The following is a 54924-nucleotide window of genomic DNA, read 5'->3' as shown; positions in this document are numbered from 1 at the left end:
TCCTGCCGTGCGGGCTTGAGTCCGCGAGTTGTTGCGTAGGAGTTCGTTGCGTGGCGTTTCAGCGGCGTAAACCGGCGGCGATCGGCGTGAAGGCGCCGTTTCCCGGCTTCGTAGAACCGGCCTTGGCATCATCGATCGAGAAGGTGCCGTCCGGAGCGCGCTGGATTCATGAAATCAAGTTCGATGGCTACCGCGTACAGGTCCATCTGGCGAACGAAGCCGTGAAGGTCTTCACCCGCCGCGGTCACGACTGGACCAACCGCTTCAAGAAAGTCGCGGATGACGCCTGGCACATTAAGGCGGGGTCGGCGATCGTGGACGGCGAAGTCGTGGTCCCCGCAGCGGACGGCACGACGGACTTCTCAGTCCTTCAAAACGAACTTAAAGGCAGGTCGACCAGCATCGTACTGGTCGCCTTCGATCTCCTGTACCTGAACGGCCGCGACCTCCGGAAGCTACCGCTCTTCCAGCGCAAGACCGAACTCAAGAAGATCATCGACGGTACCGAGATCCAGTTCAGCGAAAGCTTCGAGCTTGAAGGCCGCGAGATGTTCGAGCACGCCTGCAAGATCGGACTGGAGGGCGTTGTCTCAAAGGTACGCGACAGCGCGTACGCCAGCGGCCGCGGCAAAAACTGGGTCAAGAAGACCTGCGCGCAGCGCGAGACCCTGACGATCGCCGGTTTCGCGCTCGACGAAGGCAAGTGGGATGGCATTTATCTGGGTCGGCGCAAGGGGGGCAATCTGGTCTACGCCGGCAAGGTCGACCACGGCTTCGATAAGGTCTCCGCAACCGACCTGCAAAGGCGACTGAAGCCGCTAATCCGGAAGACGCAGCCGTACGCGAAGCGGATCGCCCACAAGGGCATCTGGGTGGAGCCGAAGCTGCTCGCCGAGGTCGAATATCGGACCAAGTCGGCGGAAGGAAAGGTGAGGCACCCGTTTTTCAAGGGGCTGCGCGAGGACCTTTGAGAGGCGAGTGCGGCCGAACTATCGGCGAGAACAGGCGTTTACCGACCATGTCAGACGCGTTCGACTACTTCCGCGCCTATGCCGTCCGAGCTCTTTGCAAGGCGCGAGCGATGCCGAAGGGCCGGATGAAGCACCTGCAGCTGGTGGCCGGCCGGATCTACAATCTCCTCAAGAAGGAGGCCGCCTACGGCCCCAATACGCAGCACCTCGAGGATTTTCGCGCAGCTCAGAAGCTCGAGAGCTCTCTCGAATGCCGGCCAAGCGACCGCTCTGGGGGCGGCGTTGCTCCGGCGGTCTCGCAAAGCGCGGACCGGGAGGCTGGCTGAATGCCTTCGTTCGACGCTCGCGGTGTGGCAAGTCTCCTGCGAGAGTACGCGCAGCGCACCGCCTTGCGAGGCGGCAATCCCTACCGGGCGAAAGCCTACTCTCGGGCTGCCGACAGCTTGGCGGCCCTTGCCGTTCCTCTGGATGTGCTCATCGCCGAAGATCGTCTTACGGAGATCCCAGGGGTCGGCGATGCTATCGCCGACATCATCACCAAGCTTCACAAGTCGGGCAGTCATCCCAACCTCGAAAAGCTGCGAAAAGAGATTCCCGAGGGCGTGCTCGAGATGCTCGCCGTGCCCGGCCTTCGTCCGGAGAAGGCGCTGCGCCTGTATAAGGATCTCGGCATCGCCTCACTCGCGGAATTGGAGGCCGCTGCCAAGGACGACCGCATCAAGAAGGCGAAAGGACTCGGAGCCGCGCTGCAGACCAAGATCCTGCAGAACCTGGCGATCGCCAAAAGCGGAGAAGGCCGCCTTCACCTTCATCGGGCCGCCGCTCTGCTCGCGCACGCGCAGGACTCGATCCGCAAGGCTCGCCCCGAACTCAAGCGCGTGACGATCGCCGGCGATTTCCGTCGAGGCTGCGAGCTCGTCGACGATCTCACCATCGTCGCGGAAGCTCCGGAGGCCGTCAAGGGACCGAATCCGTCACCCGCCGACGGACTGCAGATTCGGCTGTCAGATCGCAAACACTTCGGCGCCACGCTTCTGTTCGCCACCGGCTCCGCCGCACATATCGAGCAGCTCCAAGCCTTGGCTGCCGAGAAGGGCATGCGGTTGAAGGCCGACGGCCTGCACAAGGGCCGCGCGCTGGTCGCCGGCGAGGAGGCCGAGATCTACCGCGCCCTCAGTCTGCCCTTCATCGACCCTGAGCTCCGGGAGGGGCGCGGCGAGATCGAGCTGGCTCTGAAAGGCAAGTTACCGAAGCTCGTCACCGACCAGGATCTGCGCGGCATCCTTCACTGCCACACCGATGCCTCCGATGGCACTGAGACCCTGGAGACCATGGCCAAGGCCACGCGCCAGCGAGGCTTCGAGTATTTCGGGGTCGCCGACCATTCCAAGTCTGCGCACTATGCCGGAGGTCTGTCGGTGGAGGAGATTGCGCAGCAACATCGGGAAGCCGACCGGCTGAATAAGCGCTTCGGCAAGGATTTTCGGATCCTGAAAGGCATCGAGTCCGACATTCTGGCGGACGGGTCTCTCGACTACGACGACGAGGTGATGGAGCGCTTCGATTTCGTGGTGGCCAGCATCCACGGCCGGTTCAAACTGGACCGCAAGGCCCAGACGCAGCGGCTGCTGCGTGCCATTTCCGATCCCCACACGACCATCATCGGCCACATGACAGGGCGGCAGCTTCAGCGGCGGCCGGGCTACGAAATCGACGTCGAGAGAGTGCTGCGGGCCTGCGCGAAGCACGACGTCGTCGTCGAGATCAACGCGCATCCGTGGCGGCTCGACCTGGACTGGCGCTGGCACCGGGCTGCCCTCGAATTTGGCTGCATGCTGAGCATCAATCCGGACGCGCACTCGATCCCCGAACTCGACCACATGCACTGGGGCGTCGAGATGGCCCGCAAGGGCGGTGTCCCTGCCGAGCGGGTCCTGAACGCGATGAAGCTTCCCGAGATCACGCGCTACCTGCGTCAGAAGCGGCGCTCGCTCGCCCGCGCCGCCTGATGCAGCAGAAGCAAGATTTCTCGCTGCAGGGAAGGGTAGTGGCAGTCGCCGCCGATCGCGGGCACCACTTCAGCAAACCAACTCAGGAGCGCATAATCCTGGTGGAAGGCCACGGCGTCGAAGGCGACGCCCACGCCGGCCAGTTCGTCCGGCACCGCTATTTGGCACGCCGCCGGCCCCGCCTGCCCAATCTCCGGCAGGTCCACCTGATCCCATCCGAACTCTTCCCGTCTCTCCTCGACGCTGGCTTCGAGGTTGGTGCCGGCGACCTCGGCGAGAACGTCACCACCGCAGGATTGGACCTCGAACGGATGCCGCTCGGGACCCTGATCGAGCTCGGACCGTCCGCGGCCGTCGAGCTGACGGGGCTCCGGACGCCCTGCGTCCTCATCGACCGCTTCCGAGCAGGCCTCAAGCGGCAGATGCTCTCGTCGGCGGAAATGGGCCCTCCGTTCAAATCCGGGGTGTTGGGTGTGGTACGGGCCGGCGGGACGGTCGCGGCTGGCGATGCCGCGCGGGTTCGCCTTCCGTCCTCCTCCTTTCGGCCGCTGCCGGCCTTACAGAGAGCCCCTGCCATGGCCCGAAAATCGACCTTGCCTCTTCGCCTGCAGCCCATGCTGGCCACGCTGACGGATGCGCCGTTCGACGATCCCGATTGGGTCTTTGAGGACAAATTTGATGGTTTCCGCATGGTTGCAGAAATCCGGTGTGGTCGGGTCGCCCTCTACAGCCGCAATGGAAAGATCATCGGCCACTCCTACGTGGAGGTCGCGAAGGCGCTTGAGGGCGTGAAGGCGGATGCGGTGATCGATGGCGAGCTCGTCGCGATCGGCAAGGACGGCGCATCTCATTTCCAGTTGCTTCAGAACGCCCTGCGCCATGAGGCCAAGCTTCTGTACTGCGCGTTCGACCTCATGTTCGCGGACGGCGAGGACCTGCGCGCGCTGCCGCTCTTGGAGCGCAAGAAGCGGCTCAAGGCGGTCCTGCCGCGCCACAAGCTGATCGCGTTCAGCAACCACCGCAAAGGCAATGGAACGAAGTTCTTCGCAGAAGCCGAGCGAAGGCATCTCGAAGGCATCATGGCCAAGCGCGCGGACAGTTCGTACGCGTCCGGACGCCGGACCGAGGATTGGCTGAAGGAGGAGGTCGTGATCGCCGGCTTCACGGCGCCGAGGCGAACCCGGCACTTCTTCGGCGCCCTCGCGCTGGCAGTGCGGGAAAATGGCGGGTGGCGGTACATCGGCCACGTCGGCACCGGCTTCAGTCACCAGGTTCTCGAAGAGCTTCACGGCAAGCTCCTGAAGCTCAAGACGGCCAAGTCGCCCTTCCCCGCCAAGGTGAAGGATGAGCAGGTCACGACCTGGGTCCGTCCTTCGCTGGTCGCAGAGGTGAAGTTCGCGGAGTGGACCAGCAAGGGAGAGCTGCGGCACCCAGTCTATCTCGGCCTGCGGTCCGACAAAAAGGCCAAGGACGTCGTTCGCGAAAGGAGTTGGTCCAGAAAGTAACGCCGATGAGTAGTGCACGGCCCGGAGTTCAGCCGGCTTCGCGCTCGGACGCTGAAGGCCACGGTGGCAGGGGCGGCAACCCCAGAACCTTGCGTACAGGTCCGAACGACCTCCGGTGAGCTGCGCATGCACCAAGCCTGGCGAGAGCTTCGTAATGAGCCGGCACCGGGTAGCCCTTGTGATCCGCGAAGCCGTAGCCGGGGTGGCGGACGTCGAGCGTCCGCATGACCGTGTCGCGCTCGACTTTCGCCAGGATCGACGCAGCAGCGATGCTGGCGGACTTGGCGTCGCCCTTGATGATGGCCTGCTGAGGGAGGTCGATTTCCTTCAATCGCTTCGCGTCGATCAGCAGATGCTGCGGCGCCGATCCCAGCCCCCGGACCGCACGCTGCATGGCCCGGATGCCGGCCCAGTAGATATTGATCGCGTCGATCTCCTCGACTTCGACGAACGCCACAGACCAACCCTCAGCCTTCTCCTTGATCTCCTCCGCGAGTTCTTCGCGAGCCGAAGCGTCGAGCTTTTTCGAGTCGTCGATTCCGACTATCCGCGTGCCAGGTTTCAGGATCACCGCGCCCGCGGACACCGGCCCCGCAAGAGGGCTCATTCCAGCCTCGTCCACGCCTGCCACGGCATGATGGCCGCGTTCCCAGAGAGCGGTCTCGAAGCGGAGCATCTTGCGGAGGCGCTGCCCTTCGGACCTGTTTTCGAAGCGCCTTTTATCGATGGATGCCAGGATGGCACGTGCTCCCGCGCGGCCGTCAGCCCGCAGGATCTGCTCGACGCTGGCCTCGAGTGGTCGTTTCTCGACGACATAACGCTGACGCAACACATCGAGCGAATATTGGGACATAGAGGCCTTCGCACAGACTAATTGGGAAAGCGTGTCCGTAAACTTTGTGGCGATTGTCTGAAGTTAGGCTTTGCCGCCATCGTCAGCCTGCGCAGCGCCCCGTCGAGAGGAACCCCCGACTCTAGCTGGGGGCCGGTATTCTGCGCGGCTACTGATCTGCATCTACGACCCGACGATCTCCGAACGGAACCAACCTCTGTCTTAATTCCTTTAGAAAGGAGTGGAGCCTCGATCCCAGGGTGCTTCCGAGGGACAGGCCCATGCTCCGGGAGACTCGCAACGAAGAACAGGTTCTGGACCGCACCGCCGAGGTCGCGGCCACCATTGCGGAAGAAGGGCTTCGTTACGTCAGCGACTCCACGCCCGGTTACACCCGCAAGCGGACGGGGACTACCTTCAGCTACTACGATAAGGACGGCAAGCGCATCACCGATGCCGCCGTCATCCGGCGCATCAAGTCCATCGGTATCCCGCCGGCCTATGAATCCGTCTGGATCTGCCCCTCCGCCAACGGCCATATCCAGGCGACCGGGCTCGATGCTCGGGGGCGCAAGCAGTACCGCTACCACGCGAAATGGCGCGAGCTGCGCGACCAGAACAAGTACGAACACATCGTCCAGTTCGCAGCCGCGCTGCCCGCGCTGCGCGACCGTATCGCGGCCGACATGAAACTGGAAGGGCTACCTCGCGAGAAGGTTCTGGCCACGATCGTCAGTCTTCTGGAGAAGACTTTGATCCGGGTCGGCAACGCCGAGTATGCCGAGAAAAACAAGTCCTACGGGCTCACCACGATGCGACGAAAGCACGTCGCGGTCGGGCGCGGCGTCCTTCGGTTCGACTTCACGGGCAAGTCGGGCAAACAGTGGAAACTTCGCGTCGAGGACAAGCGGATCGCCGCGATCGTGAAGCGCTGCGCGGAGATCCCAGGACACGAGCTCTTCAAGTACCTGGACGACGAGGGGCAGCCGCGTACCGTCGATTCCGGCGACGTCAATGCCTACATCAAGGACATCACAGGCGAGGACTTCAGCGCAAAGGATTTCCGGACTTGGGCGGGGACGGTTCTGGCGGCGTTGGCGCTGACCGAGTTCAAGAAGTACGACAGCCAAGCCGAGGCGAAACGCAACGTCGTCGCCGCGATCGAGAGCGTCTCGAAGCAGCTCGGCAACACGCCCGCAATCTGCCGCAAGTGCTACGTGCACCCTGAAGTCCTGAACGCCTACATGTCCGGTGACCTGGTGAAGATGATCGAAGCCAAGATCGCTCGGAAGTTCAAGCGCCAGTACGCCAAGCTCACGCCCGACGAGATCATGGTTCTGGTGTTTCTGCGCGAACGTCTCGATTCTCTGAAGGCCCCCGCCTAGTCCAGGAGCTGACCAGACTACAGGTGCAGGTGGTCGGACCGGCGCGCCAAAGTCTTCCTGACACCATCGTCCGTCAACATACCTGGGCACGTCCCATCGGCAGCCTTGATCGACTCGTTAGGCTCCATAGCGGGTGGATCGTCCCGCTGGGATTGCTGGCTGACGCTCCCTGGCACCCCTTGAAGCTGCCGGACGATCTCACGTAGACTGCCGGTCCGGGACCAAGCAGACTCCCGGCGAGACTTCGGTCCAAGTTCTGCGCAGCACGCAACACGTGGAGCTTGCGCATGGATACCGAAAAGCAATCCTCTCCCCGACGCCCAGTAGTTGCCATCCTCTCGCGGGGGGATGCTGTCGCGCGTCGGGAAGCCACCTCGAAAAGCGGCCGCTTCGTCGATGTCTTCGAAGCGCTCGCTGCCGTCGGTGTCGAAGGGCGCCCCGCCATTTACGACGAAAGCTTCGCCGACGCCGTCCGCGAACAACTGCTCGCAGTGGACGGCGTGCTCGTCTGGGTCAACCCGCTCCAGGACGGCCGAAACCGCGCCGGTCTCGACGCTCTGTTGCGCGACGTCGCGGCGCAGGGCGTGTGGGTGAGCGCTCATCCCGACGTCATACTCAAGATGGGCACGAAGGAGGTCCTCCATCGCACCCGCTCAATGGGCTGGGGATCGGACACGGCGCTCTATCAAACAGCCGAGGCGATGTGCGCCGGGCTGCCGGCGCGGCTCGCCGCCGGTCCGCGCGTGATCAAACGCAACCGGGGCAACGGCGGCCAAGGTGTCTGGAAGGTCGAAAAGCTGCGAACCTTCCCCATGATCAAGGTCCTGGACGCGACCAAGGACACACCCGAGGAAATGACGCTGGATGATTTCCTTGGTCGCTGCGCGGAGTATTTCGAGAACGGCAGCGTGATCGACCAGGCGTTCCAGCCTCGCCTGAGCGAGGGTGTTGTGCGCTGCTACATGGCAGGGGATCGCTGCGCCGGCTTCGGCCATCACAAGGTCAAAGCCTTGGTCGAGTCGCCGGCCGCGCGTTCAGAGGCCGGACCGCGGCTCTACTCCTCGAACGCGGACCCGCGCTTCCAGCGGCTGCGGCGGTTGATGGAAGATGAGTGGACCCCGCAGCTGAACTCCCTGCTGGAGATTGCGCGCGGTGACCTGCCGGCGATCTGGGACGCCGACTTCATGCTCGGCCCCGTCCAGGCCGACGGGAGCGACAGCTACGTGCTCGGCGAGATCAACGTCAGCTCGGTGCATCCCTATCCGAGCGAGGCGCCGGTGGAGATCGCCAAGCGGGTTGCCGACCGGCTGCAGCTCAAGATCTGACGCATGCTGACGGTCAGAGGGCTCAAGCGCCTGCACCTGTCCGTGTCATTCGACCTGCAGGACGGCGAATGCGTTGCCCTGCAAGGGCCCTCCGGAGTCGGGAAGACCTTGCTGCTCCGCTCCCTCGCGGATCTCGATCCCAACGAAGGAACAGTAAAGCTGGACGGCACGCTCAGAGAGGTAATGCCCGCCCCGGCCTGGCGAAGGCAGGTAACCTACCTCGCCGCCGAGCCGGGCTGGTGGTCCGACACCGTGCAAGATCACTTCGCGGCCTGGGAGGATGCCCTTCCGCTGGTCGCGCGACTGGGGTTGCCGGACGACTGCGGAGGGTGGTCGATCCAAAGACTGTCGACGGGCGAGAGATTGCGGTTGGGACTTGCGCGGGCGCTCATGCTGCGCTCGCGGGTCCTTCTGCTGGACGAGCCAACCTCGGCCCTTGATCCGGCAGCCGGTGCGGTCGTGGAAAGTGTGATTGCCGAACGCATATCGGATGGAACGAGTGTTCTCTGGACTACCCACGACGGCGCACAAGCCCGCCGGGTCGGAACCAGGATTTTTGTGATGAGGCCCGACGGCGGGATCGAGGAAAACCGGCCGTGACCTACATCCAGCTTTCGTACGGCGACCTGGTCCTCCCCGCGCTCCTTGTCGTCATGGACGGCGTCTTCTCGCTTGTCCTCCGCCTCAAGCTTGAGAGGCAACTGGCCATTGCGACCGTGCGCATGGTGGTTCAGCTCATCCTCGTCGGATACGTGCTGACGTTCCTGTTCGCGGCAGTGTCGCCGCTCTGGACCGCTCTTGCCGCCCTGATCATGGTCCTCTTCGCCTCGCGGGAGATCGTCGCTCGGCAGAAGCGGCGTCTTCAGGGCGTTTGGAAATATGGCCTGGGCGCCGGATGCACGCTGCTCGCTGCGGGTACGGTCACGATGTTCGCACTCCTGACGGAACTACGACCCGATCCTTGGTATCACCCGCGCTACGCGCTGCCTTTGCTGGGCATGACGCTGGGCAACACCATGACCGGGATAAGCCTGGGCCTGGACGTGTTGACAAACAGCCTGGTGCGCGAACGAGCCGGCGTGGAAGCTTGTCTTGCGCTGGGCGGCACCCGACATCAGGCACTGCTGCCAGTCATCCGGGACGCGTTAAGAAGCGGCTTTATGCCAATCATGAACAGCATGGCGGCGATCGGCCTGGTTTCCTTGCCGGGGATGATGACCGGCCAGATTCTTGCGGGGGTCGAGCCGGTCGATGCAGTTAAGTATCAACTGCTGATCATGTTCTTGATCGCCGGCGGGACCGGGCTCGGAACGCTCGCCGCGGTTCTGGGTGCGGCACACCTAGTGACCGATCATCGGCACCGGCTCCGTCTAGATCGAATTGCGGCTGAGAAGGCGGATTGACTATCTTCTTGTCGTATTCCAGTTGTTTATGAGAGCCGTCATCGTCGGCGCCTTTTCGAGAGCATGATCCGGGGACGTCTACGATAAGCTGCCCTCGCTGCTGCATTTGCGCTAGTGCTCGATAGAGCGCTTCGTGGGCCAGCCCGAGATCTACCGCCCAGTCCTTCTTGGACTGATCTAAATGGAGCACGCCGGCGTTTCCGACGGTTTCTACGTAGTGGACGATCCGTTCCGCAGCCGTATTCAAGCTCAGCCTCTCAGCCCGAGCGCGCTCCCACCGCAGCCGCTGCGCAAGATAGGCAATCCAGCAGTTGCGGAAGCCTTCAAACGTAAGCGAGTCGGAAAACTCCTGTCTCCCTAGTGAGAGCACCCGCGATGTCTTCGTGGCTATCGCGTCGCAGTCGTAAGAAGACTGAAAGAGACTGGCTTCAGCCAGAAAACCAAGCCGGGTTCCCTGGACCGCCATCTCACTCCCCGATCGCGATCGTTTGGATGAGCCCGGACCTTTCCGGAAGGTACGTAGAACACCGTCTCGGCCCGCTCGCCGCGGGCGAAAACGGTTGCCCGCGCAGGCACCTCGATCAGCGCAACATGCGGCCTGCATAGCTCATTGCAGGATCAACATCCGGTCTGAGCTGGACGACACTGCAGCTCTTTCCTCGGACTGATAAGCAAACTCTCAAAACCTTATCAGTCGTGACACATTATCTATTTCCGCCCACCGACCGCTCCGCGAAAGCTCGCCGCATCAAACGGACTGATCCGACCGGAGACCGTGGCTGACTCTCGCGAGGGCTGACTTCCAATTGATCTTGGACACCGCGGCGCTATCCAAGCCGAAAGGCATCTTCAGTTTAGCCCACTGCATTTCCTCGCTTCTACTGCGTGGATCGACCGTACACGCCGTCCGACAAGCCTCGCATCATAACCGGGCGCCTGCTCTCACCGTCGCCATGATCGAACGTCCCTGTGTCGGAAAACGCACCGACTCGACCGAAGCAGAGCCGGCCAGGATTCGTGCGCGTGGCGGCCATCCAAAGCCGCCCGTATCCCGGCTCGCCAAGGATTCGACTGCGGATGAAACGCCATCGCTGCATCAAGGATTCGATAATGACCGATGGGCCGATTGGAGCTCGGTTGTACCGGAGTTGTATGAAAATCGAGGAGGAGCGGCTCAATCCGCGCACCACGAGCCGGTAAATGCCTGATTCTAATGATGAAAACGCTCTGGAGCGGGTGAAGGGAATCGAACCCTCGTATTCAGCTTGGAAGGCTGCTGCTCTACCATTGAGCTACACCCGCGTTACCGGCTCCCTAACACGGCCGGGCGGCGGTCTCAACTGCCCAGGCGGTCGCTTTCCGGCGTCTTTCCGACCTTGCGAACCGCCCTGGTTCCTCCGGAGCCGCCACCTCTTAACAGCGGCGGCAATGCCCCCTATATTGAAATCTTCCGAAACCAACGAAAGGAGGTGATCCAGTGTCTTTTACCAAGCGCTGTCACCTCGCTGGGATCGCCCGCTAAGCTCTAGATAAGGGCTTGGCATCGGGGCGCTCTCAGCCCTGGACCAGCGAGCAAGAAATCGGGCGCGACGGGGCTTCCCCGCCGCGCCTTTTTCGTCCGGGGGCGCCGCTCAGGCCGGCGGCTCGCCCGCAAGCACCTCGCGAATCTTCTGCGACAGCTCCGACTTCCGGTAGGGTTTCCTGAGCAGCGCCACGCCGGGATCGAGATGGCCTTCGTGGACGATGGCGTCGTCGGTGTAGCCGGAGGTATAGAGCACCCTTGCCCCCGGCCGCCGGAGCCGGACCGCGTCCGCCAATTCCCGCCCATTCATGCCGCCGGGCATGATGATGTCCGTGAACAGCAGATCGAATTTGGCGCCCTGGTCGACCAGCGCCAGTGCGGACGCGCCGTCGCCGGCCACCAGCGTGCGATAGCCGAGGCTGCCGAGCCGGGCGATGACATAGCCCTGCACCAGCGGATCGTCCTCGACCACGAGGATCGTTTCGTGCCCGCGTGCCGTGTCGAGCGCCTGGACCGGCGCGGTCCTGGCCGGCGCCTCGCCCTTCGACCGCGGCAGGAACAGCCGCATCACCGTGCCGCGCCCCTCCTCGCTCTCGACCGCGACGGTGCCGCCGGTCTGCTTGGCAAAGCCGTAGACCATGCTGAGCCCGAGGCCGGTGCCGCGGCCGACGCCCTTGGTGGTGAAGAACGGCTCGAACACGTGCTCGCGGATGTCGGCGGGGATGCCGTGGCCGGTGTCGGCGACCGCGACCATCACGAAGGCGCCGCGCATGGCATCGCCGTCGCCCGCAGCGTCGGTGTCATCGAGCTCGCGGTTCGCGGTCTCGATCGTGAGCTTGCCGCCGCCCGGCATCGCGTCGCGCGCGTTGACGGCGAGGTTGACGATCGCGGAGGAGAGCTGCGATGGATCGGCCATCGCGGACCAGGCGTCGTCGGCGAGCCGGGTCACGATCTCGATATGGGCGCCGAGGATCGGCCTCAGCAGCTTCGCGGTCTCGATCACGAGGGCGTTGACGTCGATCTCGCGCGGCTCCAGCGGCTGGCGGCGCGCGAAGGTCAGGAGCTGCGAGGTGATCTCCGCGCCGCGCGCGGCCGCATCGTCGATCAGCTGCGCGATCGCGGCGAATTCGGGCTTGTCCGCAAGCCCCTCCTGGATGATCTCGATGGTGCCGGTGATGACCGTGAGCACGTTGTTGAAGTCGTGCGCGACGCCGCCGGTGAGCTGGCCGATCGCATCCATCTTCTGCGATTGGCGCAGCCGCTCCTCGGTCTCGTGCTGCTCGGTGAGGTCGGTCGCGGAGCCGCGATAACCCATGAAGCTTCCGTCGGCGGCGAAGATCGGCTGGCCGTTGACGCTGAAATGATGCATCCGCCCGGTGATGTCGCGGCCGCGATATACGAACTTCCGGAACGGCTCGTGGCGGTCCAGCATCGCCATGTGCGCGCGCCATTTCTCGGGCTCGGCGTCGCTGCCGGACGCGGCATCGGTGCGGCGCTTGCCGATCAGCGCCTTGTTGTCCATGCCAAAGACGCCGGCCCGGTCGGATATGTAGGTGAACCGATGGTCCGGTCCGGTCTCCCAGAACCAGTCGGACGCGGTCTCGGCATAGTCGCGGAAACGCTCTTCACTCGCACGCGCGTCCTCTTCGGCGCGCTGGCGGACCTTGAGGTCGCGCTCGAGATTTGCATTGGCCTCGCGCAGCTCGCCATAGGCCCGCTGGAGGTTCGCGCACATGGCGTTGAAGGCGTCGATCACCTTGTCCAGCTCGTCGGCATCGTAGGGCGGCCGGCGCTCCAGGCGCAAAGGCGGCGGCGGGCGCGCCAGGCTGTATTTGCTGACGAAGTCGGCGATGGCGACCAGATGCCGCGTCACCAGCAGATGGAACATGTAGATGATGAACAGCGAGACGAGGAACGTCTTGGCCGCCTGGCTTGCCAGGATGACCAGCGCGCGGTTCAGCAGATGCTGGTAGACGTCGGTCAGCGTCGCCTCGACGTGGAGCACGCCGATCTTGCGTGCGGTCCCCTGCACGATGGTGTTCAGCGGATAGTCGCGCGTCACGACCGAGCGGGTGCTCGGCTCGCCGATGGCGAGACGGATCGGATTGGGACGGTCGGCAATCTCGCGCACCTCGGCGGCGCGGATGTCGGGCAGCCGCAGGATCCCGTCGAGCTGGAGCTTGAGCTGGTTCTGGTCGAGATTCCACAGGCTCTCGCCGAGACTGCCGGTGGTGCTGCGGCCGATCTCGTCGAGCCTGGTCTCGATGAGGCCGACCTCGCGATCGTAATCGAGATAGAGCTGGAGCGCGGTCAGCGTCAGCGTCACGACCGAAGAGAACAGCAGCACGGCGGCGAGCAGGCGCGGCCCGACGCCGCTGCGCGACCAGTTGAAGAGCCGGGACAGCAGCGCGGCGAACATCGAAGGCGCGAGCGCGGTGCCGATCAAATCCTGCTTCGCAGCCGCCGGTGCAACTGCGCGGCCGCGATTGGAGTCCTCGTCACCAGCCTTGGCCATGCACCACATCCCCGGAAATGGCGGCACGCTGCGGCCGAGCGGTCGCAGCCTCGAGCATTTCGATCGTCGAGACTTCCCCTTCCCGCGATGCGCGCGGCGATCCCGTCGGCCGATTTCCTGTCAACCCCTGGGCGGCTTGAGGTCGGCGGGGTCATATCTTGCGTCCGGCAGCAGGATTGTCGCGCAAACTACCACTTCGCGTGGTAGAATGACATCGATGAAAGTCCGGAAGTCGCCTGCACCTCGGGCGGGCAGTGACCGCTATGGCCACGCGCAGGACTGGTCTCCGTAGATCGGGCGGACATCGGAACCCAGCGGTAGCATCGGGCAACGAGGAGGCGCGTCATGTGGCGGATTATCGTCGCCTGCCTGTCACTGCTTGCAAGCGGCCCATCGCAGGCGCAGGAGGTCATCCGGCTGGCGCGCATCGCAGACATCCCCGATCAATATGTCGGCGGCGAGATGCTGCGGGCCGTCTACGCCAGGCTGAACATCAGGCTGGAGTTCGAGGACGTCCCCGGCAAGCGCGCGCTCGCGCTGTCGAGCGCCGGCGCGGTCGACGGCGAGATCCAGCGCATCGGAACGCTCTCGCGCGACTACCCGACGCTGGTCCAGGTCACGCCGGCGATCAACTATATCGAGCCTGCGGTGTTTGCGACGAAACTCCGGTTCGACGTCGCCGGCTGGGATTCGATCAGGGACTACAGCATCGGCATCGTCCGCGGCGTCGGCTCCTCGGAGGCCGGCACGCGCGGCATGGCCCGCGTCACCGCGACCACTGGCCTCGACAACATGGTCAGGATGCTCGACGCTGACCGTTTCGACGTGATGGTCACCGACCTCTTCAGCGGGCTCGCCGCGGTGCGCAAACTCAATCTGCAGGCCAGGATCCACCCGCTCTCGCCGCCGCTCGAGCGCATCCACATCTACCATTACCTGCATGAACGCCATCGCGACCTGGTGCCCGAGGTCGGCAAGGTGATCGCCCAGATGGAGGCGAGCGGCGAATTGGCGGCGCTGCGCGAGGCCCTGGTCAAGCAGGTCTTGAACGCCCCGTAACGGGCCGCCGGCTCAGCCCGCGCGAAGCCGCTCGCGTAACGCGACGGCGGCGATCAGCATGCCGACGCACCAGGCCACGACTGCGCGGTGAGGCTCCCCGCCGAGCAGCACCGTGAAGATGCTCGTCAGCAGGCACGGCACGATGACCTTGCCCGTCCGGCTCGTCAGTGCGAGCAGGAACGGCATCGCTGCGATCGATATTTGCAGGACGTCCATTTGGAAAACGGGCGCGAGGCTTCAGAAGCCGCAAACACCGAGCGCGCGCGGCCGCTTGCCGCGCCGGCTTTCGACGATGCGCTCGCCGCCATTCTCGGCCGAGCTGCCGTAATAGCGGTGATGGCCGCTTTGGTCGTGCAGATCGGCCGTCTGAGATTGTCCGGCCCGACGTGCGTCGCAGATGATCTTGATGTGACCCGACATTGCCGCCTCCAGCAGAAATCTTGTTGTTGTGGTCATCAGTCGCGACCACTTCCGGCGGCGTTCACACGGCAACGCCGCAATCGGGTTTCAGGACGGTTTCGTCGCGGCCCGGCTACGCAATATTTTGTGCTTGAATTTCTTGTTTGGGGATTGTCGGCATCGCCTGCGGTGCTACGTCCTTTGGGATCGGTGCAGAAAAACAACGAGGTGACGATGCTGTACGCCATCCTGGCCTACCACGTGGAAGACGAGATCCTGTCCTGGACGCCTGAGCAGGACGCCGCGGTCGTGGCCAAGGTCATCGAGGTCCAGGCGCCCTTGCGGGCCAGCGGGCAGTTCGGGCCGGCCGCCCGTCTGGATGAGACCCGAAAGGCGCGCACCTTGCGTGGCCCCGGCGCGGGCATGGTGCTGGACGGCCCGTTTGCCGAGACCAAGGAGCAGCTTCTGGGCTTCCACCTGATGGAATGCGCCACCGAGGAGGAGGCGATCGCAGCGGCAAGGAAACTGCGTGCGGTCAATCCGACTGCGGTCTACGAAATCCGCCCGGTCAAGCTTTACGTGCCGGCCGATGGGTTCGGCGCGACGTCCGGGTGAGGCGCGGCCTCACGCGCCCGTCCGCGCACCGTAGAAGCGCTGGATCGCGAGCCCGCCGAAGGCGATGAACCACACGAAGGGCGCGACGTGCGGGGCGAACGCCGCCACGATCGTGCCCGGAATGAACACCAGAAGCGGAAACAGCGAGGCCATGATCTCGTTGCGCCAGTTGCCGAGGATGGTCCACCACAGCCAGGCATTGAGGCCGGCGATCGCGGTGAGGTGCAGGCCGTAGAGCACGGCGACCGCGCTGCTCATGCCGTAATTGGTGTAGAGGCCGTTGGTGACAGGCAGCAGCACGATCGAGAGCAGGAAGAACAGGTTGAGGATCACCGCGCCGCGGCTGCCGACCGGCTGGCGCGCCAGCCGCCGGTGATGACTGATCCAGAACACCCCGGCGATGATGAAGCTGAGTGCGAAGCCGGCGAGCTTGCCGGAATAGACATGGGCAAGATCGCTCCAGTCGGGCGCGCTGGTGAACACCGCGGCCTTGGGCAGGTCGTAGGCCAAAAGCGTCATGGCGACACCGAAAATGGTGTTACTGAGCGATTCCAGCCGCCGCATCTCGAACTGGTCGGATTTGAGCTCGGTCATGCCGGGTGCGCTTTTCGGACTGGAACCTGGGGGCGTCTTTCCCCCTAAATCCTAAACCCGGTCCCGTCCAGCCGCATTGCGATTCGCGACGGGATCGCCGATTCTCGCCCTTTCACCGGGGCGATTCGTGGCGACATATCTGGACACGCTCAATGCGGAGCAGCGCCGCGCCGTCGAGCATGGCGTGGCCGATGGCGCGACCGTGGGGGCCCCCCTGCTGGTGATTGCCGGCGCCGGCTCCGGCAAGACCAACACGCTGGCCCACCGCGTCGCGCATCTGATCGTCGCCGGCGCCGATCCGCGCCGTATCCTTCTGATGACGTTCTCCCGCCGCGCGGCGGCCGAGATGGCCGGCCGGGTCGAGCGCATCGCCCGCAAGGTGCTGGGCGAGAACAACGCCGCGATCATGCGCGATGCGCTGACCTGGGCCGGCACCTTCCACGGCATCGGCGCGCGGCTGCTCCGCGAATATGCCGAGCGGATCGGCGTCGATCCCGCCTTCACCATCCACGACCGCGAGGATTCCGCCGACCTGATGAACCTGGTCCGGCACGAGCGCGGCCTGTCGAAGACCGAGAGCCGCTTCCCCGCCAAGGGCACGTGCCTGTCGATCTACTCGCGCTGCGTCAACGCCGAGATGGAGATCGAGAAGGTGCTGGGGGTGCACTATCCCTGGTGCGCGGGCTGGGCCGCCGAGCTGAAGGGCCTGTTCGCGGCCTATGTCGAGGCCAAGCAGGCCCAGCACGTGCTCGATTACGACGATTTGCTGCTGTACTGGTCGCAGATGATGAGCGATGCGCTGATCGCCGAAGAGATCGGCGACCGCTTCGATCACGTTCTGGTCGACGAATACCAGGACACCAACCGCCTGCAATCCTCAATCCTCTTGGCGCTCAAGCCCGACGGACGCGGGCTCACCGTGGTCGGCGACGACGCCCAGTCGATCTATTCGTTCCGCGCCGCCACCGTGCGCAACATCCTTGACTTTCCGCAGAGCTTCTCGCCCCGCGCCGAGATGATCACGCTCGACCGCAATTACCGCTCGACACAGACCGTGCTGGCGGCGGCCAACGGCGTCATCGGGCTCGCCCGCGAGCGCTTCACCAAGAATTTGTGGACCGACCGCACCGCCTCGCACAAGCCGCAGCTCGTCACCGTGCACGATGAGGCCGACCAGGCGCGCTACATTGTCGAGGAAGTGCTGGCGAACCGCGAGCAAGGCGCGCTGCTCAAGCACCAGGCCGTGCTGTTCCGGACCTCTTCGCATTCCGGCCCGCTCGAGATCGAGCTGACCCGCCGCAACATTCCGTTCGTCAAGTTCGGCGGGCTGAAATTCCTCGACGCCGCGCACGTTAAGGACGTGCTGGCGCTGCTGCGCTTTGCCGAGAACCCGCGCGACCGCGTCGCCGGCTTCCGCATTTTGCATCTGTTGCCGGGCGTCGGCCCCGCGACCGCGCAGCGCGTGCTCGACCAGATGGCGGAGAGCAGCGATCCGCTGGCCGTACTCGGTCAGCTTCCGGTGCCCGCGCGCACCGGCGCCGACTGGACCGACTTCGTCCGCACCGTCGAGAATTTGCGCTATTCGGAATGGCCGGTCGATCTCGAACGCGTACGGCTCTGGTACGAGCCGCATCTCGATCGGCTCCACGAGGATTCCGAGACCCGCCGCGCCGATCTGATGCAGCTCGAGCAGATCGCAAGCGGCTATGCCTCGCGTGAGAAATTTTTGACCGAGCTCACGCTCGATCCGCCGGATGCGACCAGCGACAAATCCGGCCCGCCGTTGCGCGACGAGGATTATCTGATCCTGTCCACCATCCACTCCGCCAAGGGCCAGGAGTGGAAGTCGGTGTTCGTGCTCAACGTCGTCGACGGCTGCATGCCGTCGGATCTCGGCGCCGGCACCAGCGCCGAGCTGGAAGAGGAGCGACGCCTGCTCTATGTCGCGATGACCCGCGCCAAGGACGATCTGCACCTCGTCGTGCCCCAGCGCTTCTTCACCCACGGTCAAGCCGCCAAGGGCGACCGCCACGTCTACGCCTCGCGCACCCGCTTCATCCCGGAACAGCTGGTCTATCTGTTCGAACGCACCGCCTGGCCGAAGGCCGCAAGCGGTGCTGCCCGCACCGCGGCGCAGGGCCCGAAGATCGACATCGGAGCGCGGATGCGGGGGATGTGGCGGTAGACGCAAGAGGCTCGTGTCGGGACCTGTCAGGATAACTGGAACAACAGAGGTCCGACATGAAAGCCGTCGTCGTCGAGCAATACGCACCGATCGATCAGATCGAACTGAAGGACGTCCCGCCCCCGTCCATGGAACCGGGACAGCTTCGCATCCGCGTGGAAGCTGCCGGGATCGGCTTCGTCGACGGGTTGAAGATCGAGGGACGCTATCAGACCAAAGATCCCCTGCCCTTCATTCCCGGAACGGAGTTCGCGGGCGTGGTGACGGACGCGCCCGGCGCACCCGGCGGCTATCAACCCGGCATGCGCGTGATGGGGATGACGCGCTCGGGCGCGCTTGCCGAGGAGATCGTCGTCAGCCCCGAAGCGCTCCATCCCCTGCCAGACGGCGTCGCGGCCGAAGTCGCCGCCTCGTTTCGCGCCAATTATCTAACCGCGCTCTATGCGCTCAGCGCACGCGCCATGCTGGTCGCAGGCGAAAAGCTTCTGGTGCTGGGCGCAGCCGGCGGTACGGGAATTGCGGCAGTCCAGATCGGCAAGCTGCTTGGCGCCCGTGTGATCGCAGCAGCATCGACACCGGACAAGCGCGCGTTCGCGCTGGCGCATGGCGCCGACGCTGTGATCGACTACACGCAGACCGGCTGGCGCGACACGCTGAAGGAATTGACGGAAGGACACGGCGCCGACGTGATCTTCGACCCGGTCGGAGGCGACGTCTCGGTGCAGGCCTTTCGCTCCATCGCCTGGCGTGGCCGTCATCTCGTGGTCGGTTTTGCCGCCGGTGCGATCCCGGCATTGCCGTTCAATCTGCCGCTGCTGAAAGGCGGCGCCCTGCTCGGTGTCGACCTCGCACAGATCCCGCTGCGCGAGCCCGAGGTGCAGAAGCGCCTGATGTCGCAGTTGACGGGCTGGCTTGCCGACGGCCAGCTGAAGCCCGTGGTCGGTCGCGTCTTCGCGCTGGGCGATTTCCGGGAAGCGTTCAGGACCATGCAGACGCGCGGGGCGCTCGGCAAGATGGTCGTGCGCGTCTCGACATAGGACGCACGAGCGGCGCGAGGGCGTCCGTGACGTGGCGGTAACTATGCGTTCAGTCGGTCGAACTGGACCTTGCCCGCCTTCATCACCAGCGGAATATGCTCGCCCTGGCCGAGCAGGCAGGCGACGTCGCGCAGCGGATTGCCATCGACCACCAGCAGGTCCGCGATGGCCTCGGGCACGATCCGGCCGAGCTTGCCCTCCATGCCGAGCACCTCGGCGCCGATCACCGTGGCGCTGGCGATCACCGCGCGCGGACCGAGAATCTCGGCGCGGATGCGGAATTCGTCGCTCTGCAGGCGCTGCGACGGCCCGAGCAGGTCGCTGCCGAACCCCATCTTCACGCCGGCGTCGCGATAGATCGCGAGCGAACGCAGGCCCGCGTCGCGGACGTCGGCGATCTTGGCGACGCTCTCGGGCGGCAGGCCGTATTGCGCGCCCTCATTGGCCAGCGCTTCATAGGTGACGAGCGTCGGCACCACATAGGCGCCCTTCTCGGCCATCAGGCGCGCGGTCGGAGCATCGACCAGATTGCCGTGCTCGATGGTGCGCACGCCGCAGCGAACCGCGCGCTCGATCGCGGCAGCGGTGTAGGCATGGGCGAGCACATAGGTCTGGCGCCCGCGCGCCTCCTCGACGATGGCGCGGATCTCGTCCTCGGAGTAGCCGAAGGCGCCGACCGGGTCGGTCGGCGACGCGACGCCGCCGGACGCCATGATCTTGATCTGATCGGCGCCCATTTGCAGCTCCTCGCGCGCCGCCTTGCGCACGCCGTCGACGCCGTCGGCGACGCGCGCCAGCGCGCCGACGCGCACGCAGCAGGGGCACGGTGCGTCGCTGGCAAGGTAATCCGAGCGCGCCCGCATGTCGCCATGCCCGCCGGTCTGGCTCAGCGCACGGCCGGAAACGAACAGCCGCGGGCCGTCGGTGAGGCCGGTGTCGATCGCCTGCTTCAGCGCATGGCCGGCGCCGCCGGCGTCGCGAACCGTGGTGAAGCCACGGCGCAGCATGCCGCGCAGCAGCAGCGTCGAGCGCAGCGTCACCAGCACGTTCGGCATGTGCACCTGCTGCGCCAGATTGAGCTCAACCGCGATCGCGTGGACATGCAGGTCGATCAGGCCTGGCATCAGGGTCTTGCCGTTGAGGTCGATGGTGCGGTCGGCTGAGATCGATAGCGGCCGATCGGAGACCTCCTTGATCACATTGTCCTCGACCAGTACGTGATGGCCCTCCAGCAAATCCGGCTGAAGCGGATCGAGCAGAGCGGCGTTCTTGAAGAGGGTGCTGGGCATGGTCGTTTCCTGTCTGGTCAGGACTGTGTGAGCAGCGCGGGCAATGCGAGCTGGGCAAATGGAAGACACACGGCGACATCGTCCGCGCCGTACCAGCCCGCTTCATGGAGCAGATTGAGCGAGCCGAGCGTGCGGCCGCGCCAGCGCACGGGCATGTTGAGCACGCTCTCGCAGCCGAGTGAAGCGATCAGCTCGTGATCGGCGAACACATTGCGCAGATCGTCGAGGCTGCGGCCGATATAGGCCTCGCCGCGGTCGAGCACGGCCTCGGTCCATGGTCCCGGCGCGAGGCGCTTGCGTCCGCCCGCCGGGTAAGGCCCGGGGAGATTGGAATAGATCCGCGCCGCTTCCCCGGTGTCGTCGTCATAGGTCAGGATCGTGAACAGCTTGTGCCCGATCGCCGATTTCAAGGCGTCATCCAGCGCGGAGAACAGCGCCTCCGGCTGATCCGCCCTGCCCTGCGCCGCCGCCACGGCGTTGAGCAGCGGATCGGCCCGGCGTGTCGTCTCCCTCATGCGACTTCGCCCGCGGCAATGTCTTCCAGCGAACGGCCGCGCGTCGGCACGCCCATCACCACGACGGTGAGCGCTCCGATCAGCAGAACGCTGGTGGTGATCCCGAACACGCCGGCAAAGCCGAAATTGGGATAGAGGTAGCCGACCAGGATCGGCGAGACGATCGCGCCGATGCGGCCGATCGCCGAGGCAAGGCCGGCGCCGGTGGTTCGCACCGGCGTCGGGAACACCTCCGCGGTATAGGCATAGACGCCGGCATAGGTGCCGTTCATGAAGAACGACAGCAGGATCCCCGCGACCATGATGTGCTGGTCGCTCTGCGCGAAGGCGAGTCCGAGCGCGCTGATGCCGCCGAGCACCATGTAGGACGCAATGGTCGCCTGCCGGCCGATGCGCTCATTGAACCAGGCGGCGCTGAAATAGCCGGGGATCTGCGCGCAATAGATCGCGATCGAATAGGCGAAGCTCTTGGTGATGCTCATGCCGTTCTGCACCAAGAGGCCGGGGATCCAGACGAAGAAGGAATAATAGCTGAAGGTGATCGCAAGCCACATGATCCAGGTCATGACGGTGATGCGCGCCTGCCGGCCCTCGAGCAGCGCCGCGAAATTGGCAAGCAGCGTTCCTCCGGCAACGGGCGGGCTGACTGCATCGACGACCGGCTGCGGGAGCACATGCCCCTGGCGTGCGAAGCCGGCTTCGATCTTGTCCAGCACCGCTTCGGCCTCCTTCGCCCTGCCCCGGCTTTCCAGCCAGCGCGGCGATTCCGGCAGCGCCCTGCGCCACCACAACAGCATGACGACCGGCACCGCGGTGATCACCAGCACGATGCGCCAACCGTTCTCATAAGCGGGAACGATGAAGTAGCCGAGCAAGGCCGCCGCGACGAAGCCGAAGGAGAAGAAGCCGGCCAGCGCGCCGGTGAAGCTGCCGCGGAAGCGCCGCGCCACGAACTCGGCGAGATAAGGCGCGATGATCGCGCTCTCGGCGCCGGTGCCCATGCCGGCAACGACGCGGGCGGCGAAGAAGGACGGCCAGCTGTCCACGGCGGCGCTGACGATCGATGCGGCACAATAGAGCGCCAGCGCCGACATCATCACCGCGCGGCGACCGATCAGGTCGCCGAGCGTGCCCGCCAGCAACGCGCCGAACAGGAAGCCGATATAGGTGCTGCTGCCGAGCACGCCGATCTGCACGCTCGTCAGATTCCAGGCGGTGCGCAGCACCGGCAGGATGAACGCCAGCACGGCCGCGTCCATCGCGTCGAACATGTAGCCGAGCCCGCCCATCAACAACAGATGCGTGTGGAAGCGTGCGAATGGCAGGCGCTCGATGCGCGCCGAGATCATCGACATGTAAGTCCCCTCTGTCCGGCGGCCCGGCATCCGCAAGTCCCTGGGGGAACCATAGACAAAGAGATATTATCGTCATAATTTATAATCGTGATCCCATACATCACCACGGTGAATGTTCTGTCGTTTCGATCGCTCGACCTCAACCTGCTGAAAGTCTTCGAAGCCCTGATGACCGAGGGCAGCGTCACGCGCGCCGCCAACGCGCTGCTGATGACGCAGCCGGCGGTCAGCAATGCACTGGCGCGGCTGCGCGATGCGCTCGGCGATCCCCTGTTCGTCAGGTCCGGCACCGGCATCCGTCCGACCCAGCGCGCGGTGGTGCTGTGGGAGCCGATCGGCGAGGCACTCGAGAGCGTCCGCGGCGCGCTCGACGAGCAGGTGTTCGATCCGCGCCGCGCGCAGACCGAGTTCAGCCTGTCGATGTCGGATTACGTCGCCTCGCTGGTGATGCCGAATCTCCTCGGCCATTTCGGCAAGGTCGCGCCCAAGGCGCGCGTGCACACCGTCCCCAACACTATTCTGGAGATCGCCGATCAGCTCGAAGACAATCGCGTCGATTGCGTGCTCAGCGTCTATGTCAACGAAGCGCAGCAGCCGGCCGCCATCCGCTCGCGCTCGCTGTGGACGGTCGACTACGCCTGCTTCATGCGGCGCGGCCATCCGCTCGCGGCCCAGAAGCGGCTCAGCACGCGCAGCTTCCTCGGCGCAGGCCATGTCGATGTGAGCCTCGCCGGCAAGACCCTGCCGTCCTACGATCTCTTCCTCGCTTCGCGCGGGCTGTCGCGCAATCTGGTCGCGACCGTCAACCACTACAGCGCCGCTTACGAGGTGGTGCGCCAATCCGACCTGATCGCCGTGCTGCCGAGCGATCTGCGCTCGCAATCCCGGCACGCGCCGTTCCTGCACGCCATGCCGTTGCCGCTCAAGGCGCCGCCGCGCATCGTCAGCCTGTTCTGGCACCAGCGCAATGACACCGTGCCGGCGCAGCGCTGGCTGCGCGAGACCCTGGTCGAGATGTTCACCCGATCCGACTGAGCGTACGGGCGCTGGCCTGGCACGATCCAAAAAGGAAACGGTGGGTTTCTCGAAACAGCATTGTTGCACCGGCCGCCGCGGCCTAGCTCCACCGCAAACGATCCCCCCACAGTGACAGGCGCAAGCTGCGCCCGCAGAGACCTCACCGATGACCGCATCGCTTCAATTCGGACTGGATACTTTTGGCGACGTCACCAAGGACGCCGCAGGCGCGATGCTTCCGCACGCGCAGGTGATCCGCAATGTCGTCGACGAAGCCGTGCTGGCCGACGAACTCGGCCTCGACTTCATCGGCCTCGGCGAACACCATCGCGCCGATTTTGCGATCTCCTCGCCGGAGACCGTCCTGGCCGCGATCGCATCGCGCACCAAGCGCATCCATCTCGGCTCGGCCGTGACGGTGTTGAGCTCGGACGATCCTATCCGCGTGTTCCAGCGCTTTGCCACGCTGGACGCGCTCTCCAACGGGCGCGCCGAGGTGATCCTCGGCCGCGGCTCGTTCACCGAATCCTTTCCGCTGTTCGGCTTCGACCTGCGCAAGTACGAGGAGCTGTTCGAGGAGAAGCTCGACCTGTTCGCCGCACTGCTGTCGCAGAAGCCGGTGACCTGGGAGGGCAAGCTGCGTCCGCCGCTGCGGGATCAGCTGGTCTATCCCCCGGTCGAGAACGGCCGGCTTAAGACCTGGATCGGCGTCGGCGGCAGCCCGCAATCGGTGGTGCGCGCTGCGCATTATGACCTGCCTTTGATGCTCGCGATCATCGGCGGCGATCCCGCGCGCTTTACGCCCTTCGTCGATCTCCATCACCGCGCCGCCAAGGAATTCGGCCGCCCCGCGCAGCCGATCGGCGTGCATTCGCCCGGGTATGTCGCCGAGACGGATGAAGAGGCGCGCGAAGAGCTATGGCCCGACTACAAGGCCATGCGCGACCGCATCGGCAAAGAGCGCGGCTGGCCGCCGATGGGCCGCGACGAGTTCGTCAACGAGGTCGAGCACGGCTCGCTCTATGCCGGCTCGCCGGAGACGGTGGCACGCAAGATCGCCAGGACGGCGAAGACGCTCGGTGTTGCGCGGTTTCAACTGAAGTATTCGGCGGGGCCCCTGCCGCATGAGAAGCTGATGAAGAGCATCGAGCTTTATGGGCGCAAGGTCGTGCCGATGGTGCGGGAGATGATGGAGTAGCGGCTTGACGCGGCCGCCTACTTCATCAGCCCGAGCCGGCTCGCGCCGACATAGAGTGAGAGCACAGCGGCGTTCGAGACGTTGAGGCTCTTGATCTCGCCGGGCATGTCGAGCCGCGCCACGATGCTGCAGGTCTCGCGGGTCAATTGCCGCAGACCCTTGCCTTCGGCGCCGAGCACCAGCGCGAGCGGCTCGCGCAGCGCGACGTCGCTGAGATCCGCGCTGCCTTCGCTGTCCAGCCCGACGGTCTGGAAGCCGATTTCGTTCAGCGTGGTCAGGGCGCGAGCGAGGTTCTGCACGGTCACAACAGGTACCAGCTCCAGCGCGCCGGAAGCGGCCTTGGCGAGCACGCCGGTGGCTTCCGGGCTGTGGCGGGCAGTGGTGACGATCGCCTTCACCGCGAACGCTGCGGCGGAGCGCAGGATCGCTCCGACATTGTGCGGGTCGGTGATCTGGTCGAGCACCAGCACCATGCCTTCTTGCTTCAAGCTCTCGATATCAGGCGAAGGCAGAGGATCGGCTTCCGCAAGCAGGCCCTGATGCACGGCATCGGGCGAGAGCAGACGGTCGATCTCCTGGGGACGGACGATCTCGGGCGTGACGCGGGTCTCGATGTTCTCATCCGCAAGTCGCTTCGCAGCGTTCTCGGTCAGCGTCAGCTTGCGGATCCGCCGCTCCGGGTTGGCCAGCGCCATGGTGACGGTGTGCCAGCCATAGAGGATGACAGGCCCGTCGGCATGCGAATCGCGGTCGCGCCAGGCCGGCCGGCCGGCCGATTTCCCGGGTCTGTTGAAGGGCTTAGCCCCGCCGCGGGGGCCCCTGGGGGCGAATTTTTTGTCCTTCATGGGCTCGCTTGTGTCACGGGTGCCGGAATATGGCAATTTGGGTGGCTTCGAAGGCGATTTTAGCTGTTCGCCTCGGTTGACTTTGCCCCACCGGATCGCCCATAACCGCGCCCGGTCGCGCCCCCATCCGGGCTGTCGCGGCCTTCACGTTCCATGGCCGTCTTCGGTCGCCGGCAAGGTCCGGCCCGATTGTGCTGCCGTCGAGCGGGGGAGTGTCCCGAGTGGCAAAGGGAGCTGACTGTAAATCAGCCGCCTCATGGCTTCGCAGGTTCGAGTCCTGCCTCCCCCACCAGCCTTCGCTCGCTTCGCGAGCTACGGCTAGGCAAGCCAATTCAGAACATCATTGTGCGAAGCGAGCGAAGGCTGCCACGCCGTAGCCGGTAGGCGTAGGCGGGCTATCGATGTGATTGATCGCGGCCACGGCACAGCAAAACGCCCGTCCGCTTTGCGCGAACGGGCGTCTCGTTAGCTCAACCGATCAGAGATCAGTAGTAGCGGCGCAGCACGCGGTGACCGCCGTAGTATGGCGCCGGCGCGTGACGGTGGGCGTAGCCGTAGCGCGGACCGTAGCCGTAGTGCGTGCGCGGCAGATAGCCGGCGCGCGGGCCGTAGCCGTAGCGGTACGGGCGATAGTACGGGCGGTGATACGGAGCCACAGCAGCGCGATAGCCGTAGCCGTAATTGGCGGGCGCGACGACCGCGTCTTCACGGTAGGTCGGATACGGCGCGAAGGCGCCGGGGCCGGTGTAGGTCGGGCCCTGGTTGACGTAATAATACTGCGTGGTCGGCTCGGCGAGACGCTCGAAGGCGCCATAGCCATAGCCGTAGCCGGCACCATAGCCGTAGCCGCCGCAACCGGTGTTGCAGCCGGAATAGACCGGCGCGACTGGCTGGCACGGGTTGAAGCCGCACGCCGCGGCGGGTGCCGTGGCGACGAACATCACGGCAGCTGCCGCGACCAGTCCCGAAATCATTTGACGCATTACTCTCTCCTGTTGATTTCTGTTTGTTGGATTTTGACGTTTCTTAACCCGGCGGTTTGCCGGGGACCTGGACATGCGGCCGCGGTCGCGGTGGCCGCGGACGATCGTTGATTTCAGGCGCGAGGATCACCGGCGGCGGATCGACGGGCACGTCCATCTGCGGCGGCAGCGGCGCCGATTGCGCGCCCCAGCTCTGGTGATAGCTCTCGGCGGGCTTCGGCAATTTGCGGTTCGCGGGCGGCTCGACCTCGAGCCGGCCGTAGCCGGGCCGCAGGCCCAGTGTCGGATAATAATGGCCGACGTCGGCAGGCTGCCGCTCGGCGATATAGCGCCCGCCATAGATCGTAGGCTGCACCTGCTGGTTCTTGCCCAGGCCCCAGACACCCTCGACCACGGCATAGGACGCGTCGATGTTGTTGATGATGATCGGCACGCCGGGCCGGCCGGGAACGACGATATCGAAGCCGCTGCCGGCAAACGCCGTCGCGGGCAGTCCGATCAGAAAGGCAGCGAGCGCCACAGCACGCATGAGGGGACCCCGGTTATGCGGCGGCAACCTATCCGATCGCGGCGCAGAGAGGGTTAAGGCCCGCTCACCAAATTCCGGTAAGCCTAATGTGTAAGGATTGCGCGCCGCTCAAATGCTGCAAAGCGGACTAGCGAAGCGTTAACGGCGTGTGGCTCCGCCGCGCGGAACCGCGCCGTGCACTCACATCCGTTTGACCATTTGCTTGCGAAATCCACCGGTTTCTTCGGAACGTCCGGCGCCGCAAGCGTTTAGCCCCCGTCAACAAAATGGGAGCCAACAACCATGAACATCAAACTTCTTGGAGCGACGACGATTGCGGCGACCATGCTGGCAGGCTCTGCCATGGCGCAGGCCGTCGTCACCAATCCCGGCCGCTGCTCGGCGCAATTCCCCAACGCCAATTGCCAGAATCTCGGCCCCGGAAATCCTTACACCGATAGCGGATACCGCCATCGCCGCGTGTCCTATCGTCAGACCAATGGCGACTGGAATAACGACTGGAACAGGAGCCGCACCGGCTTCTGGCCGACCGACGTCGCGGCCGGCGTAGCCGGCGCCGCGATCGGCACCGCTGGCGCGATTGCCAGCGCGCCGTTCCGCGCCTGGGACAATTCCTACGCCTACGACAATTCGTGGGACAACCGCGGCTGGGACAATCGTGGCTGGGACACCCGCACCTACGCCCAGCGTAACGGCTTCGTCTGTACGCCCGGCACCTGGTTCAAGGGCGCAGACGGCCGCCGGCACATCTGCCAGTAAGGCGATCTAAATCGATGCGGAGATCGGGCGGCCTTCGGGCCGCCTGATTCATGTCTGCGGCGACGGCCTTTCCGGTTCTGGCACTTTCCGATCAAGTCTGGTATTGCGGCGCGCAACGGGTGGACACCCCGGCCCATGCCGGCCCTGCCCGCCTCCAGGCGTCGCCGGCTTAGCTCAGCGGTAGAGCAGCGGTTTTGTAAACCGAAGGTCGGGGGTTCAATCCCCTCAGCCGGCACCAGCGTCTGGCGCGCAGTTTTCAGCTTGAATGCTTCGGCGCGCTGCCTTGCTGGAAATGCTCGGCACCTGACATCTCCAGCCAGCCATGTTTGGACTGCTCGAACACCGATCTGATCGGCGGCGGAAAATCCGGATTTGCGATCGCGCCGACGGCAACGCCGATCATCGCGGGCAAATTCTCGGCTTGCCAATAAACCGTCGAGCCGCAGTCAGGACAAAAATAGCTGCGGACCTTGCCGCCGCTTGCGGCTGTCCGGTCGTACGCCTTTGGCGTCCCTGTAATCGTGACGGTCTCCACCGGATAGAAGGCGCCGACGCCGAACGGCGCGCCGGTTCGTCGCTGGCAGTCTAGGCAATGACAGGCGACGACGAGCCGCGATGGCCCCGGAAGCGACAGCGCGAGAGCACCGCAGCGGCATCTGGCATCGATCATCGAATTCTCTCCTCGTTGGTCGGGATGCAAGTTGAAAGGGAGGCGCCTATGACGAGGTTGACGAGGCGGCCCCAACCTGTGCCCCGGACGCAGCGCAGCGCCTCTTCGGCGATGCGCTGCGTCCGGGGCCCATCGCGCCGCATTCCTCCGCGCCGCTTTCTGGGTCCCGGCTCAGCGCAGCAACGCTAAAGGCGTTGCAGCGCGTCCGGGACATGGCGAAATTCTCACTCCGTCCCGACCTCGAACGCCAGCAGCACGTTGCCAGCGATGCCGCTCCACTGGCCGTAGCCGGAATTGGTGTAGAGCATGCCGCCGGCGATGACCGGCCCGGGGCCGTCGATCGCGCCGCCATGGGCGGGGACGCCGTTCACGGCCTTGAAATCCTGCGCGGTGTCGTACTCCCACAGCAGCTTGCCGTCGGTGGCATAGGCGCGCAGGAAGCCGCTGACGCCGCCGGAGAATACCACGCCCGGGATCAGGCTCACCGCCGCCGAAAGCGCGGGGCTGCATTTGGGGCGGTCGCCGCAGGCGACCGGCGGCACCTCCATCGCGATCTTGCCGCTGGCGAGATCGAGGCCGAACAGGCCGCCGCCTTGCGTGGAATCGAGTTGCCGCGTGCCGTCACGCATGAAACGCACGTCCGAGTTGGCGACATAGATGCGCTCACCGTCCGCGGCCGAGCCCCACTCGCTGCCGCCGAGCGCACCGCCCTTCCCGATCCGGGTCTGCCACAGGATCTTGCCGCCGTCGTCGGGATCGAGCGCGTGCACGACGCCGGACTTCTGCGCGATGACGAGCACGCGCTTGCCGTCGCGCAAGGTCACGAGGATCGGCGACTGGCCGAAATCGTGATCGGGTCCGTGATCCTCGGGACAATTGGACTTGTCCGCGGTGAAGCACGCCACGACAAAGGCATCCTTCGGCGTGGCCTGCTGCTTCCAGAGCAGCTTCCCGGTCCCAAGCTCAAAAGCCAGGATCGCATCAGCGGTCGCCGCCGGCGGGTTCGAGTATGAATTGCTGGTCGCCACATAGACGGCGCCCCGCTTCGCATCGATCGTCGGCGCCGACCAGATCGCGGCGCCGGACGGACCGAACAGCTGCGTGCCCCTCGCACTCTTGCCGGTCGGATGCGGCACTTCCGGAATCGTATAGGCCTGCCAGACCAGCTTGCCGGTCACCGCGTCCAGCGCCACCACGCTGCCGCGGAAGGTGCAGCATTCGTAACTGGCCTGCGAGCCGGCGGCTTCCTCGATCGAGGACACCGGCACGTAGAGCACACCGGAATGCAGCGTCGGCGCTCCGGTGATGCGCGCGGCCGCGTGCTCCTCGACCTTCGTCTTCCAGATCAGCGCGCCGGTCAGCGCGTTCACGGCATAGGCGTTGGCGCGCAAATCGCCAAAGAAGATCGCGAACTGGTCGGAGCCTGGAAGTGGCGCAAAGCTGATCGCGGCGCGCACCGCCGCATCGATCGCCAACGTCCACAGCGTGCAGCCGCTGCGCGCGTCGAGTGCGTGCACCTTGCGATCGGTGCCGCCGATGAACAGGATTCCGCCCACGATGGTCGGCGGTGCAAACGACACCGAGGCACCGGGAAACCCATAGGCCCATTTCAACCGCAGGCGCGGCACCTGCTCCGCGGTCAGCCCCGCCATGTCGGCGGGCTGGAATCGGCTGTTGTTGGTGTCGACGCCCCATCCGTTCCAGCGCGGACCGTCGAGGGCTTGCGGAAAACCGCTGGCCTGTTGCGTACAACGACCTTCCGCGTCGGGCGCAACGCCGCCGGTCGCGATCTTGCCGGTGACGAAGGACGCGATCGCGCGGCGTTCCGCGTCGCTGCGATCCTTTGCCATCGCCGCCATGCTGCCGGAGGTCAACGCTGCCAGCACATGGTCGAACGACATCGCCTGCATGGCGCCGCGGCCCGGCACGCGGGTTTGCGCATCGCCGTCGTGGCATTGCGCGCAATGCGCGGCATAGAGCGCGGCCCCCTCCTGCTGTGCCAGCGCCGGCGCGCTGCACCAGATCAACAATGCGGCCAGGACGGCACATGCTCTCATGGTGGGCTCCGGCAGGTCACCGCGATACGAGATCGCTACTCAACCCAAAGTCTATCGCCGGGGCGAGCGCGGACGCAATGGACGTTCTGCTCGCAGCTGTCACACATCCGTGGCCGTGCGGACGCGATCCGGCAACTCATCCAGCCGCCAGAGCCCGAGGCTCTTGTCGCGCCAGCCGCCATCGCCCTCCTCGCAGCGCTCGTCGATCAATTCGCGCGGCGCCGGCCAGTCGAACGGCGCCTTCGTCATGTTGAGCGCGCGCCAGTCGCCATCCTCGCAATCGCGATTGTCCTCCCACTCCGGAAACGTCGTGACGAGCAGGAATTGCGCGCCGCTCTCGCGAAAGCGGGCGATCACGCGGGCGATGTTCTGAAAACTCAGATGCACCAGGCAGTCCCGGCACAGGATCAGATCGGCGCGCGGCAGTGCATCGCACGTGATATCGGCCACCAGGAATCGGCCGGACAATTCGCCGCGCGCCGCACGCGCGTTGTTGGTCTCGATCAGCGACGGCACAATGTCGATGCCGATGTAATCAAGGTCGAGCTTGACGCGGCCGATCCAGCCGGCATCGCCGCAGGGCGCATCGAGCAGCGAACGTACGCCGAGCCGCTGCAGCAGCGGAGGAAGCGCATCCCGGATCGCGGCGGTGGCCGTGTCCTCCGAGCCGAGGCCCGACACCGAGCTGGCGGCGCCCCAAAGATTCGTCCGCTCGATCCGCTCGAACCGCGCGGCGAGATCTAGCCCTGAGAAATTGTCGCGGTCGGCGACAAAGCGTTCGTGGGCGAGCACGGGAGGACGATTGGAGATCATGGGATCGGACTCAAGGTCGAGATTCCGGTGCAAACGAGCTATACTCGCGTCCGATGCGCTCCACCACCCCGACAGAGAAGGCCAAGATCGCCGCTGGCGCGGTGACGGCCGTCGTCATGGCCGTGCTGTTGGTGTTCGTGCTCGCTTGTCTGCTGGCGCTCTAGAACGCGCGATGGACGGATGCCGGCGGACTTACGCCGTGCGCACCGTCCGCAGGAATTTCCCGACCTCGTCCTTCAGCCGGTTGCTGTCGGTCGCCAGCATCTTGGCGGTCGAGAGCACCTGCGAGGAGGCCGAGCCGGTCTCGGCCGCTCCGCGCTGCACGTCGGTGATGTTCGAGGAGACCTGCTGGGTGCCGTGAGCGGCCTGCTGGACGTTGCGCGAGATCTCCTGGGTCGCGGCGCCCTGCTCCTCGACGGCCGCGGCAATGGTCGAAGACACCTCCGACAGCCGCTCAATGGTCACCGAGATATCGCGGATCGCGTTGACGGATTCCTGGGTCGCGGTCTGGATGCCGGAGATCTGCAGACTGATCTCGCCGGTCGCTTTCGCGGTCTGCTCGGCCAGCGTCTTCACTTCGGACGCGACGACCGCGAAACCGCGGCCGGCCTCGCCCGCACGCGCCGCTTCGATCGTGGCGTTCAGCGCCAAAAGATTGGTCTGGCCGGCAATGGTGTTGATGAGCTCGACGACGTCGCCGATCCGCGTCGCGGCAACCGAGAGCTCGCTGACCCGTTCCGTCGTGGTGCGGGCCTGGGCGACGGCTTCGCCCGCCATCCGCGCGGATTCCTGCACCTGCCGGCTGATCTCGTTGACCGAGGAGGAGAGCTCCTCCGTGGCGGTCGCGACCGACTGCACATTGCCGGTGGCTTCGCCGGATGCGACTGCGACGACCGAGGTCAGCTCCTGCGCGCGCTGTGCGGTGGTCGCCAGCGTTGAGGACGACGCTTCGAGCTCGGTAGAGGCAGATCCGACCGTCTCGATGATCTCGCCGACTGCACGTTCAAAGCCGTCGGCGAGGTTGACCATGTCGCGACGGCGCTGCTCGGCAGCCTGCTTCTCGACTTCGAGCTGTGCGGCCTTGAGGCGCTCGACCTCGAGGGCGTTGTTCTTGAACACTTCGACCGTGTTGGCCATGTCGCCGATCTCGTCGCGCCGGTCCTTCTCGGGCACCTCGGTCTTGAGATCGTTGCGGGCAAGCCCCTCCATGGCGAGCTTGAGCCGGGCGATCGGCTGCGACATCGCCTTGAGGCCGATGAACAGCGCGATTGCGATGCCCAGGATCAGGCCGCCGGCGCTGACGCCGATCACGGTCCAGGTCGCGGCGTGAGCGTCGCGGCTGATGGTGTCCTTGCGCTTGGCGACGGCTTGGGCGGTCTCGGTCACGAACTGAGCGATGCGCGCGAGGGCAGCATCCATGACCGGATCGCACTCCTTGTGCGCGCGTTCTGCCGCCTTGGCATTCTCTTCCGGGCTGCTCGCCTGCGAGCCGGCCTTCAGCACCGGATCGCAGCTGGCGAACACGGCTTTCAACTGATCGCCGATGCTCTTGACCTGGCTTGCGCGCGATGGATCGTCCTGCTCCGCCGCTTCCAGGAACTGACGGATCTCGTCGCGATTTTGGTTCGCGGTCTTGAGGCGGTTGGCGTTACCCGCCTCGGTCGCCTCGGTGAGGACCGCATACAATGCCGCGTGATAAGTCTCGGCGCGCCGCTGCGCGCGCGTCAAATTGAGGGCAGCAGACTGCGCTGCGGAGAGTTCGGTAGACCCGTCGACGGTCGCGGAAAGTTCGCGCACGCCAAAGGCCGCGACGGCGATCATCGCACAGCCCATCACGGTCACGATCAACGCGACCTTCCAGACGATTTTCAGATTGTTCAAAAAGCTCATCGCAGCCGTCCCAATGATTTTCTGCATGCGTATCCTGGCGTGCATTGGAACCGGCGGGCGTTAAGATTTAATGCAAATTGAGGGCGTCATCTTACGGAAAAATAACCCTTTTGAGCCTCGCCGTAAGCTTCGCGTAAGCTTCGGCCCGTTTCGGTCGCGCGATCCGGCATCGCCGCCCCGGAACCGAGCCTCGGCGTCAGCCGTTGTCGGCCCATGCGGATCAGGGAAGAAAACCGAAATATGTTTCTGCTGGCGACCGTGACGCTGTGCTGTGTCGCCGTGGCCGGGACATTGACGTTGTTCGAGCCGATGCTTTCGCCGGCCCCCGAAAAGCGGCTCGCCGAGACAGCCGTGATCGACGTCACCCCGACACCGGTTCAGACACCGGTCCGGGTGGTTGGCGCACCGTTCGAGCCCAACATCAATCCGCGCCAGCGATAGCGCTCACCTCGGCGACGCCTGCGTGCCCTCCTCGGGCCGACCCTGCGCACGCGCCAATTCCTCGACGAACGCGATCACCTCCGCCCGCTTGTCGGGCGGCAGCAAAAGGAACGCGCGGATGAGCCTCAGGCCCTCCACTTCGTCCGACCGTTCTTTTCCGGAATCCATCCGACTACTCTCGGGCGACCGGGAAAAATATGCAATCCCTTCTTTACCGCCTTGATTCGGCGCAGCCGCTTTGCTGGAATGGGGCCGGCTGAGGTGGATCATGAAATGGATCGCGGAACGCGACGCGCTGATCGCGCAGACACTGGCCTTCGTCCAATCGGTGACCGGCAGGAAGGATGATCTCCTTCAGCCGGAAGGGACCTCGGTTGCCACGACAGTCGCGGTCGAGAGCGTTGCCGTGGAGGCCGCCGCAGTCGAGATCGAGCTGACGCAAGCTCCGGTACCGCCCCCACCCACTCCTCTGCCGCCACCGCGGGCGATCGGTGATTTCCGCACCGAGATGCAGGCCCGCATCGCCAATTTCCGCAAGCATCAGGAGCGGTTCGAGCGCGAGCGCGAGGAATATTGTGCCGAAACCCTGACCAAATTGCGCGCCGCCATCCACGACGCCCCGGCCCCACCGGCAAGAAAATAACGCCACCCCTCCCATCGGAGGGGCCTACAGCCAGGACCACACCAGCCAAAGATTGGCCGCGCAGGCGCCGAATAACGCCAGCGTCAGCGGCAGGAGCATGTGCCCGCAGGAGGTCTTCAGGTCGCTCGTCATGGCGGAAAACATCCGCTGATTCCGCCAAACGAGTCCCAAGGATTCTTTTTCTCGCGATTCAGGACTCGTTAAGGACTCAGGGGCCCGGAGCCCGATCACGGCCCCGTGATCGCCCGCCCCCCGGAACCGGCGGCCCATGAGGTCGTTAACGCGGTTTCCGGGAGCGGGAAGAATGCCCTACGCCTTGTTCTGCAACGACGCCCAGATCAGCAAGGCCTATCCGAGCGAATCCGACGTCTGGAAGCTCGCGTATCGGAGCGGCCTGGTCGTGGACGTCAGCGCCGACGAGGACCGTCCCGGGCCACGCCGGGTGCTCGACAACGACTACGAGATCAGGCCCTGCCGGGTCGCCCAAGGTGAGGACCCCGCCCAAAACAAGGCCGAGGCCGACCGCCAGTCGACGATGGAGCTCGAGCTGAATCCGTGAGATCGGGCGGCGGAGGCCGCTAAGCAATCAGGGCGTTGCGGTTGCCAGCGAGGCCTGCTCACCGGCCAGCACCACGCAGGCCTTGCGGCGATGCAGTCCACGGATCGCGCCGGTGACCTTGAGCACCCTGCCCGACGGACAGGACGCGTCCTTGACGAAAGCCACCTCGTAAGGTGCCAGCATCAGAGGCTCGGATTTGAGGATTGTCTGTGCAGAGCACGGCAGGCAGACAAAGCACGAGAGCACCACCGCCGACACCAAGATACGCATGTCCGTCGTCCCACCAGCCCGGTAATTCTCATATAACGCTTTCCGGAGCGCGAGTTCCGTAAGCGGCAAAAATTATTTTTGCTTTACCCAAGTCCCATGACGCGCGTGAGAAGGCGCCCGCCGGAATGTTTTCCTGCAAATGACGCGCCAGATGGTTCACGCAAAGCAAACATGGGGCCGGCAGGCAAGAGGCTGACAAACGAAAGGCCGGCGGGAAGCCGGCCTTTGTCAGAGCGATGATCGCGGTGGAGGGTCAGTAGCGCGTGGCTGCCGGACCGCCCCAACCGAAGCGGTAGTTCACACCGACCTTGACGGTATGCTCGTCCTCCCGGCCGCGAACGCCAACGATGTCGGCCGGACCGGAGGTGAAGGTGGTGCTGCCGAAATTGTAGTACTGGTACTCGGCCTTGGCCGACCAGCTCGGCGCGAACATGTATTCGAGGCCGGCGCCGACGGTGTAGCCGTCCTTGCTGTTGCCGGTGGTGGTGAAGCCCTGCGGCACCCCTGCGACATTGACGCCCAGGCCGCCGTTGCGCCAGGCGTAACCGCCCTTGGCGTAGAGCAGCGCCGGACCCCAGGTGTAGCCGATGCGGCCGGTCACCGACCCGAGCTGGTCGGTGTTGGAGGTCACCTGCGTGCCCAGCGGGAACGTGACACCGTTGTTGTTGGTCGGCAGCCAGGAATACTGGGCCTCGATACCCACCACCCAATTGGGCGCGAACTGGTAGTCGAAGCCGCCCTGCACGCCGCCGAGGAAGCGGGCGTCGCTGGACTGGAAGCTGCTGTCGCCGGCGAACGCGCCGCCGACATGGCCGCCGATGTAGAAACCGGTCCAGTTATAAATCAGCTGCGGCGGCGTGTAGGCCGGGGCCTTGGCGTAGGTGCGCGGCTGCATGTCCGCGGCTGCGGCCGGCGCGGCCAGCGCAAGCAGAGCAGCTGCACCCAGCAAAATCGATTTCATGATCATCCCCGTTCTTTCATTTACGACACTCAGGAAACAACGTGGCGTGAATTGGGTTGCTTCGCGGCGATGCCGGAACGTTGATCGCTCGTGACTGTGACGGAGGGGCAACAACGCGATTTTGTTCCGTCACGTCGTCCTGCACCGACTATTTTTCTCGTCTGCGCAGGGCCTGCCGTAACAATTTGTCGCGAGGTCAAACCACCCCGTTCAAAGCTCGCCGAAATGTGATCCAGCGGCTCCGGCAGTCATCGTTCTAACACCCGGCGATGAAGGCGGGCTTGGCGCTACCGCGTCATCTTTTCCAGTTCCGGAAAGGGTACGTAAACCGCGCCGGCGCAGAGCTCGCTCGTGCGGTCGACGACGCGGTCCGCCCGTCCGTTGACGAAGATCACAGCGCGTTCCCGCATGGCCTTGTAGCTGCCATCGGTTTCGCGCGGGGTGAAATGCAGACAGCTCACATAGAACTGCCGGCCGCCGACCTCGCGCTGGACCGGCTCGGCCATGGTGGCCTCGCGCACGCCGACCGGGTTGTTCAGATAGGTGCGCATCAGCGCCAGGATGTCGCCGCGGAAATTGTCGGGAAACGGCTGCGGCCCTCCGGCCTGGGTCCCACCGATAATGGTTGGACGATCACCGTCGCTGCCGAAACATGCCGCAAGCGCCAACGGCAATAACAGGACCGATGCCAAGCTCGCCGCACGTTTCGCCAATCGCCCCACAGATCCCGCTCCCGCTCGAACAACCTAAGCGGACGTTCTAGCCGCAAGGTCGTGCAAAGGGAATTCGCATCCCCCGGGGCTTTGCGACGCACGCACCGTCCCGCCGCCGGCGTCTGCGCTTTCGCGCAAGGCGCCGAGACGACGGGCCGGGTCTGAAGTCCTGACGCGGCGGCGGGGCAATGCTTGGGATGCCGCCGCGAGAGGATCAGTCGTTAGCTGCGCTTCTCGGTGGCCAGCGGCTTGGTCACGTCAGGCTGCGCCTTTAGCTTTTTCGCCGACAGATGCTTGTGGTGGTGGCGATGGGTGCGCACGGTCTTGTGCTCGTCGGAGGTGACCGCGGCGTTGGCATTCAGCGCCTTCGACTTGGTATCCACCTTGGCGTCCGCCTTGACGTCGGCGGGCTTGACGTCGCCGGCCTTCGCGTCGGTCTTGGCAGTGGCCTTCGCATCGGTCTTGGCATCGGTCTTGGCCTCGACCTTGGCATCGGCCTTGATGGCGGTGTCCGGTTTCGCGGCGGTGGTCGAGGCCTTGGTCTGGCTCTGGTCCGCCTTGATCACCGGCGCCGTGGTGGTCTTGCCGGCCTCGGCGGCGAAGGCCGGGGCTGCGATCACGGAAGCGGCGAGCAAGGCTGCGGAAATGGTCTTCAGCATGGTGGTCTCCTCTTGGAAGGATCTCGAGGCGGCGCCCTCTCGCCCACCCTTCGATCGTGGGTGGGAGCCTAGGGGCGGCGCGCTGAACCCTGTCTGAAGCCCGCTGCAGGCTTCCGTTCATCTGGATGACAAGTTTGTCATCCGCGCCCGGGCGAATAGATCGTGCGGAGCGGGAATGTTTTCGCCAGACGGGTGTTCCGGTCTTCGGGCAATCGTGTAGGATCGCCACGTTCCATACGGGAGAATTTAGATGCGCAAACTCTCAATGCTTGTCGTGCCGGGATTGGTCGCCATGTCGCTGGCGGCCGCGCCGGTGCTGTCCAGCGCCTATGCCGCCGGCAGTGACGAGCCCTCGCCGCCGCCGAAGTCGGACTCCTCCTCCAAGAAGGGCAAGAAGAAGAGCTCTTCCGTCAGCGATCCCAAATTCCTCGCCGCCTATCGCACCGCCTATACCGCGATCTACGACAACCACGACTACACCGGCGCGATCGATCAGTTGAAGTCGCTCAAGCGCGACGACGTCGCCGACGTCGCCAACCTGATCGGCTACTCCTATCGCAAGCTCGGCGACTATCAGTCGTCGAAGATCTATTACGAGCTGGCGCTGAAGGACGATCCGAACCACGTCCGCACCTGGCAGTATTACGGCCTCTGGCAGCTCGAGCAGGGCAACCGCGAACAGGCGCAGTATCATCTGAACAAGATCGCCTCGCTCGCCGGCACCGACAGCTCCGAGTATCGCTCGCTCGCCACGGCGCTCGACAAGCCGACCGGCGCGACGCTCGTCTACTAAGAGAATCGCATCTTTCGAATGCAGCGAACGGGCACAACCTTTCGGTTGTGCCCGTTCGGCTTTCTCGGCTAGCCTCTCGCATCGATTTTCCCAGCAAATTGGTGTGCAATGGACCCGTGGCTGCGATCCGCGATCGACTACATCGGCTCCTGGATCGAATTCCAACTGACGACAATCCAGCAGCCAGGCGTCATCATCGCATTCGCCCATCGCGGCGAGATCGTCGCCGAGCATGCGTTTGGCCTCGCCAATCTCGACACCGGCGAGAAGCTCACCCCGCGCCACCGCTTCCGCATCGCCTCCCATTCCAAGAGCTTCACCTCGGCCGGCATCATGAAGCTGCGCGAACAGCGCAAGCTCCGGCTCGACGACACGGTCGGCCAATATGTCGGCGGGCTGCATCCGCGCGTCGCCGAGACGGCGATCGCGCAGGTGCTCTCGCACAGCGCGGGGCTGACGCGCGACGGCGCCGATTCCGGCCAGTTCATCGACCGCCGTTCCTATCTCGACGCGAAAGAGTTGCTCGCGGAATTGAAGCTGCCGACCGCGATCGAGCCCGGCACCCGCTTCAAATATTCCAATCACGGCTTTGGCCTGCTCGGTCTCGTCATCGAAGCGGTGACCAAGCAGCCCTACTCAGCCTGGATCAAGCGCGAGATCATCGAGCCTGCGGGCCTGCGCGCGACAGAGCCGGACGCGCCGCTGCCCAAAGGCGCGTCGTTCGCGCGCGGCCACACACGAAAGCTGCCGTTCGGCGAGCGATGCGTGATCCCCGGCGACAATCCCGCACAGGCGATGGCGTCCGCCGCCGGCTTCGTTGCGACTGCCGGCGACACCGCCCGTTTCTTCGCGCAGCTTGCGCCCAATGCGAAGAAGAGCGTGCTCTCGGTCGCAAGCCGCCGCGAGATGACGCGACACCATTGGCGCATCCCGCAGAGCTTCGAGGGCTATTACGGGCTCGGCGTCAATGCCGGCAAGACCGACGGCTGGGATTGGTTCGGCCATGGCGGCGGTTTTCAGGGCTACATCTCCCGGACCTGCGCCATCCCCGCTTGCGAGCTCACGATCAGTATCCTCAGCAACTCCATCGACGGCGCGGCACCGTTCTGGATGGACGGCGCGATGCAGATCTTGCGCGTGTTCAAGACGCGCGGCACGGCCGACCGACGCCTGCGCGACTGGACTGGCCGCTGGTGGACGATCTGGGGCGCGAGCGACCTCGTGCCGATGGGCAATCGCGTGCTCGTCGCCAATCCGCAATTCATCAATCCGTTCATGGATGCCGCCGAGATCGAGGTCACCGGCCGCGACACCGGCAAGCTCGCCTGGGCTGCCGGCTATTCCAGCCATGGCGAGCCGGTGCGCCGGATCCGCGACAAGCGCGGCAGGATCAGCGAGGTCTGGATCGCCGGCGCCAACGTCAAGCCTGCGAGCGCCGTGGCGAAGGAGATCGCGCGTCGATATAAGCCGCGCAAACGGAGACCTCTTTAATCGAAGCATGATCCTATCGGAAAACCGCTATACACTTTTCCGGATCATGCTCTACTCCCTGATCAGCGCCTCGACCTCGCTGCGAAACGCCTGCCGCGAGCCGCCTTGCGAATAGAACATGTGGCCGCCGGGATAGACGGCGAACTTCACGCGCTGCGTCGCAAAGGCCGGCATCTGATCGAGCACCCGCTTCGTTCCGAAATAGGGCGTGGCAAGGTCGAACAGACCGTGCGCGACCAGCACGTTCAGTTTCGCGTCGGTAGCGAGGATCTGGCGCAGCTCGGACACCGATTGCGGCGGGTTGATGCCACGACCGAAATCCCAGTGACCTTCCACGCTGCCGTTCAGGACTTCATAGGAGCCGTCGGGCCGCCAGTTGAGCTTGCGCGTGAGCACGTCGACCGCGGCGCTCGTCAGCGGCGCCTGGAGTGCGTCGCCCGAGGGGTCGCCGAACCGCGAGCTGCTCGAATCCGGATAGGGATCGAAGCCGCGCACCGAGGCATCGTAACGTCCCGTCACCTTGCCGTTCTTGCGGTCGAATTCGCGGCGGAATTCACCGACGTCGAAACGGCCGGCGAGCCGGCGGCTCACCGCCTGGTCGATGCCGGTGAGCGCGGCGACCTTGTCGGCAAGACGATTGGTGGCCTCCTTGTCCGCCTCGCCCTTGACGAGGTCAGCCAGGAATTCCCCGCGCGCGTAAGCCTCGACGTCGGCGAGATCGGCGCGCTTGACCGGCCCTTTTGCCTCGCGCGCCACCGCCACATAGCTCGGCAAGGTCGCGACATATTGCAGGAGGCTGGTGCCGGTGAACTCGCGGAAATCCAGGAGCGGCGACACCATGATCAGGCCCTTGACGCCGACGCCGTGCTGGAGCTGCAGCTGGCGCACCACCTTCGGCCCGCGAATGCCGCCATAGCTCTCGCCCGCGACGTATTTCGGCGAGGTCAGCCGGTCGTGCTTCTCGAGCCAGCGGCGGATCACCAGCGCGATCGCGTTGACGTCGCCGTCGACGGAATAGAACGATTTTCGTGCGTCCTCGCCGCTCGCAATGAAGCGGCTGTAGCCCGTGCTGACGGGATCGATGAAGACGAGATCGGTGAAATCGAGCCAGGTCTCCGCGTTCGGCTTCACCTCGGGCGAGGCTGACGGCGACAGCGCTTCGCCGTCGAGCGGCAGCCGCCATGGACCGGCCGCGCCGAACTGGAGCCACGCCGAGGACGCGCCGGGCCCGCCATTGAACAGGAACGTGACCGGGCGCGTGGCGCGGTCGGCGCCGTCGAGCTGGTAGGACGTATAGGCGATGTCGGCCAGCGGCTCGCCCTTGCCGTCGAACACGCGGATGGAGCCGGCGGTCGCGGCGAAATTGAGGGTGCGGCCGGGCAGATCCAGCGTCTGCTTCGTGGTGGAATCCGGGGGGAGACGGTGCGGCTCGGCCGCGGACGGCGAGGCCTGCGTCGCGCTTTCCGGATTGGCGGCGCGCCCGCCTTTCTGTCCCGCTGGCGATGCCGCCTCGGAGCGCGGCTGCGGCGGATCATCCGCGCGCGCGACACTCGCGAGCGCGGCCGCGGACACGGCCAGCACGAGCCCGGTTCGTCGCAGCGTCGGCAAGATCGTGAACATGATCGTTCTCCCTGCCCGGCTGTCACAGCCGGCGCGCATCGAACTAGCGCGGAATTGCGACGCTTTGCGGGATCAGCGGCCCGATGGGCAAGTAAGGCGCCCGGGCTGGCTCAAATCAACCCGTTTTGTTCTCCGGAGCGACAATCGCCCGTTTGCCTTGAGAGGCGGTCATCCTCGACAATGGAGCCCCAGGTCGTATAGACGAGCCCGGCGGAACTTCCTCCAGCCAGCGGCCTGCCCGACAAGCCATGACCAAGCCCCAGCGATACGACCGCATCGCCTTCGTCGCCAGCCCGAGCAGCGAGGCGCAGGCCGCCTTCAGCCAGCTCACCAGGGACTATGGCAATTGCGACCCGAGGGAGGCCGACGTCGTGGTCGCGCTGGGGGGCGACGGGCTAATGCTCCAGACGCTGCACCAGAACATGCGCACGGGAAAGCCGATCTACGGCATGCATCGCGGCACCGTCGGCTTCCTGATGAACGAATATGCGACGCACGATCTGCGCGCGCGACTCGAGACGGCGCATGAATCCGAGATCAATCCGCTCCTGATGCGCGCAACCGACGTCAACGACCGCGTCCACCTGCACCACGCCATCAACGAGGTCTATTTGTTCCGGCAGACCTCGCAGGCGGCGCGCCTGCGGATCCTGATCGACGAGCGCGAGCGCATGCCCGAGCTGATCGCCGACGGCATCATCGTGGCGACGCCGGCCGGCTCGACGGCCTACAATCTGTCGGCGCAGGGACCGATCCTGCCGATCAACGCCGCCCTTCTGGCACTGACCCCGATCAGCGCCTTCCGCCCGCGCCGCTGGCGCGGCGCGCTGCTGCCCAACACCGCCTATGTCGTGATCGAGGTGCTGGAGGACGACAAGCGTCCGGTCGCGGCCGTCGCCGACCATGAGGAGGTCCGCAGGGTCCGGCGCGTCGAGGTCCTGTCCGACAAGAGCATCTCGATGCGCATGCTGTTCGACCCCGGCCACAGCCTGGAAGAACGCATTTTGCGCGAGCAGTTCGGCTACTGAGCCCCTTGCCCCCGCGCGCTGCGGGAGCCCGGTCGCAACCCTTCGTTAACCCTCGCCACGATATGGTTAACGAAGGTTGACCGCTTTGGCCCGGGCGTCATGTTCCGTATCGACTTCAACAAGCTGCGCTTCCTCGTCTGCGACGACAATCCGCACATGCGCCGCATCCTGCGGACGCTGCTGCATTCGTTCGGCGCGCGCGAGGTCTATGAAGCCGAGGACGGCGCCACCGCGCTCGAAATGTACAGCCATTACGTGCCCGACATCGTCATCACCGACTGGGCCATGCCAATCTTCGACGGGCTCGAGCTCGCGCAGATGATCCGGCAGCCGGAGTCCAAGGGCAACCCCTACGCGCCGATCATCATGCTGACCGGCCATTCCGAGAAGCGCCGCGTCACCGTGGCGCGCGATGCCGGCGTCACCGAATTCCTGGCCAAGCCGATCTCGGCCAAGGGGCTCTATCAGCGCATCCTCAACGTGGTCGCCAATCCCCGCCCCTTCATCAAGACCAAGACCTATTTCGGCCCGGACCGGCGCCGCAACACCAATTCCGCCTATATGGGCCCCGAGCGCCGCGTCGGCGAAAAGCACGAGGTGCTCCAGCAGCCCTCGCTGCTCGACAAGGCCCGCTCATCCATCTAGCGCAACGTCTTCAGACGAGGCAGGCATCATGGCGAAGAACAGCGCAAAGGACATCGAGGTCACGGCCTTCGCCACGCATCAGATCATCACGCAGCCCAACCCGCTGCGGAAAGTCTTGCGCCGGGTCGAAGACAAGGACATGGACGATCCAATCGGCCGCGCCGAGCAGGCGCTCGCGGGCCTGTCCAGCGAGTTCAAGGATTGGATGACGACCGAGGTCAACCGTCTCTCGGCCGCCTATGTCGCCATCCGCAATGACGGCTTCACCAAGGAGCGGCGCGACGAGCTGTTCCGCGCCGCGCACGACATCAAGGGCGACGCCGCGACCTTCGGCTATCCGGCCGCGGCCGGAATCGCCGAGAGCCTGTGCCGCGTCATCGAGCACGCGCCTGATCTGGAAAAGGTGCCGGCCGAACTGTTCACGCACCACATCAACGCCATCCTCGCCATAGTGCACGAGAACACCAGGCTCGACAGCATCAGCGTCTCCGCCGAGCTCAGCCGCCGCCTGCGCAAGGTCGCCGACGACTATCTCGCCCATGTCAACCGCGACCGCCCCGAGCATCTCGAGGTGATCCTGGCGCCGAGCATCGCGCCGACGGAGTAAGGGTTCGGCTCTATCACCACGATCAGAATCGTAGGGTGGGTTAGCGTAGCGTAACCCACCACTTCTCTATTTGCGTGGAAAGCAAAGAGTGGGTTACGCCTGCGAACTGCGCTTCGCGCAGCCGCAGGGCTAACCCACCCTACGGCATCTCGCTACGCGGCAATCAGATCGCCATACAGCGGATCGATCGCCTCGTCCGCGACCAGCTCGTCGCAGAACAGCCTTGCTTCTTCTCGCGCGGATTCGGTGGCGAAGCGGCGCAGCAGGACCATCAGCGGCTCGGTGACGCCGCGGTCGGTCTCGCAATGGGTGAGCACGCGCTCGACCATGCGCCGGCGCAGCCGCACCGCGCCGTCGTCGCTGTCGACGAAGCCTTGCTCGTGGCAGGCATCGAGCGCGACCTGGAACGCCGCGAACGTCGCCTCGGGAAGCCCGGCGCGGCGAAGCAGCGCGTGCAGGCTGTTGCCGCCGCGGTCGTGCAGCAGCGCGGTGACGCGCGCCAGCGGCAAGTCGGCAAGCTCGGCCAGCGCCGCGTCGAAGAGGTCGAGATTGCTCGACAACAGCGCGCGCAAGATGAGACCCGCCGTGAGCTGGCCGGTGATGCGCAGGTGCCGCACCAGGCCCTGCATGTCCTCACCGCGCGAGCGCGATGCGATGTTCATGGTGGAGCGGTCGCGTGCCTCGATCGCGATGCGTTCGGCGCGGTCGGCGCTGAGCCAGTTTCGCGCCACGACGAATTGCGCCAGCGTCTCGGAGAGTTTCGCCACCAGCGCGGCGCGGGTTGCGGACGGCAGATCGTCCAGCACCAGCATCGCCTCGCGGATCGCGGCGAGATGGCCGTGACGCTCGACGATGCGGTCCCAGGAGAACGGCGCGAGCTCGGCGTTGGGATTTTCGATCAGCTCCAGCGCGGCCGCCGCGCAGCCGACTTCGGCGATGGCGGCGCAGACCGAGACCGGCAGCGCGATGCGGCGTGCGACCGCGCATTGCACCTCGTCATTGCCGGTCGCGACGATGTCGACGAGATCGGCGTCGATCAGCAGCGGGGAATGTTCGAGCACGGGCAGCGCGACGGTCGGCTGGTCCGCCGACAGCGCCCGCACGATCGAGGCCGGCGCATTAAGGCTGCGCGCAAAAGCCTCGGCCATCGCCTGCCGCACCAGCGGCGAGGGATCGTCGAGCTGCATCAGAAGCGCGCCTTCGGCGGCGATGCGGTCGTCTGTCGAAAGGTCTGAGATCAGCCAGGCCCGGGCCAACGCCCGCGTTGCCTCGGCCCGCTCGCCGGCGGGCGCCGTCCTGATCCAATTGATAAACTGCCGAACAATCATGCTGCTTCCGGCTTACACAACAAACGAAAATGGTGACGGCTCGTCACCTGCAACACAAAATAAACCACGACGCTTAACAAAGCGTTCACCATAACTGGCTGGTTTTATTGACGTTTTGTTAAGGGAACAAAGGCGCTCGGCTTGCGTGCCAGGACGCAGCGCAGCGCGAAGTGATGTGCTGCTGAGCCGAGGGCCCACCATGTTCGAGAGCGCTTGCCGCATGGGTCCCGGCTCTGCGCAGCAACGCTACGCGTTGCGGCGCGTCCGGGACACAGGACGCGACTAGCTCGAGAACGTGCCGCTGCGATCGCTGAAAAGATCGAGCGGCTGCGGCGGACGCACATCCGGCGTCGCGGATGCAACTGAGGTCGCTGGTGCGACCGAGGTGAACGAGGCGTTGTTGCCCCACAATTTCTGCACCGTGGTCGAGACCGGCTGCGTGGCATCCCCGGGCTGATAGATCGAACGAAACACCGGAGGGGTCGGGGCATTGTCCGCGACCGTCGTCGGCGATGTCGCACTGACGGGCGTCACCGCGCGTGTGTTCGGGAAGGTCTGGAGATAGGCGGCGTTGTCGATGACAGGTGCGGTGGGCTGCACGCCGCTCGCGCTCGCAACCTCTGTTGTCGAGGGCGTGCCGCCATACATCGCCATCGCGCTGCGGGTCGTTTTCGAATTGGCCGCGCTGGCATAGCGCGCGTCCAGCACCGAATAGACTTCGGAGACGCTGCGGGCGCGGCCGTCCCTGGCGTAAAAGATCGAACGATTGGCGGACGCCGCATTGGGAAACAGCCGCGCGCCGACCGCTTGCGGATTGTCCTCGGCATTGGCAATCAGCTTTGCGGCGCCGCCGACGCCCATGAAATGCGCCATGTAGAGTTCGCTGTCGCTCGGCCTGCGCCCGAGCAGGCCCGTCAACTTGAAACTGTTCGACTGTGTCAGCGCCGCCGCCATGCTGGAAGCGGCCTCGGGATCGTCGCGCAGCTTCATGATCGACCGCTTCATCGCGGGATCGTCGACGGCGTAGCCACCCGACGTCGTCCTGGAGATCGCGTTGGCATAATTGCCATAGCCGAGCTGGGGGCCCGCCTCCTTCACTGTGCCGAGCCAGGTCTGGTCGATGAACTGGTAGAGCCCGTGCGCGGATGACGTCGTTGCACCCGCCGTCGGATCGAAATCCGATTCCATCTTGGCGGTGGTCAGCATGTACTGGAAGCTGACGCCGGAGACATTCGAGGCCTGCTTGATCGCACCGGCGACGCGCGCCCGCGACGGATCGAGAACCGCCGTCTGCGTGGCACTGGAATTGTCGACCGACATGATGAAGTGCCCGCCCCGCGCGGCGTTGAGCAGCGCCGGCAATTCGGCGCCTGTCGTCTCACCGTGGGACAGGTATGGTTAATGCGAGGTTAAATTGGCCGTGTCCGTCATTCCGGGGCGCGCGTAGCGCGAGCCCGGAATCCATCGCAATGCATTGCGGGCGGCTGAATGGATTCCGGGCTCGCACCTGCGGTGCGCCCCGGAATGACAGCGAGCTACTTCTTGTAGACCGCGTCCGGATCGAACAGCCGCTCCGCATCGGCGAAGACCAGCTTCGCCCCGCCGCCTTCGGCCTCGACCTTGCGATAGAAGCAGGATCGCCGCCCGGTGTGGCAGGCCGCGCCGATCTGCTCGACACGAATCCAGACTGCGTCCTGGTCGCAGTCGGTGCGCATCTCGATCACGCGCTGGGTCTGACCCGAGGTCTCACCTTTTCGCCACAAGGCATTGCGCGAGCGGCTGAAGTACCAGGCCTCGCCGGTCGCGATCGTCTTGCGCAACGCCTCGTCGTTCATGTGCGCAACCATGAGCACGTCGCCGCTGGCGACGTCGGTCGCGACGACCGTCACCAGGCCGCTCGCGTCGAAGCGCGGGAGGAAGGACAACCCTTCCTCGATCTCATGGGAGTGAGCGGACATAGCGACCCTCGCCGTTAACTTGCGAGGTCAGCGCTGCAGGCCTCGCACCAGGGACAGGAAACGGGCCTGCTCCGCCGGATTGTCGCGGAACATGCCGGTGAAGCGGCTGGTGAAGGTCGAGGCGCCATGCTTGGCGACGCCGCGCACCGACATGCAGGTATGTTCGGCCTCGATCAGCACCGCGACGCCGCGCGGCTTGAGGACCTCGTCGATCGCAGCCGCGATCTGCGCCGTCAGATGCTCCTGGGTCTGGAGTCTGCGGGCGAAGATGTCGGTGAGGCGGGCGAGCTTGGACAGGCCGACAACACGTTCCACCGGCGTATAGGCGATGTGCGCCTTGCCGTAGAACGGCATCATGTGATGCTCGCACTGCGAGGTGAATTCGATGTCGCGCACCAGGACGAAATCGTCATAGCCGGCGGTCTCGCCAAAGGTGCGGTCGAGCACCTCGGCCGGGCATTGGTGATAGCCCTGATAGAGCTCGTCGAAAGCCTCGACCACGCGGCGCGGCGTGTCGAGCAGGCCCTCGCGCTCAGTATTCTCGCCGATATAGGCGAGCAGCGTCTTCACCGCCTGTTCGGCCTCGGCACGCGCCGGGCGCGGCTGGTCGGCGCGGACGGCGGCCGCGAGGAATTCGGCAGGGTCAAGCTCGGCCGGGCGGCTCTCGGGCTGCCGGTCGGAGGGCTTGTTGGGGCGGATCGATTTGATGGTAGCGTCCATGTCTACTCCGTTCGACGGCCTTGCGGCCGGAGTGTCACCGGCAGACGGGGCGGCAATGCCGCCGGACGCCTGAAGAGAACAGTTGAACCCGGCGAAATGGTCCTCACCTCTCCCGTCGGCCGCATGGCCTGTCGCCACCGCCGCTGGACTGTTTTTCCGCCAGTTCCGACCCTATATAGGACCGTGGACGGCGCCCGCCAAGGCCGATCCGATGCGGAAGTGCTGGACCCCATCACATGCTGAACGACATCTACAACAAGCGGATCATCGAACTGGCCGGGAATATTCCGCGCCTCGGACGGCTGCCGGACCCCGATGCCTCCGCCACCGCCCACTCCAAGCTATGCGGCTCGACCGTGAAGATCGATCTCAAGATGGAGGGCGACAGGGTCACCGACTTCGCTCATGACGTGAAGGCCTGCGCTCTCGGACAAGCCTCCTCATCCATCATGGCAAGTCGCATCGTCGGCTCGACTGCGAGCGAACTCCGTGAGTTACGCGAAACTGTTCGCAAGATGCTGAAGGAGAACGGTGCGCCTCCTGAAGGCAAATGGGAGGAGATCAAGTTCCTCGAGCCGGTCCGCGACTACAAGGCGCGGCACGCCTCGACGCTCCTGACCTTCGATGCGGTGGTCGACGCGATTGGCCAGATCGAAGCCAAGGCCAAGCAGCCGGCTGCGGCGCAGGGCTGAACTCCCCATGTCATTCCGGGGCGTCGCAAAGCGACGAACCCGGAATCACTATCGAGATTTCAGAGCTTACTTCTGCGTCGCCGGAGCCGGCGCGGCCACGCCACCCGTCGGCACCAGGGCTTCCGCCGTCTTGGTCGACTTGGCAGCTTGCGACTGCTCCGGTTCCGCGCCGAACCTCGCCTGCGTCTTCGGCGCAAGCTCCGCCATCGCCGGCGCGGAGATGTCCACATGCGGCAGCACGTCGGCGACGAGGTCGGTCGTCACGAGATTGGTGAGCTTCAGCTCGCCGGCGTCCAGCTCATGCAGGTCTTCCCAGGGCGGCACGCTGAGCGCGAGCGACAGCAGATCGCCGGCTCCGCCCATGTCGAAGGTGTATTTGGCAAGCCGGCCGATGTCGCGTTCCACGATCATCAGGTCCTGCGCGCTGTAGCTCGCCGCCTTGGCATCGTCGGCGCGGTCACCCATCCAGATCTGATGGACGCGGACATGGGCAGCTTCCGGCACGTAGCGCTTCTTGCCGGCCAGCAGCAGGAACACGCACATGGATTCACAATAGGCCTCCGGCGCAACCGCCGGGCGGGCGGACTGCCCGCCGCGGAGACTTACGCCGACCGTGGTCAGGAGTCCGAGATTGCGGAAGCGTCGGCCGAGGGTGATCGCGTCGTTGACGGAACCGCCGCTGGAATCGAGCACCACGGTGGCGCCGCCGAGCTGCCGTCCGCGGGAAAACTCTTCGAACTCTTTCGGTGTGTCAGCGGTGATGATGCCGACCGCGCTGACCCAGCCGCGGCAGTTCGGCTCGCAGGCAATCCAGTTGAACTTCATCGGGAGCTTGCGCTCTTCGAGAGCAACACCCGCGCGGGCCGATGACCCGAGTGTCGCGACGGCACCAGCCAGCACGACTCCACAGACGGCGGTTCCCACCAGCAACCAGCCGCGAAGATTAAGGGAGTTCAGAAGTCTCAATCTGGTTCCTTCCCCAAGCCCCTAAGGTCCCCAACAATCCTTGGTAGCGCCCTCTGAGTCCATCATACAGGCGTATGTTTCTACACATGGACGTCACAAAAATGGTATCCGTGGGAATACAGTTCGTCCACAGGTACTTGCTGCACTGCTCCCAAAAAGCACGCAAAATATGGCGCGCAAACAACAGCTTACGGTTCCCTGCGCCGGAACTATGCAACACCTCGATTAACATCGCAGCAAACCGCACATGAAGCATTCAGCCTGCGAGCATTGTTCCAGTTCGATCGAAGGTGTGCTCCGGCTCCCACGCAGATTCGGCCGTGCGCTGATCTGGCTCTACCGGCACACGCTGTCGCCCCTGGTCGGGTACAATTGCCGGCATCTGCCGACCTGCTCCGTCTATGGCGACGAGGCGATCGAACGGTTCGGGCTCTGGGCCGGCGGCTGGATGACGCTCGCGCGCCTGCTCCGCTGCAATCCTTTCGGCACGTCGGGCATCGACAATGTACCGCTCGCCGCACCACCAGGCGCACACTGGTATCTGCCATGGCGTTACGGCCGCTGGCGCGGCGTCAATGCATCCTGAGATTGCTGCGATGCTTTGCGCACGGTGGCCTGAGGGGAACCGCAAGCTTTCTTCCCGCGTTGTTTTGATGCTCCCCCGGGAGGAAACAACAATGCGCTGGAAAATCAGCCCTCATCTTCACTTCAGGCCGTTTCACTTCAGGCTTTCTCACTTCAGGCCTGGGCCCACCCCCGGCTCCAGGCGGCACCACGACCCCAGAACCTTGGATCTGCTCGCGATCGTCGCCTTGTTGGCGCTCGTGCTTGGCTCCGGCTGGTATCTGGCGACGAGCTTAGCCACCGCGCCGAGCACGACGGCGCTCATCGTGCCGAGCCAGAGCGTGCACTGGTAATTAGCGGAACCAGTAGAAGCGCCCGGGCGGCGGCGGGATCGGCTCGGGCGGCCGCAGCCGTTTCGGACGCGGCGGCTTCGGCGTCGGATCGGCCGACGAGGTGGCCTCCCCGCCCGGCGCCGTTTCGGTACCCGGCACCCTCACCGCCAGCAGCAAATTGGACTCGTGCATCCGCCAGCGGTAGCCGACGCCGAAATCGATCGGCTGGGCCCGTGTGAACAACTCGGAATAGCGCTCCTGATAGCGACCGGGGAATTCGTCGATCGGCCCGAGATAGCGGCCGAACGGGAAGAACCGCCATTGCCGCGCGCCGTAGTTCGCAAGCGGAATACCGGAATCGTCCTGGATGATGGTGGCGCTGTTGGCGAGCAGCCAGTCGCGAACGACGGTGAAGTTTCCGGAGTGCATGAGATAGGACGCACTCTTGAGCAGGCTGTTGCCGGGCCCGAGCGTCTCACAGAATTTCAGGAATCCGGTGTTGCGCGCGCCGGCATTGGAGAGGTCGGTCGAGAAATAATACAGCGTGCGCGCCTCGCCATCGCTGCCGGCGAAGGCGATGCGAACGCCCCGCGTCGCGTTACGGCCCGGATTGTCGTCGCCGACATGCAAGCCCCCCTTGTCGTCGAGCGCGATCATCTCGACGTTGCGGATGGTCTTGCCGGAGCGCGCGAGGAAAACATAAAGGATCGGCAAGGTGCCGTTGACCTGGTTGGCGTGCAGGTCGACCTTCATCTGCTTGGTGATGAAGAAGGAAAAGCTCAGGATCGAGCCGAGCGAGCGCTCAACATTGTAGAGCGCCGCGCCGACCGCGCCGCGCGGCAGCCGCGTCAAATCGGGCACGGCGCCGACCGGCTCCAGCGCGCCGAGCACGTAGGTGCTGGCCTTAGAATAGAAGGCGTTGGCGTAGAGGAAATCGGGGCCGCTGAACATGTAGAACATGGTCGGCCGGGGCGCGGCGAGATTGACGTCGGCCCAATCGCGGATCTTGGAGAGCTGGCGCTGTTCGAGCTGGGCGAAGGCGCCGTCGAAGAATTTTGCGTGGCGCTGCCAGCCCGGATCCTTCGTGAGCGCCACCAGCGGCGAGTCCGCCGAAGGCTGCATGCCCGCGAGGAAGCGCGCGGTGTCGTCGAAGCTCACCTCGGCGGCATGCGCGGACGAGACGGCCGCAGCCAGCAGGGCAAGAGCTGTGGCCGCAATTCTGAGGGGACGAAACATGTCTATGCGCGATCGTGTGAATTGCCAGCGGCGACCGGCCGCCTGCGGAAAACAGCATAAATCAACAGGCCCGAGAGCATGACGAGCATCCCCGCGAGCGACTGCAGCGGCCGCTCGGTCAACAGGTAGTACATCATGAACGCGGTCACGAGCAGGAAAACCAGCGGCGTGAACGGGTATCCCCAGGCGCGATAGGGCCGCGGCAAATCGGGATCGGTGATGCGCAGCTTGATGACGCCGGCGACCGTGAAGAACGAGCAGAACAACAGTGCGAACTGGATGAAGTCGAGCACCGCCTCGAAGCTGCGCGTGAACAGCAGCAGATTGGCGACGGCGAGCTGAAACAGGATGGCATAGGCCGGCGCGCCGCTCGCCGACCGCTTCGAGAACACGCGCAAGGCTGGAATGTCCTCCCCCATCGTCATCATCACGCGCGGGCCGATCCACATCATCGCGCTGATCGAGGAGATCAGGCCAACGCAGATCATCGCGCCGACGATCCGACCACCGAGGCTGCCGAAGATGGCGCTACCGGCGACGCTGGCGACATCGAGCTGACCGGCAAGCGCACCGACCGGCGTCGAATGGAGAAACACCGCATTCAGCGCGACGTACAGCACGAGCACGATCAGCGTGCCCGCAAGGAGCGCGCGCGGCAGATTTCGCTGCGGCCTGTTCATCTCGCCGATGATGTAGGTCGCGGCGTTCCAGCCCGAGAACGAATACATCACGAAGACGAGGCCGATCGCAAACGGCGCGCTGACGATGTGGGCGAGATCGCCCGGCTGCGGCGCGAACGTGATCGGTTGTGGGGCGGCGATGACGAAGCCGGCGACCAGGAAGGCGACGATCAGCGCGACCTTGATGATCGTCGAGATCAGCTGGAAGGTCGAGGAGTGCCTGACGCCGGTCAGTTGCACGAGCGAGACCAGCCATACCACGGCAATGGCGAGCGGGATCGGCGGCAGATCGGGCACGACAGATTTGGCGTATTCACCGAACGCCATCGCGGCGAGCGCAACGGGCGCGGCAAAGCCCACCGTCGCCGACACCCAGCCGGCGAGAAAGCCGAAGGCGGGATGATAGGCCCGACCGAGGAAATTGTACTCGCCGCTCGAGCGCGGAAACATCGCCCCGAGCTCGCTATAGGCGAACACCCCGCACAGCGCGACGATGCCGCCGACGGTCCACAGCAGCAGGATCGAGAAGCCGGACGGGATATCCTTGACCTGGAAGCCGAGGCTGGTGAAGACGCCGACCCCGATCATGTCGGCCACGACGATGGCGGTCGCGACCAGAACCGAGACCCCGGTCCCGCCTCCGGTCAGCCGGCCAGTCCAGGGCGCGGTTCCCGCATTTGATGCCGTCATCGGGGTCCTTAACCTCAGGCGTCGTGCCTCATGGGCGCATCGTGCAGGTTGGCCCAGTCAATTCAAGCAGGGTTAACAAGGGCTAAATGAGGCGACGGAAGCGGGTAATTGAGCACCGCTTATTCCGCCCCCGAGCGACAAAGCTGCGCCCGCCCCGGGAAATCCCGTTCCTCCTCCCCACAATCAGGACACGATTGCATGGTCCTTTCGAGCGCTCTGGATGTGGGGAAGTTTCTCCGGACACTTAACGTCGCCTAAACGCCAGTCGGCTCAATTGTCTAGAGATGCCGATGGACGTGACTTTGGGGTCATGGGTGGATGGTCGGGGCCGTTCCGAAATTGAGAGCTGACATGCGTGCCGACCGGACGACGTTCGGTGCGCGCGGTCGTGCGCTCCGGGTCGGCCTGATCTCAGCCTTGGTGCCGCTGTCGCTGACACTGGTTCAATGCGGCAAGGCGCCCAATCCGGCGGCGCTCGCGGCGAACTCGCAGGCCAATGTTCAGGTCGTTGCGAAGACAAATCAGCAAGTCGCGAGCGGCGACACCTTCGAGGATCGCTTCCCCGCTCCGCAGTTCGGGGAGCGCTTCCCCTCAGCGAGCGAGAGTTTTCTGCAGCGGCAGATGTCGGACTTCTCGCCGAAGCGCGCCGTGCAGCAACCGCCGCCGGAGCAGGCCCCCTACAAGGTCGCTTCGCTCGAGCCGCAGGTCCCCTACAAGCGTTCGCCCCGCGACGACCTGACGACGCTCGTCAGCATGAAATCGTCGGCCTTTCCCTATTTCGGCAACAACCCCGCCTCCGACGCGCCGTTCCTCAACATCGCCAAGGGCGACCGCCGCGGCCATCGCAGCTATTCCGGTCGCGTGTTCTGGCAGGACGAGACCTACAATGACAGCCGCGTGCTGATGCACGTGCCCGAGCATTTCGACGTCCGCAAGCCGGGCGTGATCGTGGTGTTCTTCCACGGCAATGGCGCGACGCTCGAACGCGACGTGCGTGATCGCCAGCTGGTGCCGAAGCAGGTCACCGATTCCGGCGCCAATGCCGTGCTGCTTGCCCCGCAGATGGCGGTCGATGCCGCCGATTCCAGCGCCGGCAAGTTCTGGCAACCGGGCGGCTTCAAGCGCTTCATGGCGGAATCGGCCGACCACCTCGCCCGCGTCACCGGCGATCCCAACAGCGCCCGCGCCTTCGCCAACATGCCGATCGTGATCGTCGGCTATAGCGGCGGCTTCCTGCCGACGGCCTGGAGCCTGGAGGTCGGCGGCATCAGCGACCGCGTCCGCGGCGTCGTGCTGCTCGACGCCGTCTATGGCGAAATGGACAAGTTCGCGTCCTGGATCGAGAGCCACCGCTCCGGCTTCTTCGTCAGCGCTTACACCCGCCACACCGCGCGGCGCGACCGCGAGCTGATGAGCATGCTCCGGCAGAAGGGCATCAGCGTCGCCGAGGACATGGACGGCCCCTTGCGTCCCGGCAGCGTGGTGTTCGTGGAGACCGGCGACGGCATCACCCATCGCGACTACGTCACCCGCGCCTGGACGCGGGATCCACTCAAGGACGTGCTGGTGAAGATGTCGGCGACGCCGGCGCTGGCGCTGACCCGCGTGGCCGCCAGTTCCGCCGCATCGAGCCGATAGGTTTGGATATTGGTCCAGCCGGTGTCCGGCTGCATTGCCTGCAATTCCCCCCGGCTCTGATCAAAATGTAATGTTGATGGTCGAAATCCCCGGAAGCCACCGGATTGCTTCCGCCAGCAAGGCTCATACTTTGCCGGCCAGTTTGTGATTGGAATTTCGCGGGGACAGGCAGTGCGTCAGGGATTGTACAAGGTCGACTTCCATACCGTTCATGGAACGGGCTGCGGCGTCGTCTACGTGATGGATGGCAAGATGCGCGGCGGCAATTCCGCTTTCGCCTTCATCGGCACTTATACGGGCGAAGGCGACAGCATCAAGGTCAAGATCTCGACCCAGCGCTATAACGACGATCCGTCCTTCAAGGCGCTGTTCGGCACCGACCGGATCACGCTGGCGCTCGCCGGCCGGGAGGAC

At 65.0% G+C, this 54924-nt stretch carries 56 protein-coding genes, 3 tRNA genes and 1 pseudogene (1 of these 60 only partly in view); 31 read left to right on the top strand and 29 right to left on the bottom strand.

Annotated elements, in window-relative coordinates; translation table 11 throughout:
- Positions 1–50 precede the first annotated feature (50 nt).
- The 5 genes and pseudogenes from ligD (RAD10_RS14465) (at position 51) to ligD (RAD10_RS14445) (ending at position 4485) form a co-directional block, all read left to right on the top strand.
- Entirely contained in the window at positions 51–971 is a 921-nt protein-coding gene (gene ligD / locus RAD10_RS14465; protein WP_461618021.1) for a non-homologous end-joining DNA ligase, read from the top strand.
- Positions 972–1018: 47 nt separating this feature from the next.
- Positions 1019–1297 carry a hypothetical protein gene (locus RAD10_RS14460; protein ID WP_461618020.1) on the top strand — a complete coding sequence of 93 codons (279 nt, stop codon included), beginning with the start codon at positions 1019–1021 and terminating at the stop codon, positions 1295–1297.
- Positions 1298–2980, top strand: a complete 1683-nt coding sequence (locus RAD10_RS14455; protein WP_461618019.1) for a helix-hairpin-helix domain-containing protein — start codon at positions 1298–1300, stop codon at positions 2978–2980.
- Positions 2980–3480: pseudogene (locus RAD10_RS14450) on the top strand (MOSC domain-containing protein); the annotation flags it as partial. The gene RAD10_RS14455 and the pseudogene RAD10_RS14450, both read left to right, overlap by 1 nt.
- A gap of 75 nt (positions 3481–3555) precedes the next feature.
- The gene (ligD, locus tag RAD10_RS14445; protein ID WP_461618238.1) at positions 3556–4485 is read left to right on the top strand and encodes a non-homologous end-joining DNA ligase; all 930 of its coding nucleotides are present in this window, start codon (positions 3556–3558) and stop codon (positions 4483–4485) included.
- A gap of 28 nt (positions 4486–4513) precedes the next feature.
- Here ligD (RAD10_RS14445) and RAD10_RS14440 read toward each other — a convergent pair whose 3' ends face one another.
- Complete coding sequence (locus tag RAD10_RS14440) at positions 4514–5338, bottom strand: ribonuclease HII (RefSeq protein ID WP_461618018.1); 825 nt, start codon at positions 5336–5338, stop codon at positions 4514–4516.
- Between the two features lie 260 nt (positions 5339–5598).
- Here RAD10_RS14440 and RAD10_RS14435 point away from each other — a divergent pair, with 260 nt between their 5' ends.
- The 4 genes from RAD10_RS14435 to RAD10_RS14420 all read left to right on the top strand — a co-directional run bounded on the left by RAD10_RS14435 (position 5599) and on the right by RAD10_RS14420 (position 9430).
- A complete protein-coding gene (locus RAD10_RS14435) occupies positions 5599–6702 on the top strand; it encodes a DNA topoisomerase IB (RefSeq protein WP_461618017.1) in 1104 nt (367 codons plus the stop codon).
- Between the two features lie 287 nt (positions 6703–6989).
- On the top strand, positions 6990–8027 hold the full coding sequence (locus tag RAD10_RS14430; RefSeq protein ID WP_461618016.1) for a Cj0069 family protein: 1038 nt from the start codon (positions 6990–6992) through the stop codon (positions 8025–8027).
- Between the two features lie 3 nt (positions 8028–8030).
- Positions 8031–8627, top strand: a complete 597-nt coding sequence (locus RAD10_RS14425; protein ID WP_461618015.1) for an ABC transporter ATP-binding protein — start codon at positions 8031–8033, stop codon at positions 8625–8627.
- Positions 8624–9430: an ABC transporter permease gene (locus tag RAD10_RS14420; protein WP_461618014.1), complete on the top strand. Its 807-nt coding sequence runs from the start codon at positions 8624–8626 to the stop codon at positions 9428–9430. The genes RAD10_RS14425 and RAD10_RS14420 overlap by 4 nt, the downstream gene beginning before the upstream one ends.
- A gap of 1228 nt (positions 9431–10658) precedes the next feature.
- Here the strand turns inward: RAD10_RS14420 and RAD10_RS14415 are convergent.
- A tRNA-Gly gene (locus tag RAD10_RS14415) sits at positions 10659–10732 on the bottom strand.
- 329 nt (positions 10733–11061) lie between these two features.
- Positions 11062–13467 carry an ATP-binding protein gene (locus tag RAD10_RS14410; RefSeq protein ID WP_461618013.1) on the bottom strand — a complete coding sequence of 802 codons (2406 nt, stop codon included), beginning with the start codon at positions 13465–13467 and terminating at the stop codon, positions 11062–11064.
- A gap of 345 nt (positions 13468–13812) precedes the next feature.
- On the opposite strand from RAD10_RS14410, the gene RAD10_RS14405 reads away from it, so the two are divergent.
- Complete coding sequence (locus RAD10_RS14405) at positions 13813–14526, top strand: substrate-binding periplasmic protein (RefSeq protein ID WP_461618012.1); 714 nt, start codon at positions 13813–13815, stop codon at positions 14524–14526.
- Between the two features lie 12 nt (positions 14527–14538).
- Here RAD10_RS14405 and RAD10_RS14400 read toward each other — a convergent pair whose 3' ends face one another.
- Together RAD10_RS14400 and RAD10_RS14395 are read right to left on the bottom strand one after the other, a co-directional pair.
- Positions 14539–14742: a hypothetical protein gene (locus RAD10_RS14400; RefSeq protein WP_018322198.1), complete on the bottom strand. Its 204-nt coding sequence runs from the start codon at positions 14740–14742 to the stop codon at positions 14539–14541.
- Positions 14743–14763: 21 nt separating this feature from the next.
- Complete coding sequence (locus RAD10_RS14395) at positions 14764–14946, bottom strand: hypothetical protein (RefSeq protein WP_038950498.1); 183 nt, start codon at positions 14944–14946, stop codon at positions 14764–14766.
- A gap of 213 nt (positions 14947–15159) precedes the next feature.
- Here RAD10_RS14395 and RAD10_RS14390 point away from each other — a divergent pair, with 213 nt between their 5' ends.
- Complete coding sequence (locus RAD10_RS14390; RefSeq protein ID WP_026202701.1) at positions 15160–15540, top strand: YciI family protein; 381 nt, start codon at positions 15160–15162, stop codon at positions 15538–15540.
- Positions 15541–15549: 9 nt separating this feature from the next.
- On the opposite strand, the gene RAD10_RS14385 is transcribed toward RAD10_RS14390, so the two are convergent.
- On the bottom strand, positions 15550–16134 hold the full coding sequence (locus RAD10_RS14385; RefSeq protein WP_461618011.1) for a TMEM175 family protein: 585 nt from the start codon (positions 16132–16134) through the stop codon (positions 15550–15552).
- 127 nt (positions 16135–16261) lie between these two features.
- Between RAD10_RS14385 and RAD10_RS14380 the strand changes: the two genes are divergently transcribed.
- Positions 16262–18319, top strand: a complete 2058-nt coding sequence (locus RAD10_RS14380) for an ATP-dependent helicase (RefSeq protein ID WP_461618010.1) — start codon at positions 16262–16264, stop codon at positions 18317–18319.
- Positions 18320–18375: 56 nt separating this feature from the next.
- Positions 18376–19356, top strand: a complete 981-nt coding sequence (locus RAD10_RS14375) for an NADPH:quinone oxidoreductase family protein (RefSeq protein ID WP_461618009.1) — start codon at positions 18376–18378, stop codon at positions 19354–19356.
- A 41-nt stretch (positions 19357–19397) separates the two neighbouring features.
- On the opposite strand, the gene RAD10_RS14370 is transcribed toward RAD10_RS14375, so the two are convergent.
- Genes RAD10_RS14370 through RAD10_RS14360 form a run of 3 tightly spaced genes read right to left on the bottom strand, consistent with a single transcriptional unit; the run spans position 19398 to position 22515 of the window.
- Positions 19398–20645, bottom strand: a complete 1248-nt coding sequence (locus RAD10_RS14370; RefSeq protein ID WP_461618008.1) for a metal-dependent hydrolase family protein — start codon at positions 20643–20645, stop codon at positions 19398–19400.
- A 17-nt stretch (positions 20646–20662) separates the two neighbouring features.
- On the bottom strand, positions 20663–21160 hold the full coding sequence (locus RAD10_RS14365; protein ID WP_461618007.1) for a GAF domain-containing protein: 498 nt from the start codon (positions 21158–21160) through the stop codon (positions 20663–20665).
- On the bottom strand, positions 21157–22515 hold the full coding sequence (locus RAD10_RS14360; protein WP_461618006.1) for an MFS transporter: 1359 nt from the start codon (positions 22513–22515) through the stop codon (positions 21157–21159). Before RAD10_RS14360 ends, RAD10_RS14365 begins: the two co-directional genes overlap by 4 nt.
- An 87-nt stretch (positions 22516–22602) precedes the next feature.
- Between RAD10_RS14360 and RAD10_RS14355 the strand changes: the two genes are divergently transcribed.
- Together RAD10_RS14355 and RAD10_RS14350 are read left to right on the top strand one after the other, a co-directional pair.
- Positions 22603–23550, top strand: coding sequence for a LysR family transcriptional regulator (locus tag RAD10_RS14355; RefSeq protein ID WP_461618005.1), 948 nt, complete (start codon positions 22603–22605; stop codon positions 23548–23550).
- A 148-nt stretch (positions 23551–23698) separates the two neighbouring features.
- On the top strand, positions 23699–24730 hold the full coding sequence (locus tag RAD10_RS14350) for an LLM class flavin-dependent oxidoreductase (RefSeq protein ID WP_461618004.1): 1032 nt from the start codon (positions 23699–23701) through the stop codon (positions 24728–24730).
- A gap of 17 nt (positions 24731–24747) precedes the next feature.
- On the opposite strand, the gene rlmB is transcribed toward RAD10_RS14350, so the two are convergent.
- Entirely contained in the window at positions 24748–25575 is an 828-nt protein-coding gene (gene rlmB / locus RAD10_RS14345) for a 23S rRNA (guanosine(2251)-2'-O)-methyltransferase RlmB (RefSeq protein ID WP_461618003.1), read from the bottom strand.
- Between the two features lie 206 nt (positions 25576–25781).
- Here rlmB and RAD10_RS14340 point away from each other — a divergent pair.
- Positions 25782–25867: transfer RNA gene (locus RAD10_RS14340), tRNA-Tyr, on the top strand.
- Between the two features lie 193 nt (positions 25868–26060).
- Here the strand turns inward: RAD10_RS14340 and RAD10_RS14335 are convergent.
- Together RAD10_RS14335 and RAD10_RS14330 are read right to left on the bottom strand one after the other, a co-directional pair.
- Entirely contained in the window at positions 26061–26558 is a 498-nt protein-coding gene (locus RAD10_RS14335) for a hypothetical protein (protein ID WP_461618002.1), read from the bottom strand.
- A gap of 43 nt (positions 26559–26601) precedes the next feature.
- The gene (locus RAD10_RS14330; RefSeq protein WP_461618001.1) at positions 26602–27087 is read right to left on the bottom strand and encodes a hypothetical protein; all 486 of its coding nucleotides are present in this window, start codon (positions 27085–27087) and stop codon (positions 26602–26604) included.
- Positions 27088–27369: 282 nt separating this feature from the next.
- Here RAD10_RS14330 and RAD10_RS14325 point away from each other — a divergent pair, with 282 nt between their 5' ends.
- Both RAD10_RS14325 and RAD10_RS14320 read left to right on the top strand, forming a co-directional pair.
- On the top strand, positions 27370–27846 hold the full coding sequence (locus tag RAD10_RS14325) for a hypothetical protein (RefSeq protein WP_461618000.1): 477 nt from the start codon (positions 27370–27372) through the stop codon (positions 27844–27846).
- Between the two features lie 163 nt (positions 27847–28009).
- Positions 28010–28084, top strand: a tRNA-Thr gene (locus RAD10_RS14320).
- Positions 28085–28102: 18 nt separating this feature from the next.
- Here RAD10_RS14320 and RAD10_RS14315 read toward each other — a convergent pair.
- From RAD10_RS14315 to RAD10_RS14300, 4 genes are all read right to left on the bottom strand, one after another.
- Positions 28103–28516 (bottom strand): GFA family protein, encoded by a 414-nt coding sequence (locus RAD10_RS14315; RefSeq protein WP_461617999.1) that lies wholly within the window; start codon positions 28514–28516, stop codon positions 28103–28105.
- A 224-nt stretch (positions 28517–28740) separates the two neighbouring features.
- Positions 28741–30573 carry an outer membrane protein assembly factor BamB family protein gene (locus RAD10_RS14310; RefSeq protein WP_461617998.1) on the bottom strand — a complete coding sequence of 611 codons (1833 nt, stop codon included), beginning with the start codon at positions 30571–30573 and terminating at the stop codon, positions 28741–28743.
- 99 nt (positions 30574–30672) lie between these two features.
- Positions 30673–31386 (bottom strand): class I SAM-dependent methyltransferase, encoded by a 714-nt coding sequence (locus tag RAD10_RS14305; RefSeq protein ID WP_461617997.1) that lies wholly within the window; start codon positions 31384–31386, stop codon positions 30673–30675.
- A 192-nt stretch (positions 31387–31578) separates the two neighbouring features.
- The gene (locus RAD10_RS14300; protein WP_461618237.1) at positions 31579–33276 is read right to left on the bottom strand and encodes a methyl-accepting chemotaxis protein; all 1698 of its coding nucleotides are present in this window, start codon (positions 33274–33276) and stop codon (positions 31579–31581) included.
- A gap of 240 nt (positions 33277–33516) precedes the next feature.
- On the opposite strand from RAD10_RS14300, the gene RAD10_RS14295 reads away from it, so the two are divergent.
- Positions 33517–33717, top strand: a complete 201-nt coding sequence (locus tag RAD10_RS14295; protein WP_461617996.1) for a hypothetical protein — start codon at positions 33517–33519, stop codon at positions 33715–33717.
- 3 nt (positions 33718–33720) lie between these two features.
- On the opposite strand, the gene RAD10_RS14290 is transcribed toward RAD10_RS14295, so the two are convergent.
- Entirely contained in the window at positions 33721–33885 is a 165-nt protein-coding gene (locus RAD10_RS14290) for a hypothetical protein (RefSeq protein WP_461617995.1), read from the bottom strand.
- 100 nt (positions 33886–33985) lie between these two features.
- Here RAD10_RS14290 and RAD10_RS14285 point away from each other — a divergent pair, with 100 nt between their 5' ends.
- Positions 33986–34360, top strand: coding sequence for a hypothetical protein (locus RAD10_RS14285; RefSeq protein ID WP_461617994.1), 375 nt, complete (start codon positions 33986–33988; stop codon positions 34358–34360).
- A 304-nt stretch (positions 34361–34664) separates the two neighbouring features.
- Entirely contained in the window at positions 34665–34919 is a 255-nt protein-coding gene (locus tag RAD10_RS14280; RefSeq protein ID WP_461617993.1) for a hypothetical protein, read from the top strand.
- Between the two features lie 27 nt (positions 34920–34946).
- On the opposite strand, the gene RAD10_RS14275 is transcribed toward RAD10_RS14280, so the two are convergent.
- The 4 genes from RAD10_RS14275 to RAD10_RS14260 all read right to left on the bottom strand — a co-directional run bounded on the left by RAD10_RS14275 (position 34947) and on the right by RAD10_RS14260 (position 37522).
- Positions 34947–35189 carry a hypothetical protein gene (locus tag RAD10_RS14275; RefSeq protein WP_461617992.1) on the bottom strand — a complete coding sequence of 81 codons (243 nt, stop codon included), beginning with the start codon at positions 35187–35189 and terminating at the stop codon, positions 34947–34949.
- A gap of 253 nt (positions 35190–35442) precedes the next feature.
- Entirely contained in the window at positions 35443–36150 is a 708-nt protein-coding gene (locus tag RAD10_RS14270) for an outer membrane protein (protein WP_165637400.1), read from the bottom strand.
- A 287-nt stretch (positions 36151–36437) separates the two neighbouring features.
- Positions 36438–36872: a hypothetical protein gene (locus RAD10_RS14265; RefSeq protein WP_461617991.1), complete on the bottom strand. Its 435-nt coding sequence runs from the start codon at positions 36870–36872 to the stop codon at positions 36438–36440.
- Between the two features lie 212 nt (positions 36873–37084).
- Positions 37085–37522 carry a His-rich protein BRANT gene (locus RAD10_RS14260; protein WP_461617990.1) on the bottom strand — a complete coding sequence of 146 codons (438 nt, stop codon included), beginning with the start codon at positions 37520–37522 and terminating at the stop codon, positions 37085–37087.
- 250 nt (positions 37523–37772) lie between these two features.
- Here RAD10_RS14260 and RAD10_RS14255 point away from each other — a divergent pair, with 250 nt between their 5' ends.
- Both RAD10_RS14255 and RAD10_RS14250 read left to right on the top strand, forming a co-directional pair.
- Positions 37773–38315 (top strand): tetratricopeptide repeat protein, encoded by a 543-nt coding sequence (locus RAD10_RS14255; RefSeq protein ID WP_461617989.1) that lies wholly within the window; start codon positions 37773–37775, stop codon positions 38313–38315.
- A gap of 108 nt (positions 38316–38423) precedes the next feature.
- A complete protein-coding gene (locus tag RAD10_RS14250) occupies positions 38424–39806 on the top strand; it encodes a serine hydrolase domain-containing protein (protein ID WP_461617988.1) in 1383 nt (460 codons plus the stop codon).
- Between the two features lie 51 nt (positions 39807–39857).
- On the opposite strand, the gene RAD10_RS14245 is transcribed toward RAD10_RS14250, so the two are convergent.
- On the bottom strand, positions 39858–41426 hold the full coding sequence (locus RAD10_RS14245) for a S10 family peptidase (protein ID WP_461617987.1): 1569 nt from the start codon (positions 41424–41426) through the stop codon (positions 39858–39860).
- Between the two features lie 248 nt (positions 41427–41674).
- On the opposite strand from RAD10_RS14245, the gene RAD10_RS14240 reads away from it, so the two are divergent.
- The 3 genes from RAD10_RS14240 (at position 41675) to RAD10_RS14230 (ending at position 43706) form a co-directional block, all read left to right on the top strand.
- Positions 41675–42454: an NAD kinase gene (locus tag RAD10_RS14240; RefSeq protein WP_271594181.1), complete on the top strand. Its 780-nt coding sequence runs from the start codon at positions 41675–41677 to the stop codon at positions 42452–42454.
- 99 nt (positions 42455–42553) lie between these two features.
- Positions 42554–43099, top strand: coding sequence for a response regulator (locus tag RAD10_RS14235; RefSeq protein ID WP_008549760.1), 546 nt, complete (start codon positions 42554–42556; stop codon positions 43097–43099).
- A gap of 28 nt (positions 43100–43127) precedes the next feature.
- Positions 43128–43706 carry an Hpt domain-containing protein gene (locus RAD10_RS14230; protein ID WP_461617986.1) on the top strand — a complete coding sequence of 193 codons (579 nt, stop codon included), beginning with the start codon at positions 43128–43130 and terminating at the stop codon, positions 43704–43706.
- 152 nt (positions 43707–43858) lie between these two features.
- Here RAD10_RS14230 and RAD10_RS14225 read toward each other — a convergent pair whose 3' ends face one another.
- The 4 genes from RAD10_RS14225 to folE form a co-directional block, all read right to left on the bottom strand.
- Complete coding sequence (locus RAD10_RS14225; protein WP_461617985.1) at positions 43859–45034, bottom strand: DUF2336 domain-containing protein; 1176 nt, start codon at positions 45032–45034, stop codon at positions 43859–43861.
- A 282-nt stretch (positions 45035–45316) separates the two neighbouring features.
- The gene (locus RAD10_RS14220; RefSeq protein WP_461617984.1) at positions 45317–46396 is read right to left on the bottom strand and encodes a lytic transglycosylase domain-containing protein; all 1080 of its coding nucleotides are present in this window, start codon (positions 46394–46396) and stop codon (positions 45317–45319) included.
- 173 nt (positions 46397–46569) lie between these two features.
- Positions 46570–46992 carry a phosphoribosyl-AMP cyclohydrolase gene (gene hisI, locus RAD10_RS14215; RefSeq protein WP_461617983.1) on the bottom strand — a complete coding sequence of 141 codons (423 nt, stop codon included), beginning with the start codon at positions 46990–46992 and terminating at the stop codon, positions 46570–46572.
- A gap of 27 nt (positions 46993–47019) precedes the next feature.
- A complete protein-coding gene (gene folE / locus RAD10_RS14210; protein ID WP_461617982.1) occupies positions 47020–47712 on the bottom strand; it encodes a GTP cyclohydrolase I FolE in 693 nt (230 codons plus the stop codon).
- 236 nt (positions 47713–47948) lie between these two features.
- Here folE and RAD10_RS14205 point away from each other — a divergent pair, with 236 nt between their 5' ends.
- Positions 47949–48404 carry an iron-sulfur cluster assembly scaffold protein gene (locus tag RAD10_RS14205; RefSeq protein WP_028141104.1) on the top strand — a complete coding sequence of 152 codons (456 nt, stop codon included), beginning with the start codon at positions 47949–47951 and terminating at the stop codon, positions 48402–48404.
- 66 nt (positions 48405–48470) lie between these two features.
- Here RAD10_RS14205 and RAD10_RS14200 read toward each other — a convergent pair whose 3' ends face one another.
- Entirely contained in the window at positions 48471–49370 is a 900-nt protein-coding gene (locus RAD10_RS14200; protein ID WP_165637401.1) for a COG3904 family protein, read from the bottom strand.
- A gap of 247 nt (positions 49371–49617) precedes the next feature.
- On the opposite strand from RAD10_RS14200, the gene yidD reads away from it, so the two are divergent.
- On the top strand, positions 49618–49956 hold the full coding sequence (yidD, locus tag RAD10_RS14195; protein ID WP_091957692.1) for a membrane protein insertion efficiency factor YidD: 339 nt from the start codon (positions 49618–49620) through the stop codon (positions 49954–49956).
- A 91-nt stretch (positions 49957–50047) separates the two neighbouring features.
- The gene (locus RAD10_RS14190; protein WP_461617981.1) at positions 50048–50287 is read left to right on the top strand and encodes a hypothetical protein; all 240 of its coding nucleotides are present in this window, start codon (positions 50048–50050) and stop codon (positions 50285–50287) included.
- On the opposite strand, the gene RAD10_RS14185 is transcribed toward RAD10_RS14190, so the two are convergent.
- Together RAD10_RS14185 and RAD10_RS14180 are read right to left on the bottom strand one after the other, a co-directional pair.
- Positions 50288–51502 (bottom strand): hypothetical protein, encoded by a 1215-nt coding sequence (locus RAD10_RS14185; protein ID WP_461617980.1) that lies wholly within the window; start codon positions 51500–51502, stop codon positions 50288–50290.
- A 2-nt stretch (positions 51503–51504) separates the two neighbouring features.
- A complete protein-coding gene (locus RAD10_RS14180; protein WP_461617979.1) occupies positions 51505–52872 on the bottom strand; it encodes an APC family permease in 1368 nt (455 codons plus the stop codon).
- Between the two features lie 351 nt (positions 52873–53223).
- Between RAD10_RS14180 and RAD10_RS14175 the strand changes: the two genes are divergently transcribed.
- On the top strand, positions 53224–54510 hold the full coding sequence (locus tag RAD10_RS14175; RefSeq protein ID WP_461617978.1) for an alpha/beta hydrolase: 1287 nt from the start codon (positions 53224–53226) through the stop codon (positions 54508–54510).
- 171 nt (positions 54511–54681) lie between these two features.
- A protein-coding gene (locus RAD10_RS14170) for a GrlR family regulatory protein (protein WP_038950525.1) crosses the window boundary here: on the top strand, positions 54682–54924 show its 5' portion. The gene runs 84 nt beyond the window's last position; only the first 243 of its 327 coding nucleotides appear in the window; its start codon is at positions 54682–54684; its stop codon lies off the right edge, out of view.

This window comes from Bradyrhizobium sp. 23AC, from assembly GCF_054863025.1.
This window is presented reverse-complemented; position numbering and strand designations above follow the sequence as displayed.

Coding starts and splice junctions, on each gene's coding strand:
- RAD10_RS14280 (WP_461617993.1), top strand. CDS start 34,665: ATGCCCTACGCCTTGTTCTGCAACGACGCCCAGATCAGCAAGGCCTAT.
- RAD10_RS14175 (WP_461617978.1), top strand. CDS start 53,224: ATGCGTGCCGACCGGACGACGTTCGGTGCGCGCGGTCGTGCGCTCCGG.
- RAD10_RS14395 (WP_038950498.1), bottom strand. CDS start 14,946: ATGTCGGGTCACATCAAGATCATCTGCGACGCACGTCGGGCCGGACAA.
- RAD10_RS14385 (WP_461618011.1), bottom strand. CDS start 16,134: ATGACCGAGCTCAAATCCGACCAGTTCGAGATGCGGCGGCTGGAATCG.
- RAD10_RS14360 (WP_461618006.1), bottom strand. CDS start 22,515: ATGTCGATGATCTCGGCGCGCATCGAGCGCCTGCCATTCGCACGCTTC.
- RAD10_RS14190 (WP_461617981.1), top strand. CDS start 50,048: ATGCGCTGGAAAATCAGCCCTCATCTTCACTTCAGGCCGTTTCACTTC.
- RAD10_RS14180 (WP_461617979.1), bottom strand. CDS start 52,872: ATGACGGCATCAAATGCGGGAACCGCGCCCTGGACTGGCCGGCTGACC.
- folE (WP_461617982.1), bottom strand. CDS start 47,712: ATGGACGCTACCATCAAATCGATCCGCCCCAACAAGCCCTCCGACCGG.
- RAD10_RS14435 (WP_461618017.1), top strand. CDS start 5,599: ATGCTCCGGGAGACTCGCAACGAAGAACAGGTTCTGGACCGCACCGCC.
- RAD10_RS14370 (WP_461618008.1), bottom strand. CDS start 20,645: ATGCCCAGCACCCTCTTCAAGAACGCCGCTCTGCTCGATCCGCTTCAG.
- RAD10_RS14350 (WP_461618004.1), top strand. CDS start 23,699: ATGACCGCATCGCTTCAATTCGGACTGGATACTTTTGGCGACGTCACC.
- RAD10_RS14405 (WP_461618012.1), top strand. CDS start 13,813: ATGTGGCGGATTATCGTCGCCTGCCTGTCACTGCTTGCAAGCGGCCCA.
- RAD10_RS14295 (WP_461617996.1), top strand. CDS start 33,517: ATGTTTCTGCTGGCGACCGTGACGCTGTGCTGTGTCGCCGTGGCCGGG.
- RAD10_RS14425 (WP_461618015.1), top strand. CDS start 8,031: ATGCTGACGGTCAGAGGGCTCAAGCGCCTGCACCTGTCCGTGTCATTC.
- RAD10_RS14310 (WP_461617998.1), bottom strand. CDS start 30,573: ATGAGAGCATGTGCCGTCCTGGCCGCATTGTTGATCTGGTGCAGCGCG.
- RAD10_RS14245 (WP_461617987.1), bottom strand. CDS start 41,426: ATGTTCACGATCTTGCCGACGCTGCGACGAACCGGGCTCGTGCTGGCC.
- RAD10_RS14290 (WP_461617995.1), bottom strand. CDS start 33,885: ATGGATTCCGGAAAAGAACGGTCGGACGAAGTGGAGGGCCTGAGGCTC.
- RAD10_RS14255 (WP_461617989.1), top strand. CDS start 37,773: ATGCGCAAACTCTCAATGCTTGTCGTGCCGGGATTGGTCGCCATGTCG.
- RAD10_RS14260 (WP_461617990.1), bottom strand. CDS start 37,522: ATGCTGAAGACCATTTCCGCAGCCTTGCTCGCCGCTTCCGTGATCGCA.
- RAD10_RS14205 (WP_028141104.1), top strand. CDS start 47,949: ATGCTGAACGACATCTACAACAAGCGGATCATCGAACTGGCCGGGAAT.
- RAD10_RS14240 (WP_271594181.1), top strand. CDS start 41,675: ATGACCAAGCCCCAGCGATACGACCGCATCGCCTTCGTCGCCAGCCCG.
- RAD10_RS14440 (WP_461618018.1), bottom strand. CDS start 5,338: ATGTCCCAATATTCGCTCGATGTGTTGCGTCAGCGTTATGTCGTCGAG.
- RAD10_RS14375 (WP_461618009.1), top strand. CDS start 18,376: ATGAAAGCCGTCGTCGTCGAGCAATACGCACCGATCGATCAGATCGAA.
- RAD10_RS14410 (WP_461618013.1), bottom strand. CDS start 13,467: ATGGCCAAGGCTGGTGACGAGGACTCCAATCGCGGCCGCGCAGTTGCA.
- RAD10_RS14230 (WP_461617986.1), top strand. CDS start 43,128: ATGGCGAAGAACAGCGCAAAGGACATCGAGGTCACGGCCTTCGCCACG.
- rlmB (WP_461618003.1), bottom strand. CDS start 25,575: ATGAAGGACAAAAAATTCGCCCCCAGGGGCCCCCGCGGCGGGGCTAAG.
- RAD10_RS14250 (WP_461617988.1), top strand. CDS start 38,424: ATGGACCCGTGGCTGCGATCCGCGATCGACTACATCGGCTCCTGGATC.
- RAD10_RS14365 (WP_461618007.1), bottom strand. CDS start 21,160: ATGAGGGAGACGACACGCCGGGCCGATCCGCTGCTCAACGCCGTGGCG.
- RAD10_RS14325 (WP_461618000.1), top strand. CDS start 27,370: ATGAACATCAAACTTCTTGGAGCGACGACGATTGCGGCGACCATGCTG.
- RAD10_RS14430 (WP_461618016.1), top strand. CDS start 6,990: ATGGATACCGAAAAGCAATCCTCTCCCCGACGCCCAGTAGTTGCCATC.
- RAD10_RS14315 (WP_461617999.1), bottom strand. CDS start 28,516: ATGATCGATGCCAGATGCCGCTGCGGTGCTCTCGCGCTGTCGCTTCCG.
- RAD10_RS14305 (WP_461617997.1), bottom strand. CDS start 31,386: ATGATCTCCAATCGTCCTCCCGTGCTCGCCCACGAACGCTTTGTCGCC.
- hisI (WP_461617983.1), bottom strand. CDS start 46,992: ATGTCCGCTCACTCCCATGAGATCGAGGAAGGGTTGTCCTTCCTCCCG.
- RAD10_RS14185 (WP_461617980.1), bottom strand. CDS start 51,502: ATGTTTCGTCCCCTCAGAATTGCGGCCACAGCTCTTGCCCTGCTGGCT.
- yidD (WP_091957692.1), top strand. CDS start 49,618: ATGAAGCATTCAGCCTGCGAGCATTGTTCCAGTTCGATCGAAGGTGTG.
- RAD10_RS14225 (WP_461617985.1), bottom strand. CDS start 45,034: ATGATTGTTCGGCAGTTTATCAATTGGATCAGGACGGCGCCCGCCGGC.
- RAD10_RS14270 (WP_165637400.1), bottom strand. CDS start 36,150: ATGAAATCGATTTTGCTGGGTGCAGCTGCTCTGCTTGCGCTGGCCGCG.
- RAD10_RS14330 (WP_461618001.1), bottom strand. CDS start 27,087: ATGCGTGCTGTGGCGCTCGCTGCCTTTCTGATCGGACTGCCCGCGACG.
- RAD10_RS14460 (WP_461618020.1), top strand. CDS start 1,019: ATGTCAGACGCGTTCGACTACTTCCGCGCCTATGCCGTCCGAGCTCTT.
- ligD (WP_461618238.1), top strand. CDS start 3,556: ATGGCCCGAAAATCGACCTTGCCTCTTCGCCTGCAGCCCATGCTGGCC.
- RAD10_RS14300 (WP_461618237.1), bottom strand. CDS start 33,276: ATGAGCTTTTTGAACAATCTGAAAATCGTCTGGAAGGTCGCGTTGATC.
- RAD10_RS14235 (WP_008549760.1), top strand. CDS start 42,554: ATGTTCCGTATCGACTTCAACAAGCTGCGCTTCCTCGTCTGCGACGAC.
- RAD10_RS14285 (WP_461617994.1), top strand. CDS start 33,986: ATGAAATGGATCGCGGAACGCGACGCGCTGATCGCGCAGACACTGGCC.
- RAD10_RS14400 (WP_018322198.1), bottom strand. CDS start 14,742: ATGGACGTCCTGCAAATATCGATCGCAGCGATGCCGTTCCTGCTCGCA.
- RAD10_RS14455 (WP_461618019.1), top strand. CDS start 1,298: ATGCCTTCGTTCGACGCTCGCGGTGTGGCAAGTCTCCTGCGAGAGTAC.
- RAD10_RS14275 (WP_461617992.1), bottom strand. CDS start 35,189: ATGCGTATCTTGGTGTCGGCGGTGGTGCTCTCGTGCTTTGTCTGCCTG.
- RAD10_RS14335 (WP_461618002.1), bottom strand. CDS start 26,558: ATGCGTCAAATGATTTCGGGACTGGTCGCGGCAGCTGCCGTGATGTTC.
- RAD10_RS14390 (WP_026202701.1), top strand. CDS start 15,160: ATGCTGTACGCCATCCTGGCCTACCACGTGGAAGACGAGATCCTGTCC.